This window comes from Thiomicrorhabdus heinhorstiae (assembly GCF_013391765.2).
Classification (GTDB): Bacteria; Pseudomonadota; Gammaproteobacteria; order Thiomicrospirales; family Thiomicrospiraceae; genus Thiomicrorhabdus; species Thiomicrorhabdus heinhorstiae.
In genome coordinates this window covers 171064-228734 of record NZ_JACBGI020000001.1, presented here as the reverse complement: position 1 = coordinate 228734, position 57671 = coordinate 171064, and the positions used below count along the sequence as shown (strand labels likewise).

The window sequence follows — 57671 nt, the reverse complement described above, 5'->3', positions numbered from 1 at the left end:
TGCCGCTTGATTTGGATTTGAAAATCAGCAAGGAGCCTGAATATGAGCAGCGTAAAATTCTGATTTCTCCGGAAAAGCAAATTGTCGATAAGGTGATTCCGGCCGAATATAAAACGGTTTCGGAAAAAGTGTTAGTGACGCCCGAAACGAAAAAGATTAACGTACTTCCTGCGGTTTATAAGGATGTCGAAGAATATATGATTGTCAGCCCGGCGCGCGAGGTGTGGGTTGACGGTCCGGGAAACAAGCAGGAAGTTGACCCGGAAACCGGTAAGATGCGTCATAAGGAAATTGTTCCGGCTGAATACAAAAAAGTAAAACGTCGCGTCATGCTCCAGCCCGAACGCAAGGAAGAAATTATTGTTCCGGCGGTATATAAAACTGTAGAGAAGAAGATAAAAGTTAAGGATGAGCAGACCGTTTACAAAAAAATTCCGGCCGAATATAAAACCGTCTCTGTGCCTACAGCCGATCCTGTGTCGGATAAACAGGAAACCAAATATAAAACTGTCGTGACAAAAGAGAAGGTCACGGATGTTCACGTGGAATGGCGGGAATTGGTTTGTAAGGAAGATCTGAAACCGGATCTGGTCGAAAAACTGCAAAAAGCTTTAGCGGAAAAAGGCTACTTGAAACCGAGCCCCCCGAACGATCTGGAAGTTATCGATGGAATCTGGGGGCCGAATACCTTGAAATCGCTGGAAAAATATCAGCAAGACCAAGGATTGCCGTCTGGAAAGGTAACAATGGAGTCACTAAAGCAGTTAGGGGTTATCAACTGATTTCTTGGTTAGTTTTAGACGAAAAAAAGCCCGGATTTTCCGGGCTTTTTTTTCGCAGTCTATTGAACTCTTTTTTAGCAATCAATGCATTCCGGTAAAATACAGCGATAGTTTAGTTGCGGTTTCCGAACTGATATCGCCCATCAGCTGTTCGATAATACTCTTGTCCGCTTCGTAATAACGTAGTTTATCCACTCCGATCACATCGCGGGCGACTGAAGCAATGTCGCCCAGGCCATCGATCATACCGTTTTGAACCGCTTCATCTCCAAGCCAGACCAAGCCGGTATAGGTGTTTTCATTCTCTTTAATGCGATCTCCGCGGCCCTTGCGCACGGCTTCGATAAACTGTTGGTGCGTTCTTTCAAGAACGTTTTCTTTAAAGAAAGTACGGCCGGCTTCATCTTTCGGGCTGAAGGGATCGATAAAAGTTTTATGTTCTCCAGCGTGCATGGAACGGTTTTCAACACCGATTTTTTCCATTAGTCCGGTGAAGCCGAAAGCATCCATGCGAACACCGATGGAGCCGACGATAGAACCTTTGTTGGCATAAATCTTATCGGCGGCTACGGCGATGTAATAGCAACCGGAAGCACACATATCTTCCACCACCACGTAAACCGGTTTCTTGTAAAGTTTTTTCAAACGGGTAATTTCATCGTTAATGATCGCCGATTGAACCGGGCTTCCGCCGGGAGAGTTGGCTTTGATAATGACCGCTTTGCTGTTTGGATTGCTAAAAGCGTCTTTCAACAGTGGATTGATCGCTTCTGCGCTGATTTTAGTCGCTGGCATAATTGGACCTTCCAGACGCACGACGGCAACATGCGGCTGATTTTGAGCCTGGTCGTGTGCAGAATCCTGCTCATCGATGTTTTTAACTGCCAGGGTAATCAGGAAAATAATGTACAGGGCAATGGCCAGTTTTAGAAAATTAGCGAAGCGTCGAGTCCAGCGTTCCTGTTTAACAAGTGATTCGACCGCGATCGCCAGTCTTTGAAAACCGTTTTGTTGGCTTGAGGTCTCTTCCGAAGTCGTGCGCTTTTCGGTTTGCTGCTCTGTCTGCATATAGAATCCTTTATAATGCCCGAATTAAAGTTGATTCAGCATTTTAACCTCAAGCCAGGCGAGACCCAAGCATTTATGAGTGAGACAAACTTGAGAGATTCCCAAGAGGGTGTAGACAAACCGGTTTTAACGATGGATTCCACCCATATCGAGGGGTTTGATATCGATGCGTTCTTAAAGCAGTTAACACAAAGACCGGGTGTCTATCGCATGCTCGATAGCGAAGGTGAAATTTTATATGTCGGTAAAGCGAAAAATCTCAAAAAACGGGTTTCGAGCTATTTCAAAAAACGTCATGACGAGATAAAAACCGCCTCGATGGTGGCGCAGATCGCTGCGATCGAAGTAACGGTGACCGAAACGGAAAGCGAAGCTTTTATCCTCGAAAACACTTTAATTAAACGTCATAAACCTAAATATAATATTCTGTTTAGAGACGATAAATCTTATCCGTATATCTACGTCTCGACGGCAAAACGCTATCCCTCTCTCAGCTATCATCGCGGTGCCAAACGTCGTCCGGGTGATTATTTTGGGCCTTTTCCGAATGCTTCGGCAGTACACCAAACCTTACAAGCGCTGCAGAAAATTTTTCCGGTTCGTCAATGCGCTGAAAGCGTCTTTAACCACCGGACCAGACCATGTTTACAGTATCAGATCAAACGTTGTTCCGGGCCATGTGTTGCCGGTTTGGTGAGCGATGAAGAATACCAGCGCGATGTCAGGCATACGTTAATGTTTCTGCAGGGAAAAAATTTTGAAGTCATAGATGAGCTTGGCAAGCAGATGCAGCAGGCAGCGGCGGATTGGGAATATGAGACTGCAGCTCGTTACAGGGATAAGATTTCTGCATTGCGTGCCATTCAGAGCCAGCATCTGATCAATCAACCCGGCAGCAAGGACCTGGATGTCATTGCGGTTGTCGAAGAAGGCAATCATTGGGGCTTGTGCCTGATGATGTATCGCGGTGGTAATCTGTGGGGAAGCGAACAGTTTTATCCTAAATGGAATGCGCAGTCGGCAATGTCCGATGTGTTAACGGCCTTCATCTCCCAGCATTACGGACATCATCCGATTCCGAACGAAATTCTCGTTTCGGAAAGTCTGCCGGATAAATCGGAATTAGAAGAAGGGCTCACGCAGATTCGCGGTAAAAGAATTGCGATTAAAACGGCAAGTGCCAAGACGGCCAAAGGCTTGATGCAGTTGGCAATCACTAATGCCGAAGCGGGGTTGAAACAGCACCGCAATCAAAAAGCGTCTCAATCACAGCGTCTGTTGGCGTTGCAGGAAGTGCTGGCACTGCCGTCGGCACCTAATCATATGGAATGTTTCGACATCAGTCATACCCAGGGAGATCTTACCGTCGCCAGTTGTGTGGTCTTTGAAGAAGGCGTGCCTGCGCAGTCGCAGTATCGAAAATTCAATATTGAAGGTATTCAACCGGGAGACGATTATGCAGCAATGCATCAGGTGCTGTCACGTCGCTACGGCCGCTTGAAATCGGCAAACGGTCCATATCCTGATTTGATTGTTGTTGATGGCGGTAAAGGTCAGTTGAACCAGGCGATTGAAGTACTGAAAACCCTGGAACTTGAATTTATTCCACTGGTTTCGGTTGCGAAAGGGGAAGGACGTAAGGCGGGATTGGAAATACTCTATACGCCATATAATGATGAAGGAATCGACCTCGAAGCGGATGATTCGGCATTACATCTGATCAACTACATTCGCGACGAAGCGCATCGCTTTGCAATCACATCGCATCGTAAGCGTCGTCAGAAGCAACAGACCCAATCTTCGCTTGAGTCCATTGAGGGAATCGGACCGAAAACCCGTAAGCGGCTGCTGGTGCACTTCGGCGGTTTGAAAGAGGTGCAAAATGCCTCAGTGGCCGAACTGCAGAAGGTACAGGGAATCAGTTTAAACAAGGCACAGCAGATCTACGATTTCTTCCACGGAACGGTTTAATGGTTTGATGACGGTATTTATAAGCCAAAGGCCGGAAAACTCTTGGTATGATATAGACGCCGCTAGCCCCAGCGGTTAGGATATTCCCAGTAGAAAAATGGCGCTACTCCGGTTCTCGGCAGAACCTATGCGGTTTTGCGATCTTTGAATTAAAAATAAAAAGAAGTTTGTATGAATTTACAGTCCCTACCTATGATGATGACCTGGTCAAGGGTTGTTCTGATTCCGGTCTTTTTGATTTGCTATTATGCACCGATTGAAGACGCCCGTTTCTGGGCCGGTTTGGCGTTTATGATCGCCGCTATCACCGACTGGTTCGACGGGTTTCTTGCCAGAAAGCTTGGCAGTGACAGTAAGTTGGGCGCTTTTTTGGATCCGGTTGCCGATAAGTTAATTGTTTCTGCTGCCTTGATTGTGGTCGCGGCTGAATATCACGACAATCTGTTGGTCATTTTTTCTGCAATTATTATTATGATGCGTGAAATTGGCATTTCCGCTTTGCGTGAGTGGATGGCGGAAAATAATGCACGTGAAGTTGTTGCCGTCTCTAAACTCGGAAAAATCAAAACGGCCTCCCAATTGGCAGCCTTAACGTGGTTAATCTACGGAGGGGAGCTTTGGGGGGTAAACTGGGGCGAGCTCGGTTTCCCTATGTTATATTTTGCCGCAATCCTGACGGTCATCACCTGGGTTCAATATACACGAGCGGCCTTACCGGAAATCATTCGTTCAACAGATTCATAGACTTAGCAAAACCCTTGATTATAGGGGGCTGGGTCGGTTACGGTTTTTACGCTTTTTTGAAAAAAACCGCTTGACCTTTGGCCTGAAGCCCCTATAATACGCCCCATCAGCGGGAATAGCTCAGCGGTAGAGCACAACCTTGCCAAGGTTGGGGTCGCGAGTTCGATCCTCGTTTCCCGCTCCAAAGGCGCGATGGCAGAGTGGCTATGCAGCGGATTGCAAATCCGTGGACCTCGGTTCGACTCCGGGTCGCGCCTCCACTTATTTATCTGACAAATAAGTTTTCATAGAATAGGGCACGTTAGGTGCTTTTTTTATGCCCAGATGGCGAAATTGGTAGACGCAGGGGACTTAAAATCCCCCGGTGGAAACACTGTGCCGGTTCGACTCCGGCTCTGGGCACCATTCCTTTATTTTTCTTTCCTGCTTTTTACAAAACTTTTCCGTAATTATTCTTTATTTAAAATTTTCATTCGTTTGTAAATTGGTATGCGAATCAGTTGTTGTGGCCGATTTTCGATCTATCTAACCAGCTCAAAATAGTTGATTATGAATTGATAACTTGCGTTTCCGGTTCGATAGTCACAATTACTTTGTTGGAAAGCAGATGGGTATATTTCAGACAAGAATAGAATGATTTTACACCCTCGAAGAAAGGGTGCTAATTTGGGGTTGGATTTATGTGAATCGTGAAATGATTGATTAGCTTTTTTAGTGCATCAAATGATAGAGCATGAATGGCGCTATGATCAAAAGAATAACTAAAACGCTAATGGTGAAAATCTTTTCGTAGTTTGGCCCGAGTATGGATTTAGTGCGATGGTCGGGTTTGGTATTGTGCATATTTTCCCGTTTCATAAGTTTAGTTCATTAACGTTATCTGAGTATAATTTCTTATCGAGTGAATAAGATACTAACAGATTGAGACAAAAAAATTTAAAACAAATAAACTTTTTAACTGTCATCAATAATGTATCGACCATTTTTATAAATCTTAAACCGAAAACATGAAATAAACCTGAATTTTTTCCTTTCGTTGGCGATAAATTGCTAACGCCTTGTTTACTCAAGAAAATTTAGGAATCTTTTTGTAAAGGGTAGCTATCTAACTCTTTTGGATTAAGACTTTTCTGTTCCAAAGAGATGTTTAACTCCTGCATTTTCTTCTCAAGCTCACGTTTTTCAGCGGCTAAATCAATCAATGCTGTACTGTTGCCTTCAAATTTATGCATCTGCTCCAGCCCGAGATGATAGAAACGCATCAGCTTAATGGCCGTGATATCGTTACGTTCTGAAGCCTCTTGCAAAGGGCGTAAACGATTTGTAACCATTATTAAATGTCGTTTTAGACGAAAAGCATACACCGCTTCATGCATCCATGCTTTATCGGCAAAAAACGTTTTAACGATCAGGCCGGTGATGACCAAGCCGATAAAGGCGCCGAGCAGGTTAACGACGACAGGGCTATTCGAATAAGGGCCTAAATAATGGTTGGACAGGCTGGCGGTAATAAAGCCGATCACAATGAACATTGCCATAATGATCATGGTCGCTTTACGGGTTTGCTGTTTAAAAACTTTAGGGTCAATTGATTCGATTTGAAACATGCAGACTACCTTTGGTAATCAAGGAAAGAGTGAGCCTTCTCCGATAGGAAAAGGCTTGGATGATACTTATTTAAGAGAGAAGTCGCCTTGTTCGATATCAAGGTCGTGGTAGCGCTTGCAGGCTTCCAATAGATTCAGAGAGCAAGCCTTACTGTAATAATCCTTGGCCTTTTTGGCATTCTTTTCAACATTAAACCCGGTTGTATGCATATTTCCGAGCGCAAAGCAGGCTTGAGGCTCGTTTTCCTTGGCGGCTTCTTCAAGCAGCTGAATGGCAAGTTTTGTGCTCTTTTCACTTAACTGGCCTTCAAGAATCCAGCGAGATTTTAAAACCTTGGCTTGAGGGTTATTCGCTTTAACGGCTTTGTTCAGCCACATTTCGCTGGCTTTATCGTCTTTGGCTGCACCTAAACCGGACTTGTATACTACTGCTAAACGCAGCATGGACAGTGGTTCGCCACGTTCGGCCGCTTTAGTAAACCAGTAAATACCGTTTTTAAGGTTCTGTTGTACGCCAATCCCGTCGGCATAGAAAACCCCGGTGTTGTACATGGTTAACAGATAAATTTCATCGGTCAGGTTCTTTTTCAAAGCGGTGCGTGCCAGTTCTCTGTGCCAGTAGAACGACAATTCATAATTGATCAATTGAGAATTCTGGGCATCCCCGTAAATTCGTGCCATTTGATATTGAGATTCAGGATCACCGGCAATGGCTTTTTCACAGACTTCTTTCGCTTCACCTTGAAAAGTCTGCAAGCAGGATTTTGGATCGACTGCCCATGCGGAGGAGGAGAGCAAAGCTCCGGTTAGCCCGATTAAAAGGAATTTTTTTATTGCCATAGATTTGATTCTTCTTACGTCTTAAGGAGCATTTTTTCAGCCCGCAGTATCTGGAAATTGATCGGTAAATATACTTGATTTACCGTGAATTCTCAATGTGATAAGTGATAAGGAATATTTATCTTCATCCTACGATTTACTTGGGTTTCGACCGCCTTCAAACATGTCTAAAATATCAATTAGTTTGCTTTTATTTGTGATTGCTCTATACTGAGCAAACTTTTGTCGGAGTGCCTTTAGACAAGGCTGAGATCGCATTTGCGGGATCCGTTGAACCTGATCTGGTTAGTACCAGCGAAGGGAACAAGTCAATTTTACTGTTAAACAAGCTGTCAATGGCAGAGTTTATCTAAAATTCGATTATTTCTTCTCTCATCTGTCTATTGAGTCTCTCCGCCTTTTATTAATTATCAAACAATAAACAGGCTGAGAAAATGAATTCAAATCACAAATCTACCGATCGCCGCGAGCGGCGTGCTGCTGCCGAAGCTTTTATCCAAAACGTTTGCGGTCAGTCTTTTCCTAGTTCCCAAAAAATTTATGTGCCGGGTGAGCTGCATGACATTCAAGTCGGTATGCGCGAAATCACTTTGAGCGATACGTATGTTTCAGGTCCGCAACATAACCCGGTTATGGAAAAAAACGAGCCGGTTTGCGTCTACGATACTTCGGGAGGCTACACCGATCCGAATATCGAGATCGATGTTTATAAAGGGTTACCTAAACTACGTTTGTCATGGATTTCTGCGCGTGGTGATAGCGAAGTCCTGGATTCGGTGACATCCAGGTTTAGTCAGGAACGCCTTGCCAATCAGGGATTGGATCACATTCGTTTTGAAAATTTGCCGGAAGTACGTCGCGCCAAAGCAGGTAAAAACGTCACCCAGATGCACTATGCCCGTCAGGGTATTATTACGCCGGAAATGGAATATATTGCCATCCGAGAGAATATGAAGCGTGCGGAAATCCGTGATGAAATGATTACTCAACAACACGCGGGCGAGTCATTTGGTGCCAAGATTCCTCAAGATATTACCCCTGAATTCGTGCGTGACGAAGTAGCACGCGGTCGTGCAGTCATTCCGTGCAATATTAATCACCCAGAGTCGGAACCGATGATCATCGGGCGTAATTTCCTGATCAAGGTCAATGCCAATATCGGTAATTCTTCAGTCGGTTCCTCGATCGCCGAAGAGGTCGAAAAGCTGGTTTGGGCAACCAAATGGGGCGCGGATACGGTAATGGATCTGTCGACAGGACGTAATATCCATGAAACCCGCGAATGGATTATGCGTAATTCGCCTGTGCCGATCGGGACGGTTCCGATCTATCAGGCTTTGGAAAAGGTCAACGGAATTGCCGAGGACCTGACCTGGGAAATCTTTCGCGATACATTGATTGAACAGGCTGAGCAGGGGGTTGATTACTTTACTATTCACGCCGGTGTGTTGCTGCGCTATATTCCGATGACCGCAAAACGTATCACGGGAATTGTTTCGCGTGGCGGGTCGATTATGGCCAAGTGGTGTTTGGCGCATCATCAGGAAAACTTCCTTTACACGCATTTTGAAGAAATCTGCGAAATCATGAAAGCCTATGATGTCAGTTTCTCTCTTGGAGACGGTCTGCGTCCGGGAGCTATTGCGGATGCGAATGATGAGGCGCAGTTTGCTGAGCTTGAAACCTTAGGTGAACTAACGCAGATCGCATGGAAACACGATGTGCAAGTCATTATCGAAGGCCCGGGACACATTCCTCTGCATATGATCAAGGAAAACGTCGACAAGCAGCTTCACGAGTGTGGTGAGGCGCCTTTCTATACGCTAGGGCCGCTGACTACCGATATCGCACCGGGTTATGATCACATCACTTCCGGCATCGGTGCTGCCAATATCGGTTGGTATGGTTGTGCCATGCTGTGCTATGTCACGCCGAAAGAACACTTGGGTCTGCCGAACAAGGAAGACGTAAAAGAAGGTCTGATGGCCTATAAGATTGCCGCTCATGCCGGCGACTTGGCAAAGGGTCATCCGGGTGCGCAAATCAGAGATAACGCTCTATCTAAAGCGCGTTTTGAATTTCGCTGGATTGATCAGTTCAATCTGGGATTGGATCCGGAACGAGCGCGCGAATATCACGATGAAACCATTCCGCAAGAGTCGGGCAAGGTGGCGCATTTCTGTTCAATGTGCGGGCCGAAGTTCTGTTCGATGAAAATCTCGCAGGAGGTACGCGATTATGCAGCGGAGCAAGAAGCTGCAATCAACGACGGTCAGATTGCCGAAATTACGTTGGATCAAATCAAAGCAGGCATGAAACAAAAGTCGGCTGAATTCATTCAAGCCGGTAGCGAGATTTACCAGCCTGAAATTCAACAGAAGGGAGCCTAACCTTGTCAGAGCCTTCTAAAGAGCAACCGAAAATCGCCATTCTTGGTGCCGGTCTGCTCGGCCGTCTGCTCGCTTTCAGTCTGCGTAATGATGCGTTTATCGAACTTTTCGATCAGGATTCCGGTCAGGCTGAAGACAGTTCGGCGATTTTAGCCGCAGCTATGCTGGCTCCCTTGGCGGAATCGGCGGATGCAAGCAAAGGTATTATGCAGCTGGGCGAACTGGCTTTGAATACGTGGCCACGGTTGCTGCAACAATTGCCCGAGAAAATATTCTTTCAGCGTAAAGGTTCGTTACTGCTCGCCTTCGAACAAGATCGAGGGAGTCTGTTGAATTTCGAAAGAAACCTCAAAGGCGATAATTATCGAAAAGTCGGCGCCCAGCAAATTCATGCATTGGAAAGTGAAATCAATCCGCGTTTTGCGCAAGGACTGTTTTTGCCGGATGAAGGGCAACTCGATAATCGTCAATTACTGACAGTGTTAGGCAAGGTTTTGCGTGCGCAGACGAATATTCGGTGGCATAGCAATTCATTTGCACAGATTGCCGAGCAACGTGTTCTGTTAAACGGTGAAGAGTATGGCTGCTTTGACTGGATTATCGATTGTCGCGGTTTAGGGGCCAAGGATACGCAAACTGATCTGCGCGGAGTGCGTGGTGAAGTCATTCGCTTACATGCACCTGACGTCACATTAAACCGTCCGGTGCGTTTGATGCATCCACGTTATCCGATCTATATTGCCCCGAAACCGGATCATCTGTTTGTGGTTGGCGCGACCCAGATTGAAACCGAAGATCGTCGTCAGCCGACGCTGCGTTCGGCAATGGAACTGTTGTCTGCCTGTTTTTCGGTACACAGCGGTTTTGCCGAAGCGGAGATTTTGCAGATTCAATCCGGTTTGCGTCCTGCGTATCTTGATAATGAACCGCAGATGCGGGTTAAGGGTCGAGTGATTAGTCTGAACGGCTTGTTCAGGCACGGTTATTTGTTGTCACCGGTGATGGTCGACTTGTGTCGCAGTTATCTCCTGGGGGAAACAATCGATGCACGTTATCAGCAAGCGATACCTCAGCTGATGAAGATCGAAAGTACTGGTGAAGCAATAAAGGAGCTGGCATGAATATCGAAATTAATGGTCGAGTATTTGAGCTGACAAACAATGCCGATCTTCCGACCGCACTTGATGCGTTTAAGGCACAGGCGCCTTATGCCGTAATGGTCAATCAGGAATTTGTCCCGCAATCGGCGCACGCAGCAACGCAGTTGCAAGAGGGCGATAAAGTGGAAGTTCTCGGCGCTATTCAAGGAGGTTAAAGCTTTGATTTTTACCAACCAATTGCGTTATCAATTTCTCGTGTAGTTTGACTGCACTTCGAAATTTTTGGCCTTGTTGGATTGATAATACTCTTTGCTTTAAAGTGAATCTCTATTTATAAGGAATTGATTATGAGTTGTCTGGACATCTATGGCACAAAATTAGATAGCCGAATGCTGATCGGTAGCGCGCTCTATTCGTCGCCAAGGGTAATGCTGGAAAGCATTGTCGCTTCCGGTGCTCAGGTAGTGACGCTGTCGCTAAGCCGTCAGAATCCGGGGCAGATGGGCGGTGAATCTTTCTGGAACATCATCCGTTCTTTGGATTTGCATCTTTTACCGAATACCGCCGGCTGTCATTCGATCAAAGAAGCGGTCTCCATGGCGCAAATGAGTCGTGAACTGTTTCAGACGGATTGGATCAAACTGGAACTGGTCGGTGACGACTTTAATCTGCAGCCGGATCCGATCGATCTGGTTAAGGCGACCGAAATCCTATTAAACGACGGTTTTAAGGTATTGCCGTACTGTACCGATGATCTGGTGATTGCCCGTCATTTGGTGGAATTGGGATGCAAGGTGATTATGCCTTGGGGTTCGCCGATCGGCACCGGAAAAGGATTGTTGAACCCCTATGCTTTGCAGGCGATTCGTGATCGTTTCCCGGAAGTGACCATGATTATTGATTCAGGGATTGGAGTGCCGTCGCATGCTATGCAGGCGATGGAGCTGGGTGTGGATGGAATTCTGTTGAATACTGCAGTGGCGCACGCACAGCATCCGCAGAAGATGGCACAGGCTTTTCGTGGTGCGATTGAAGCGGGGCGTTTGGCGTATGAAGCCGGTCCCATGGCGGAACAATATGCTGCCAGTGCCAGTACGCCGACTTTGGATTCGCCGTTCTGGCACCAGGCGTAATTTAAGCGGGCGGTTTATGAATTTGACGATCCGGGTTTATCTGCTTGTGCTTGTGCATTGTAGTGAGTCACTCGGTTTCTGCCTTGATCTTTTGCCGTGTAAAGTGCCTGATCTGCCTGACCCAGAATTTCTTCAAGTGTGTATTGCCCTGGATTTGTTTCTGTAACACCAAAGCTGGCCGTAAAATGTATGGTTTGCTGATTCTGCGTGATTTTTTCTCCGGCAACGGATTGACGTATTTTTTCAGCAAGATGTAATGCACCTTCAAGACCGGTTTGTGGTAGAAGAATGGCAAATTCTTCACCTCCAAGCCGGCCAATCACATCGTTCGCCCGGCAGGAGTTTTTTAAAATCTTGGCAAAAGTTTGCAAAACCAGATCGCCGGTCGCGTGTCCAAAGATGTCATTGATGCTTTTGAAATGGTCGATATCAATCATAATGATTGAGGTAACGGTCTGCTGACGAATTCCGTTTTTCAACTGCAGTTCGGCCAGCTCGAAAAAAGCACGTCTGGTTTTAACACCGGTAAGCATATCGGTGTAGGCAAGCATTTCGGCAGCTTCTTTCGCTGCAAACAGCTCATGAGTTCGTTCCTTAACCTTGTCATCCAGTTGTTTATTGAGGTTTTTTAAGGCTGCCTGATATTCATTGACGCTATCAATCATTTGGTTATAGCTGTCCTTCAACAATAGTATTTCATTACTATCCGACCAGGGGATATCCAAAGTGATCGGATGAGGCTGATTGATATCCTGTTGTTTAATCTTGCTTGTAAACTCATTCAGCGGTTTTCCAAGGTAACGCTTAATGAAGTAAAAAATGATAAACCACAGCGCTAGAGTTTTAATGACCGAGTTGATTAAGATGAGAAAAAAGCCGTATTTCACTCGTTCAAAAACCAGTCTTTCGTTTGAGTAGATCGTGACCTCTCCAAGAGGCTGTGGGGTTTTAAATGCCGGCCCCCGATAGGTAATGGGGAAGGTATAACCGAAGAGGGCATCGGCCCCTAGACCGGTTTCGATTGATTTGCCTGGATTGCCTTGCGTATCAAAATAAACGGGTTGGTTGTGTTCGTCTAAAATTGAACCGATTTTATAATCCATTTTATGGTCAAGGGATTTTACTTCAATACCGACCACAATCGGGCTGTTGTACACACCTCTTAAGATAGACAGGAGTAACTCCTGGTTATAGGTCCAGACAGAATCGCTGATCCCTTGACCGAAGGTAGTGGGTAAGAGTTGGATTTCCTGATAAAAACTTTCTTTGGTGTTTTCGTATTCTTTGTACAGCTGAACAACGGTCACGATGACGGCCACGAGAAAATAGAAGCCAAAAATGACCGCTAGAAGATGAAGTGCGATAGAGTGACGAAATGACATGAACGGTTAAATAACGGCCAATTGATGTTTAAGGAGTAGACTGCCAATCCTGCACTCCATACTCGGTGAGTATTTTTTGCAGTTGTCCTGTGCGGCGCATGTTTTCGATTTCCTCTGATAAAATCCGGGCATAGGTTGCGGATTTTTCATTTGCCGGAGAGAAGCCGGTAAAAACATCGATGACGACAGGGGTGGTGCCGGAAACGCTAACCTGATCGGATTTTCCCATCTGTTTCAGTTTATATTCTAAAACGCTCTTGTCTTCGATAACGGTTGTCAAACGACCAGCCAGCAGCATTTCAAGTAATCTTTCTAACGGCTTTTCGCCGGTAATTTCCAGAACATTGTCGGGATGTTGATTGATGTACGCCATTAGTTCCGGTTCTACATAGTCGTAACCTTTAATCACACCGATCATTTTTGCCTGTTTAAGAGATTCGGTTCCGCTATAGCGCCAGGGATTGCCTTTTACACTGAAAAAGGTGGTGTTACTAACGCCCTGTGCGGTATCCGGCATAATAAAGTCGGGAGCCTCTTCCCTGAAACAGGCCTGAGTTGCGTCCAGTTTTCCCTCTCTTACCAGGGCGAGGCCTCGGGAGTAGGACACTTCAACAAATTCAACCTTGTGACCATGTTTTTTCATGGCTTTCACCAGCATATCTCCTAAATATCCGACCTTGCCTTTATTCTGTGATGGAATGCAGTCGTAAGGACACCATTCATCCGTTGCGATCCTTAGGGTGTCGGCAAAGGACGAAAAGGGCATCAGTGAAACCAAACCGAAAACAAAAACATATTTTTTTATAAAATGAATTTTCATATTAATTTTCCGATCTAGGCATAGGTTTGTGGGCTGTTTCTCTAAAAATACTAACTATTTGGATCAATCTTCCGAACCTAAATAGGATAAACCTCTAGTATAGAACTTCAGATTCAACTTTGCTCTTTTATAAGTCAGGGTAGTAGTTTATTCGTTGATAAGGATCTTTTGTATTCTTGGTAACGAGAGTCAAAGGGAGATCGACAAAAGTGTTCAAGATATTGAGAGACTGAATGTATAAGATTTTCTTCTTCATTTCGCTCTCATTAAATTCACTAAGATCGTGCTTGGAATTAATGGCAAGACGTGTTCTGTCTCCAAGCAATCTTGATTGATTTATATAAATAAAAAACGCCCTGATCAGGGCGTTTTTACGAGTTTTAGCAATCTATTTATGTACTTCGATCAACACGCCGAGTAAAGGGTGATCTAGATAGTACAGTTTGCCTTGTTCAAGCTTGGAGGTCGCCTGCCAGTCAAAACGCCAGCTGCTTGGTAATTCGACTTCCGACATCTGTTGCTTGATGGCGAAAGAGTCACGGATATTACGCGGAATATAGCGTTGGAATTGCATGTCCATTTTGACATGCGGGTAACGCATTTTATAAAACTGCAGGTAGCCTTGGAATTGCGTTGAGCTGCTGGCGCTGTTTTCAATCAGGGTGAGGGGGCCGTTTTTGCTGCCCGAAAAAGCCTGGGTCCAGGTCTGGTGAAACAGGATTCGGTAGCCTTTGGATGCTTGCATACGGTTTACGACGCTGTTCAGACCGTTATTGGCGCTTGGAAAAGAACGAAAACTTTTAGCCGGTCTGTTTGCATGGGGCTGCTGCTGCAGATTAGGCCAGAATTCTTCAAGCCAGTTTTTTGTTGCGAAATTTTCGAATACAATCACTTCGACGGTCAGCGACTTTTCGGCGGCTTTTACGGAAGAAGCGAATATCAGTGCACTTAAACCGATAAGGAAGCATTGTGTAACGGTATTTGGTAAGTAACGTTGTAGCATACTTGCTCTCAAAATCTTGTAATTTATCTGCTGTGCTCAATTTTTTAAAAGGGTAATTAAGCACTGCTGTATTTTAGGATACCTTAGGCATCAAGTCGGATGTGAGCGACTATGCGTTCAATGTTTTCGACGCGCTCTTCAATATCTGGCATTGTATCGAAAAACTTCAATTCGGTCTGGCCTTTTAGCATGTATTGCTTAGGGTTGGACTGAATCAGCTGAATTAATTTTACCGGGTCGATTTCCGGTTGCTGGCTGAATTGGAAACGAATCATCGATTCGCCTGCATCGACTTTGGTTATGCCGATAGCCTGAACCTTTAGTTTGACTTCGGTGGTTTGCAGGAGATTTTTGACCTGTTGAGGTAAAAGCCCGAACCGGTCGATCATTTCAATTTCCAGTTCACGTAACTGATCACTGTCCTTGGCGGCCGCCAGGCGTTTATAGAGCACCAGACGGGTCTGAATATCCGGCAAATAATCTTCGGGAATCAGGCTTGGTGCACCCAGATCGATTTCACAGCCTTCGTGCAATGAAAAATTGAGTTCCGGTTGCTTGCCGGATTTCAAGGCTCGCACCGCGCGATCCAGCAGTTCGCTATAGAGTCCGAAACCGACTTCCTGAATTTGTCCAGACTGGTCATCACCCAACAGCTCTCCGGCGCCGCGAATTTCCAGATCATGGCTGGCGAGCATAAATCCGGCACCGAGGGTATCGTGCTTGGCGATCGCCGCCAGACGTTTCTCGGCGTCTTTGGTCAGTTGAGAGGGTGCACCTGTGAACATATAGGCGTAAGCTTTGTGATGTGAACGCCCGACACGGCCACGTAATTGGTGCAGTTGCGCCAGACCGAATTTGTCAGCGCGGTTGATCAGAATGGTATTGGCAGTCGGAATATCGATTCCGGTTTCGATAATGGTGGTGCACACTAAAATATTGAAACGTCGGTGATAGAAATCTTCCATTACGCTTTCAAGCTGTTTTTCGTTCATTTGACCATGGGCAAAACTCACCTTGGCTTCAGGAAGCAAACTTTCGATATGCTCGACCATTTTTTCGATTTTATCGATGTCGTTAAACAGCAGATAGACCTGACCACCGCGGCGAATTTCCCGCAGACAAGCTTCGCGGACCGTGTCGTCGTTCCATTCTTGAACGAAGGTCTGTACTGCTAGACGCTTCGCGGGAGGAGTCGCAATAATCGATAAATCACGCAGATCGTTCATTGCCATGTTTAAGGTTCGAGGAATCGGGGTTGCGGTCATGGTCAGGACATCGACTTCGGTGCGCATCTTTTTAAGCTGCTCTTTCTGGCGTACGCCGAAGCGGTGTTCTTCGTCGATAATGATTAGACCAAGGTTTTGATAGTCGACGTCTTTTTGAATCAGTTTGTGGGTACCGATGATAATATCGATCTTACCTTCTTTTAGAGCCTTGAGGATTTCGCTTTGTTGTTTGGCTGTTTGAAAGCGCGACAGCACTTCGATACGCATAGGCCAGTCGGAAAAACGGTTACGGAAGTTTTCCAAGTGCTGCTGTGCGAGCAAGGTCGTCGGTACCAGTATGGCAACCTGTTTGCCGTCGTAGGCAGCGATAAAGGCGGCGCGCATGGCAACTTCGGTTTTGCCGAAACCGACATCACCGCAAACCAGTCTGTCCATAGGTTTGCTGGCGCGCATGTCGTGCAGAACTGCTTCGATTGCCTGTTGCTGATCCGGGGTTTCTTCAAACGGAAAGCTGGCGGAAAATTGATGATAAGCTTCATCCGAAGTTTTAAAGCCGTATCCTGGGCGCGCCGCACGTTGCGCGTATATATCCAAGAGTTCGGCCGCGACGTCATGCACTTTTTCCGCTGCCTTGCGTTTGGCTTTTTCCCATTTATCGCTGCCAAGTTTGTGCAGTGGTGCGGTTTCGGCACTGGCGCCGCTGTAGCGACTGACCAAGTGCAGAGCACTGACCGGCACATAAAGTAACGCTTCGTCGGCATATTCGATTTGCAGAAACTCTTTGACTTCGCCACGTATCTCGAGTGTTTGCAGCCCCTTATAGCGTCCGACGCCGTTGTCGATATGTACAACCGGCTGGCCGATTTCCAATTCGATCAGGTTGGAAATGGCGCTGTCGAAATCCTGATGTTTGCGCTGTCTGCGACGGCGTTGTACAACAGTTGTGCCGAGAATCTGTGATTCTGAAATTACGCAGATTTCTTCAGTACAAATGGATTCTTCCAGCGGACTGACCAGGATTGCATAGCGTGTGTCGCTGGCAAGCGCTTCTGACCAGTTGTTAAGGGTTTCCGGTTTGCACTGGTGTTTATTGAGCAGTGCAAGCAGTGATTCTCTGCGCCCGGTTGATTCGGCGCTGAAAATAATTTTTCCCTGCTTATTGTAGCGATCAATAAAGGCGTTTAATTTAGCCAGAGGGTAGTCATTACCGTTTTCGACGCTAAGATCGGGAAGTACCTTACCGTCAAAATCAATCCCTTTCGGGGAAGCAGTTTGTTCGTGCAAACTGATACGATGATAGCTCTTAAGGCTTGTCATCAGTTCGGTATTTTTCAGAATAATATCTTGCGGCTGTAAAATCGGGAAATCCGGATTGTATTGGCCGATTTCATAGCGCTCCTGATAGTCCTGTAAAACCTTATCGGCAAGCACTTCCATATCACCGAAATGGAAGAAAACGCTGTTATCTGGTAGGTAGTCGAACAGGGTTTCTGTCAGTGAATGGAAGAGCGGAAGGTAGTATTCAAGACCGCCGACGGTTTCCTGATTGGATACACTCTTATATAACTGGCAGTTGGCTGCATCGTCGCCGAAATAGCTTTTAAAGTTTTGCTTGAAGCGGGTAATGCCTTCCGCAGTGAAGTCATATTCCTTTGCCGGTAAGAGCTGAATCGATTCGAGAGTGTCGATAGACCTCTGACTTTCGGGGTCAAAACTGCGAATACTTTCGACTTCGTCATCGAACAGGTCGATGCGAAAGGGTAATTTACTGCCCATCGGGTAGAGGTCGATAATCGAACCGCGGATAGCGTATTCACCGTGTTCCATGACTTGCGATACACGCTGATAGCCGGACGCTTCGAGTTTTTCGTTAAAAGTATCGAGGTCTAAACGATCTCCGCTGTGCAGCAGAAAGGTATATTGGTGCAGATAGCTTTGAGGCAGTACTTTTTGCAGCAGGGTGCTAACCGGTATCACCAGAATGGCTTGTTGACATTCCGGTAAACGATACAGGGTCTTCAGGCGCTCGGATACGATGTCCTGATGAGGAGAAAAGCGGTCGTAAGGGAGCGTTTCCCATTCCGGAAATTTTAATACCGGCAGACGCTCCTGTAAAAAGAAGTTTAGGCTTTCTTGCAATTGGTCGGCCGCCTGGCTATCGTCGGTAACAATAACGCTCGGTCCGTCGATTTGTTGCGCGAAATTGGCGATAAGCAGAGCGGACTCTGCGCGGTTGTTTAGATTCCAGTGCGAGCGGTGTGCTTTTAACTTGATAGATTGAGGGTTAAAAAGCGAGTAAGTCTTTGTCATATCCGTTGAATTTAATATTTTTTAATCGTTGCAAAGGTGCAAAGTTGATGCAGGCTATTTTAAACTACCTGTCGTCCGGCAGGGGACGAGTTTCCGGCTAAAGGGCGAAATGTGGATTATATGCCAGTTAAGATAAACACAAACATAATACAAATATAACAAAGGAATCTAAATGGGCGGTAGTTGGGCTTTTAACTGGGTGCAGATCATGGCGCACAATCGAAATGCGTTAGTCACTGTATGGACTTTGATCAGTTTAATTATCGCTTTGGGTAATTTTTTCTTAGACTGGCAACCGTTACAGAGCCAGATCGGACTCCTGTTATTAAGTGTCATCGCTATGAGTCTGGCAGTCGCATATTTACTGGAATCACCGAAAGCGGCTATGGTACAGCTGTTGGTGAGTCTGTACAGTTTGGCAATGAGTTTCGGCATTCTGGGATGGCTGGGAATTGAACTGGATAATACTGCCGTGCTGGGAATTGTGGTGGTGATTACGTTAATGACCAGCAATTTGGTACATATTATGAGTGGGCTATTGCGCGAAATGGCTCGCGGGTTGTTTCAGTACGATGCAATTGCCGAAGCATTGAAACTCAATGCAGTGCCGGTTCTTTTATCCAACCTGACGACCGCACTGGGGTTTATTGCCGCGGCCTATTTTGAGTCTGCTTTCTCTTCATTAGCCTGGTTGGTAGGCATCGGTGTGCTGGTCAGCTATCTGGTGGCCCTGAGCTGGCTACCGATGTTGCTGCTTAACTGGCTTTTGGAATTCCGTGTCGGTAACACCGCGGACCGCCATGGTTTGAATTCCTGGAGCGAATGGTTGCAGCATGGTGTTAAGAGGCAGCAAATTCTGCTGTGGATGTCTGTCGTTATCGGAATCGGTTTGATTGTCTTTGCATGGCAGTCTTTTGATCATGTGGGAGAGTTGTTTATTCTTGCGACCATATTCTGGTTTTTATTTGCAATCTACTGGAAAAGTTTGCGTCTGGCCGTACTGAATATTGCGATGAATTTGGTTGCATTACTCCTGACCTTGAGTCTTTTTTATCTGTTTAATTCTACTGCGCAGACCGATTCTCAGCTCTCGCTGCTGTTGATGATGATGCCGTTAGGGCTGATTGTTGATGACGGAATTCATTTTTTTTCACGTTATGCTCGCGCGCAAAACTCGTTTTTTTCCGATCCGATTTCAGCCGTGAAATTCGCTTTAGCCAGCGTTGGACGGGCAATCTGGGTTACTTCGTGGATTTTATTTGTCGGTCTGGCCGTTCTGGTTTTTAGTGGTAATACAATGGTTTGGCAATCAAGTTTAATTACCATCCTTGCTTTGGCGGTTTCAACTCTATTGATTTTAGCTGTCGTTCCTGCAATGCTAATGGCGTTTGGTAAGGCCGGAAGATAAAAAAGTTTTTTTGGTCATTATTAACTGTATTGATTAACTATTGATAAATTTTATTTTCATTTTGAGGACGGATCGTTCATCATTTTCCGTACTTAGAGGCGGCTCCGGTTAGGGAAGCGGGGTCGTAATTCGCATAAAGTCGGAATAACAGTCTGGTTCTTCCGCATCAGAAAATAAGAAGAGGAATAAACATGGCAACAGTAGTTGTAGTCGGTTCAAGTACCGGTGGTCTGCCAATGTCTTACGACATCCGCAAACACCTTGATAAAGGGCACACAATCAAGGTTGTAAATGCGATCGACGAATTTAATTTCGTACCTTCTAACCCATGGGTTGCAGTGGGTTGGCGTAAACCTGAAGATATCTCTTTCAAACTGGAGCCATATTTGACTCGTAAAGGGATTGAGTTCTACCACCAAACTTGTACCGCTCTTGATGCGGATAACAACAAAATCACTTTGGATGACGGTTCCGAAATGGAATACGATTACCTGATTTTGTCGACAGGTCCTTCATTGGCATTCCATGAAGTGGAAGGCTTCGGTCCTAAGAGCCACGGTGGAAATACCGTTTCGGTATGTACGACTCCACACGCAATCGAAGCGCACGAACAATGGGAAGAGTTCTGCCAGAACCCTGGGCCGATCATCGTCGGTGCAGTACAGGGTGCATCATGTTTCGGACCTGCTTACGAGTTTGCGATGATCATGGAAACCGATTTGCGCAAGCGTAAAATCCGTAATCAGGTTCCAATGACTTTCGTGACTGCCGAACCTTATATCGGTCACCTGGGTCTTGGTGGTGTTGGTGATTCAAAAGGTTTGATGGAAAACGAAATGCGTAACCGTCATATCGATTGGATCTGTAATGCTAAAGTAACCAAGATCGAAGAAGGCACCATGTTTGTTGACGAGTACAACAATCAGGGTGAAGTCATCAACAAGCATGAATTACCGTTTAAGTATTCAATGATGCTACCTGCGTTCAAAGGATCTAAATTCCTATGTGACCTAGTTGATCCGGAACCGGAAAAAATGGGAGGTCCTTTGGTTAACCCTCGTGGTTTCGTTAAGGTCGATAAATTCAGCCGCAACCCGACATACCACAACATCTATGCTCTGGGTGTTGGGATTGCGATTCCTCCGGTAGATTCTAAGTGTCCGGTTCCTTGCGGTACGCCTAAAACCGGTCTGATGATTGAATCTATGGTTACAGCGATCTGTCATAACATCGAAGATAACCTGGCTGGTAAAGAACCAACTGCGGAACCAACCTGGAACACGGTCTGTTTGGCAGATATGGGTGATTCCGGTGCGGCTTTTGTTGCATTGCCGCAGATTCCTCCTCGTAACCTGACTTGGGCGAAAAAAGGTAAGTGGGTTCACTTGGCCAAGATCGCTTTCGAGAAATACTTCATCCGTAATATGAAGGCCGGTAACTCTGAGCCGATTTATCAGAAGTACATCATGAAAATGCTGGGAATTAACCGTCTGAAATCAGATAAATAATTCTTCTTTGAGCATTAGAAAAAACGCCCCGAATTTCGGGGCGTTTTTTTTTGCGCTGGTTTATAATAGCCGTCGCTATGAACCTCGCACTTACCCTTCATTATCTCGATTTGCTCGGTACGGTAGTCTTCGCGATCACCGGTCTGTTGGCAGCCCGAAGAAAACAGCTGGACCTGTTTGGTGCGATCGTTATTGCCATGGTGACCGCCATCGGCGGCGGAACACTTCGGGACCTTATTATCGATGTTCCGGTCTTCTGGACTCAAGACGATCTGTATATTTATGTGGTGGTTGTCACCACTTTGCTATTTTTCTTTCTCGCCCGCTACAAACGCCTACCGGTAAAAATGTTACTGTTTCTGGATGCTTTGGGATTAGCGGTATTTACGATTATCGGCACCCAAAAGGCGATGGAACTCGGTTTTTCCGATCCTATCTCGATTATGACCGGTATTATGACCGGTGTCGTCGGAGGGATGATTCGCGATGTACTGGTCGGTGAAGTCCCGCTGGTTCTTCGACGCGAAATCTATGCCACGGCATCATTTATCGGTGCAAGTGCATTTCTGCTGCTAATCGAGTTTGGAATGGATTATGAAACGGTTGTAATCGTCTCCATTCTTTTGACTCTGGCTATTCGTGTGCTGGCGATCATGGCGCATATCGAGTTGCCGGTCTTTATCTCCTATAAGGCACCGCTAAACAGTGAATTACCTATTTCACCGTCCGATGAACCTGAACCACAGTCAAAAAAGGATTAGACGCCTTGTTGATGAAAGCTCCCTTTGAATTGATGCTCGGCCTGCGTTATACCAGAGCCAAACGCAGAAACGGATTTATCTCTTTTATTTCACTGTCATCGATGATCGGGATTGCACTCGGTGTTACCGCCTTGATTACCGTATTGTCAATTATGAACGGCTTTCAAAGTGAATTGCGCGATCGAATTCTCGGTATGACCGCTCATATGACCTTGACCGAACAGGACGGACATTTGCGCGACTGGCGCAGTTTGTACGACAAGGTTATTGATTTACCGCATGTGATCGGCGCGGCACCGAATATAACCGAACAGGCGATGATTACCAGTGGTAAAAAAGTCAGTGGTATCCTAGTGCGCGGAATTTTGCCCGATCAAGAAGGAGAGGTCGCGGACATCTCCGACAAAATGGTTGTCGGTAAGCTAAGCTCTCTATACGGCGGGGATTACCGTATTGTTCTTGGCGGCGAATTGGCCCTTTCTCTTGGCGTCTCACTTGGCGATAAAGTAACCGTTATCGCGCCGCAGGGAACCTTTTCTCCAGTTGGTATTGTGCCGAGAATTAAGCGCTTTACGGTAGTCGGAGTGTTTGATGCCGGCATGCATGAGTATGATAGCTCCTTGGCTCTGATCCATTTGGTTGATGCGCAAAAGCTCTTTAAGTACGAAGATAGCGTGGGCGGGCTGCAGTTGAAATTGGACGATCTGTTTCTGGTCGGTAAAGTCAAACACGAATTGTCTGGCGTCATCAGTAAAAATTTATACGTTCGAGAATGGCGTCAGCAACACGCCAATTTCTTTAAAGCGATAGAGATGGAAAAGCGCATGATGTTTATCGTTTTGGCGTTAATCATCATGGTTGCGGCTTTCAATATCGTCTCGACCATGGTGATGGTGGTGACCGACAAACAGGGCGACATAGCCGTTTTGCGCACCCTTGGTGCCAGCCCGAACAGTATTCAGTGGATTTTCATTATTCAAGGGCTGGTAATCGGTTTTATGGGTGCTTTGCTCGGTCTGGCCGGTGGATTAAGCCTGGCATTTAATATCGATGTGATTGTTCCGTTTATCGAGCATTTGTTGGGGATACAGTTTTTCCCTTCCGATATTTATTATATCAGTCAGGTCCCTTCCAAAGTTGAATGGTCGGATGTCTGGTCGGTGACGATTTTGGCATTTTTGCTGACTTTGGTTGCTACTTTGTATCCGGCCAGGAAGGCGGCAAAAGTCCAGCCTGCGGAGGCATTGCGCTATGAATGATTTGCTTAAAGTGGTGTTAAACGCCGAAAACTTGTCGAAAACCTATCGCGAAGGCAAGATCGAGACACAGGTGTTTTCAGGCTTGAATTTGCAATTGTTTGCCGGAGAAAAGCTGGCCATCGTCGGTACCTCCGGTTCTGGGAAAAGTACTCTACTTCATCTGCTGGCGGGTCTGGATGTTCCGACTTCCGGTAAAGTTGAACTTAACGGTGAAAGTTTCTCAAAATTAAATGAAGTCAAGCGCGGAAGACTGCGCAACCAGCAAATGGGTTTTGTGTACCAGTTTCATCATTTACTGCCTGAATTAAGCGCTATCGAAAACGTAATGTTGCCGCTAAAAATTCGTCGTAGCGATTTTACTCTGGCACGTGATAAAGCGGAAAAACTGCTGCAGCGTGTCGGGCTGAGTCATCGCATGCTGCATAAGCCGTCGGAACTGTCCGGCGGGGAGCGGCAAAGGGTCGCGATCGCACGGGCTTTGATTACCGAGCCTGCCTGTATTCTGGCTGATGAACCTACCGGCAATTTGGACGAGCATTCTGCAGAACAGGTTTTTCAACTGTTATTGGAGCTGAATCAGGAGATGGATACCGCCATTCTGATTGTGACGCATGATATGCATTTGGCTGGCCAGATGGATCGTTGCCTGCGTTTGCAGGAAAGCACTCTGATCGAGCAATAGCATCCCGGTAGATCTATTCCGAGGCTGCGATTTCGGCAGCCTGTTTTTATCGTCAATTTTTATAGTGTCTTTTGTTTTAGATGATCTCACTTCAACAGCTAAGCGTTCGCGCTGGAACCAAACTCCTTTTTTCCGATGCCAATTTATCGATTTATCCTGGGCAGAAGGTCGGTTTAATCGGTCAAAACGGTGTGGGCAAAACCACGCTGTTTAAGGCCCTAATGGGCGAAGTTCCGCTTGATAGTGGACAAGTTTTTTTTCCGGCCGACTGGTTGATCGGTTATGTTGAGCAAGAGGTTGAAAGCACTCAGTCAAAGGTGCTGGACTTTGTTTGTGACGGTGACAGCTTGTATGCTCAAGCGCAAAAAGAATTACAGTTGGCCGAAGAGGATGGGGAACAGCAGAGAATTGTTGCAGCTTATGACCAACTGGATCGAATTCGCGCCTATGAAGTGCCGACTAAAGCCAGACAACTTCTATACGGCCTGGGATTTTCGGATGAAGATCTGCAAAAATCTTTAAAACAGTTTTCCGGCGGTTGGCAGGTGCGTTTGAAATTAGCCAGAGCACTGATGCAAAGAGCGGATTTACTCTTGCTGGACGAACCGACAAACCATCTGGACATTGAAGCGGTTGCCTGGTTGGAGCAATGGTTGAAGTCCTATGAGGGAGCGCTGCTGGTTATTTCCCATGACCGTGATTTTCTGGATGAAGTCGTTCAGGGGATTGCTCATATCGATCAGCAAAAAATCTATTATTACAGCGGTAATTTTGCAGCTTTTGAACGGCAGAAAAACGAACGCTTGATGCAGCAGCAGGCGCTGCATGATAAGCAAAAGCAGCAGATGCAGCACTTAAAGAGCTTTATCGAACGTTTTAAAGCTAAAGCCAGTAAAGCAAAGCAAGCGCAAAGCCGGGTAAAAGCCTTGCAAAGAATGGAAACGGTGGCTGCTGTGCAAGCATTGAATCCGTTTCATTTTCAATTTGCCGAACCGAAATACCAGCCGGATCCGATGATGGAACTCCGCGGGTTGGATTTTGCTTACGGCGATAAAGCAATTCTTAAGCATACCGATCTGGTTTTGCGCGCCGGCGATCGAATCGGCTTGGTCGGTATTAACGGTTCAGGTAAAACGACACTGATCAAATTGCTGGTCGGTGAGTTACAGGCGCAAAAAGGCAAGATCGTAACAGCCAAGGGCGTCAAATTCGGCTACTTTTCCCAGCACCAGTTGGAAACACTGTCACTAGAACAGAGTCCGTTGCAGCATCTGTTGAAACTGCCGGATGCTCCGAGTGATCAGGAAGCGCGCGATTTTCTTGGTGGTTTCGGCTTTTCCAATCAGCAATGCCTGGAATCGATCGAATGCTTTTCCGGCGGTGAAAAAGCACGTTTGGCATTGGCGATTATTGTGTTTCAGCAACCGAACCTTATCATTCTCGACGAACCGACTAACCATCTGGACATGGAAACCCGGGATGCCTTGGAAATTGCATTGCAGGAGTTTTCCGGGGCTTTGATCGTCGTCAGTCACGACAAGCATCTGTTGGCGTCGATTGCCGATCAATTCTGGTGGGTGCATGAAGGTGAAGTCAGTCACTTTCACGGTGATTTGGATGACTATCTGCAAGCCCAGTTGAAGCGAATCCGGCAGCAAGCCAGTGAACAGAAATCTGAAGAAGGCAAAAATAACAGCCAGAACCGCAAGCAGTTACGCCAGGCGAATGCGCAGCAACGCAAGTTACTGGAAGGGCGATTGAAACCTTATAAGTCCAAGCAAAAGAAAGTTGAGGATGAATTGGCAAAAATTCAACAACAACTGGCTGAACACCACGCATTGATGGAAGATCAGAGTCTGTATGAGGATGGAAATCAAGCGCGTTTGCAGGAGTGTTTGAAGCAGGAGGCAATTTGTCAACAGCGACATGAAGAACTGGAAATGCAATGGCTGGAGCTGGAAGAGGAGATTCAGTCGATTCGTGAAGAGTTTGAAAACGAGTAATGAATTGCAAAAATAAAAAACGCCCGAATCCGGGCGTTTTTTATGCGTAAACCGTTGTGAGGCTTGGTGCTATTTAAATGCGCAGCCGTGTTTTAAACCGAATTTACGCAAGATTTTTACCATAGGGCAAAAGCCTGTCAGGCCGGCGAATAGCAGGTTTGCACCAACGAATCCGGTTAGGTACAGCCAAGCCTGGTCGTGGTAAACACTAAGTAGTGTGCTTGCCAAGACAACGGTTCCGGCAATCAGCATAATGATCTTTTCAATGGTCATGTTTAAACACCTCGTAAACATTATAAGAGTTCGATTTCAGTGTCCGGGGTACGAATTCACACGGTTTCAACACTCCCTGACATATAAACAAGCTTTTTTAATATATAAGCTTATTTTTAAATGGCGCTTATTTTAGCATTTTTAGCTTACAAAACAATCGGTTTGCTTTTTTTTGCACGCGAAATAAACGCTTTTTCTTTGAAAATACACAGTAAATCAGTATAATTTTCAGCCTAAAATTTAGACCAATTGCGATGTTCGGTTGGTTTATCCATTGGTTGAAATATTCAAAAATTTGAGATTCTAATATGCAAGTAACTGTAGAAAAGCCAGAACAAGGCCTTGAACACAAAATGACGGTCAGTTTTCCGTCAGATGAGCTAAACGCAAATATTGAAAAGCGTTTAAACGAAATCCGTCGCAATGTGAAAATGGATGGTTTCCGTCCAGGGAAAGTTCCGCTAAGCGTCGTTAAAAAACGCCACGGTGCGCAAGTTCATCAGGAAGTTATGGGTGAAGCCTTGCAGAAAGCTTTCTATGACGCGGTTGAGCAAGAGTCTTTGCAAGTAGCGGGCTATCCGATGTTCGACGAGTTGAACGATGAAAACGGTCAGGTTACCTTTACAGCTCGTTTTGAAACTTACCCTGAAATCACTTTGCCTGAATTTGGTTCAATCAAGGTTGAGAAAGTCAGTGCTGAAGTAACTGACGAAGACGTCTCTAAAATGATCGATCGTCTGCGTGAACAACGTATGGCTTGGAAACCTTCAAAGAGTGCCGCCAAGAAAGCCAAGGCTGGTGAACAGGTTATTATCGATTTCGTCGGTAAAGTCGACGGTGAAGCCTTTGAAGGCGGTTCTGCAGAAAACGTTCCTCTTGAATTGGGTTCAGGTCGTATGATCCCAGGTTTCGAAGACGGAATCATCGGTATGAAAAAAGGTGAAGAGAAAACGATCGAAGTGACTTTCCCGGAAGAGTACCATGCAGAGAACCTGAAAGGTAAAGCAGCGACTTTCGATATCACGGTACACTCTATTTCAACTAAGCAACTTCCAGAAGTTAACGAAGAATTCGTAACTTCATTCGGTATCGAAGACGGTAAAGTTGAATCTTTGACAGCTGAAATCAAAGACAGCATGGTGAAAGAACTGCAACGTGCCGTTGAAAACAACAACCGTACTTCGGTTCTAAAAGCAGTTGAACAGATTGTTGATGTTCAGCTTCCTAAGTCATTGGTTGACAAAGAAGTTAAGAGCTTGATGGATCAGATGGTACAAAACATGCAGCAACAAGGCATGAAGGCCGAAGACGTTAAAATCGAAGCGGCGCACTTCGAAGATCAGGCGCGTGAGCGTGTTAAGCTTGGTTTGATCATCGGCGATTTGATTAAAGCGAATAACCTTGAAGCCAGCGATGAAGAAGTTGAAGCCTATATCAGCGAGCAAGCATCTTCATACGAAGAGCCGCAGGAAGTAATTAGCTGGTATGCGCAAAACCCTGGTGCACGTTATGAAATTCGTGCCATGCTGGTTGAAAACAAAGTTGCTGAGAAGATTTTGGCTGAAGCCGATGTGACTGAAGTTAGCAAGACGTTTGATGAAGTGATTCGTCCAGCTGCTTAAGTCTAAAAATCTGACTTGAATCAAAAAAACTTAATCCTGATGGTAAAAGAGTATTTTTATCATCGGGGTTAAGTTTTTTTTTGTCTAAGAAACGGCTAATATAGAACTGAACATCAGCGAAAAAGTATTAAGACCGCGATAGGAAAAAAATAAAAGATGGAAAATATGATTCACAATGCATTAGTACCAATGGTCATTGAACAGACCAGTCGTGGGGAAAGATCCTACGATATTTATTCAAGATTGTTGAAAGAGCGGGTAATTTTTCTGGTCGGTCAGGTAGAAGATCATATGGCTAACTTAATTGTGGCCCAGATGCTGTTTTTGGAATCGGAAAATCCCGATAAAGACATTCACCTCTATATTAATTCTCCAGGCGGCAGTGTTACCGCCGGTATGGCTATTTACGACACCATGCGCTTTATCAAACCTGATGTCAGCACCATGTGTATCGGCCAGGCTGCGAGTATGGGATCTTTCTTGCTATCTGCCGGCGCGAAAGGCAAGCGTTTTGCCTTGCCGAATTCACGCGTCATGATTCACCAGCCTTTGGGTGGTTTTCAAGGGCAGGCAAGTGATATTCAGATTCACGCTCAGGAGATCATGCAGATCAAAGATAAATTAAATCGAGCTTTGGCCGATCATACTGGACAAGAGCTATCAGTAATTGAAAAAGATACTGACCGAGATAACTTTATGAGCGCAGATCAAGCATGTGAATACGGCTTGATTGATCGTGTCATCAGCAATCGATAGGTGGAAATAATGAGTCATGATAAAACATTACATTGCTCTTTTTGCGGAAAGGGACAAGATGAAGTTCGCAAATTAATTGCCGGTCCTTCGGTTTATATCTGTGATGAATGTGTCGAGCTGTGCAACGATATTTTGCGCGAAGAGTTCGGCGAAGAGGACATCGGAAAATTCGAACTTGAATCTTTGCCGACTCCGCGCGAGATCAGCGAGATTCTCGATGATTACGTCATCGGGCAGCATCAGGCGAAAAAAGTCCTTTCGGTTGCCGTCTATAACCACTACAAGCGTTTGCAGAACGCGCACATGAAAGACGATGTCGAATTGACCAAAAGTAATATTCTACTGATCGGTCCGACCGGTTCCGGGAAAACGCTTTTGGCTCAGACTCTGGCCCGTTTGTTGGATGTGCCTTTCGCAATTGCCGATGCAACTACTTTGACTGAAGCGGGTTATGTCGGTGAGGATGTCGAGAGCATTATTCTTAAGCTGTTGCAGCGTTGCGATAACGATCCTGAGAAGGCCGAACGCGGGATTATCTATATCGACGAGATCGATAAGATCACGCGTAAATCGGAAAATCCGTCAATCACACGTGACGTATCCGGTGAAGGTGTTCAACAAGCGTTATTGAAACTGGTCGAAGGAACCATGGCTTCCGTACCTCCTCAAGGCGGAAGAAAACACCCTAACCAGGATATGATTCAGGTCGACACATCAAAGATCCTGTTCATTGTCGGCGGCGCCTTTGAAGGGCTGGATAAAATCATCGATCAACGTATCGAAAAAGATGTCGGCATCGGTTTCTCTGCGCAAGTTCGCAGCGAAGAGAACAAGTTGAGCCTAACTGAAAAATTCCGCCAAATTGAGCCTGAAGACCTAATCAAGTTCGGTTTGATTCCTGAGTTCGTAGGACGTTTACCGATGGTAGCCGCTTTGGAAGAGCTAAACGAGGAAGCTTTGGTACAAATCCTGACCGAACCGAAAAACGCTCTGGTCAAGCAGTTCCAGAAAATGTTTGAACTGGAAGGTGCGGAACTGCAATTCCGTAAAGATGCGTTGATTGAAATTGCACACCTTGCTATCGAACGTAAAACTGGAGCTCGTGGTCTGCGTTCTATTATGGAACAGCTGCTTCTTGACACAATGTATGACCTTCCGAGCTTGAAAAATGTCGATAAAGTCGTTATTAACAAAGCAGTGATTCAAGGTAAAAAATCACCGATGTTGGTTTACCAAGAAGAAGCGACAGCCAAAGCCTCCAGCGAATAATTGCCTAAATTTTAGGTTGCCATTCGAAACCGGCTTTGCGGTCGGTTTCTTCACAGCTCTATCTTTTTTGAATAGCCGTAAAATCAATAAAACGGAATGACTTACCTTTTAGATTAACCCGACGATATGGTTTATGGTTTGCAGAGATCGGACCTTTTTATCTCTACAGAATGTGGAGAACTTCATAAACCGGCAGATAAAAATACTGATGAATATCTAAGAAAGCGGACACGCTAGAAGGATCGAGATGAATATAGATCAAATTGAAATGAAAATGAATGTGCTGGTGTTACCGTTACGTGATGTTGTTGTATTTCCGGGCAATGTAATGCCGTTGTTTGTCGGCAGAGAAAAATCGATCCGTGCACTAAACGAAGCGATGAATGGCGATAAACAGATTTTTTTGGTCGCTCAGAAGAGCGCAGAGTTGGATGTGCCAACTCTTGAAGACTTATATGAAGTCGGCACTATGGCCAATATTCTCCAGCTGTTGAAACTTCCTGATGGAACAGTCAAGGTATTGGTTGAAGGGGTTGAGCGTTTTCAGTTGTTGTCTTTGAATAATAATGACAATGTTTTGATGGGCGATGTGCAGGTTCTACAATCGGTCGAAGATAATCCGGCTGATAAGCTGGTACTGATGCGCACTTTAAAAGAGCGTTTCGCCGTCTTTACTGATCATAAGAAGAAGATTCCATCCGAAGTTCGCAGTTCTGTGCAAAAAGAAGAAAATCCTGATCGCATGGTGGATCTGATTTCCGCCAACTTGAATCTTGGTGTTAAAGAGAAGCAGACGTTGTTGGAGATGACTTCTGTGACCGAGCGCCTTGAGCGGGTACTGGCGATGGTTGAAACCGAGCTTGAACTGTTGGAGTCGGAAAAGCGTATTACTACTCGTGTTAAAAAGCAGATGGATAAAACTCAGCGCGAGTATTATTTAAATGAAAAAATCAAAGCGATTCATAGCGAATTGGCTGGCGGGGACGAAGCAGCCGTTAATGAAATGGATCAGCTGAACGAGCGCATCGAAAAAGCCGGGATGAGTGATGAAGCGAAGCAGAAGGCACAATCGGAACTGAAAAAACTGAAAATGATGCCATCGCAGTCTTCCGAAGCAACGGTAGTACGAAACTACCTTGACTGGTTGATCGATATCCCGTGGAAAAAACGCAGCCGTGTTTCAAATGACCTGCCTAAAGCACAAACAATTCTGGATTCCCAGCACTATGGACTGGAGAAGGTAAAAGAACGCATTATTGAGTACCTCGCGGTACAAAAACGTGTTAAGAAGATGAAAGGGCCGATTCTGTGTTTAGTTGGTCCGCCAGGTGTCGGTAAAACCTCTTTGGCTAAATCGATCGCCGAAGCAACCAATCGTAAATATGTGCGGATGGCTCTGGGCGGCGTGCGTGACGAAGCTGAAATCCGAGGACATCGCAAAACTTACATCGGGGCGCTGCCAGGCAAAATTATTCAAAAAATGCAAAGTGCCGGCACGAGAAATCCATTATTCCTGCTGGATGAAATCGACAAGATGTCGAGCGATATGCGTGGTGATCCGGCTGCTGCTTTGCTGGAAGTTCTGGATCCTGAGCAAAATCATAGTTTTAACGACCACTATCTGGAAGTGGACTATGATTTATCGGATGTCATGTTTGTCGCAACTTCGAACTCGATGGATATTCCTGAAGCATTGCTGGATCGTATGGAAGTGATTAATTTGTCCGGTTATACCGAGCCGGAGAAACTGAATATTGCCCAACGCCATTTGTTACCGAAATCGAAAAAAGAGCATGGTATTAAAGAGAAAGAGCTGGAAGTCACAGAAGGGGCGATTCGTGGCATTATTCAAACCTATACCAGAGAAGCGGGTGTCCGCCTGCTGGCACGGGAATTGGCAAAAATCTGCCGTAAGGCAGTCAAAAAGCTGGTATTTGATGATTCCTTAAAAACAATCCGTGTCGATGCCGGTGATTTGGAAGAGTACTTGGGTGTAGCCCGTTACCGAATCGGTTTGGCCGATGAAGAAAACCGCATCGGGCAGGTTGCTGGCCTGGCTTGGACTCGTGTCGGCGGAGATCTGTTGCGTATTGAGGCCACAGCTATGCCTGGTAAAGGAAAACTCTCCAGTACCGGACAGTTGGGCAGTGTTATGCAGGAATCGGTACAGACGGCAATGAGCGTGATTCGCAGTCGTTCTGAGGATCTAGGGTTGACCGAAGAGTTTTACGAGAATTTTGATCTCCATTTGCACTTCCCGGAAGGCGCAACGAAAAAAGACGGGCCTAGCGCCGGTATTGCGATTTGTACTGCAATTACCTCGGCTTTAACCAATATTCCGGTTAAGGCTGAAGTAGCGATGACCGGTGAGATTACTTTACGCGGCGAAGTTTTACCTATCGGAGGGCTGAAAGAGAAATTGCTGGCCGCACTGAGAGGTGGGATTAAAACCGTGTTGATTCCGCATGATAACGTACGCGATTTGGCCGATGTTCCGGATGAAGTTAAAAATAATCTGGATATTCACCCGGTCCAATGGGTGGACGAAGTGCTGGAATTAGCCTTGACGACACCGCCGAAACTTTTGAAGTCGGAAGACGAGAAGGGGGTTGAAGCGGAAATCGATCCTCCTGCTTTTGACAAAAATAATCGTCGTAATCAGCAGAAAAATCGCAGTGAACACCACTAATAGAGCCCTTTTCAAGGGTTTTAAAGGAATTTTGCTTGACACTGAGAATAGAGGATTGCTATAAATGCCTAAGCCTTAGTGGTGGATATGACATAAGAAACGTAACTCATGGAGAATCAAATGAATAAATCTGAACTAGTAAGCGCAATCGCAGAAGAAGCTGGACTAACTAAAGCAGATGCTGCTAAAGCATTGGATGCAACTGTTTCAGCCATTACAAAAGCAATGAGCGCTGGTGATACCGTTGCGATTATCGGTTTCGGAACTTTTAAAGTTGGTGAGCGTGCTGCCCGTACTGGTCGCAACCCTCAAACTGGTGCTGAAATGCAGATTCCTGCGGCTAAAGTTCCAAAATTTACCGCTGGTAAGGCTCTTAAAGACGCTGTGAACTAAGTTGTAAAAAAAGTGACAAAAAAGCGTTAAATTTATTTGACATGCTCTCCCAACTCTCTATAATACGCCACATCAATTAAGGACGCCAAGCGAGGCCCAGAGCGGCATACAGGCGGAATTGATTGGGTGATTAGCTCAGTTGGGAGAGCATCGCCCTTACAAGGCGAGGGTCACTGGTTCGAGCCCAGTATCACCCACCACGGAGCGGTAGTTCAGCTGGTTAGAATACCTGCCTGTCACGCAGGGGGTCGCGGGTTCGAATCCCGTCCGCTCCGCCATATTTAGAAGGTAGTTTGTTAACTACCTTTTTTATTGCAAATCGACAGGAGTTTGCAATAAACATCCGGAATGCATTTAAGTAAGACTGTTCGGAGTTATCCTGGGTGATTAGCTCAGTTGGGAGAGCATCGCCCTTACAAGGCGAGGGTCACTGGTTCGAGCCCAGTATCACCCACCATACAATTAGGAGCGGTAGTTCAGCTGGTTAGAATACCTGCCTGTCACGCAGGGGGTCGCGGGTTCGAATCCCGTCCGCTCCGCCATTATTTTAAAAGCCGCCTCGGATTTTCCGGGTGGCTTTTTTCATTTCTGATTCAGGTAAAAAATCCGTCATTTCTTTTGTTTATAAACGCCATTTGTTTATAAACGCCATTGCTTTTTATCTCAGAGGATTTTCATGATGTCATCTATTGGCGTGGCATCAAATCTCGGATAAAAAAATACCAGCAATAAGCTGGTATGTCTTTTCTGCAAGAGAATCAGCGTTATGAAAGCTTCAAAATCGAGCAAAATTTTAACAATGAGTTTGAAGCTTGCAGTCGCTAATTTTAGTTAGATGCCGTTACGTTGTAGCCGCCGTCTACATAAGTGATTTCACCGGTAATTCCGGACGCCAGATCAGAGCAAAGGAATGCAGCTGTGTTGCCGACTTCTTCAATCGTGACGTTACGGCGTAGAGGAGTAGAGGCAGCGGCTTTATCCAGCATGCTGCGGAAATCCTTAATACCTGCCGCGGCAAGGGTGCGGATCGGGCCTGCAGAAACGGCGTTAACACGAATACCTTCCTGTCCGAGGTCGGCAGCCAAATAACGAACGGTCGCTTCCAGAGAAGCCTTGGCGATCCCCATGACGTTGTAGTTAGGTACGGCACGCTCGGCACCCAAATAAGAAACCGTCAAGACGGAACCATTTTTGGCTTTCAGCATTTCGTGAGCAGCTTTAGTACAAGCCGTTAAGCTATAGGCGGAAATATCGTGGGCGATTTTGAAGCCTTCGCGAGTAGATGCATCGATCATGCGGCCTTCAAGTTCTTCGCGCGGAGCGAAAGCGACAGAATGAACCAGAATATCCAAACCATCCCATTGTTTGCCTAGTTCTGCAAATATCTGGTCTATTTGAGCGTCATCGGCGACATCTAATGGCAGTACGACGGATGAACCTAGCTCTTCAGCGATTTTTTCAACGCGACCTTTCAGTTTATCGTTCTGATAAGTCAAGGCGATTTCAGCGCCTTGCTCATGCATCTGTTTAGCGATACCGTAGGCGATTGATTTGTTATTGGCGACACCAATAATTAAAGCTTTTTTTCCTGCTAGGAATCCCATAGAGTTCTCCCGAAGTTGTCGTTTTTAGAATAAGGAAGCCATCTTCCGATTTTAAGGGGCATTATAACGTTAAATTATTCGTTATAATGCGCCTATTCCCGGGAAAATTCCGTCTTGGATTCGCTGCACGGGGATTTCGCTTTTCTTATCGGGTTTTCAACCAAACGGAGCACTTTGATTTGTTAAGATCATCAGGACGATTTTTAAAAGTGGCTAGAATGTCTTTAAGATCGTATCTAATTGCATTCTGTGTCCTTTTGAGCCTGATTCCCGTTACAGCCAGCGCCGGATTTTTCGGTATTTGGAATATTCCTTATGATTCCAGCGAGATGGAGTCGAAAACACTGTTCAGCTCTTTTTCGTCTCCGCCAAAGCATCTTGACCCGGTTATTTCCTACAATTCCAATGAGTGGTCGATTATCAGTCAGATTTACGAACCGCCACTGCAATACCACTATTTAAAAAGGCCTTATACGCTAGAACCTTTAACGCTCCAAAAAATGCCTGAGGTACGTTATTTAAACGCTGATTTGCAGGAAGTTGGTGCTGAGGATCCGCAGGTCGCCTACAGCGAATACAATTTTGAGTTAAAGCATGCTATTCGTTTCCAACCTCATCCTGCATTCGCACTCTTGAAGAACGGGCATTTCCGCTATCTGGATCTGACTGCAGAGCAGTTACACGGCATTGATTCTCCGAGTGATTTTACATATCAATCCACTCGGGAATTGATTGCCGATGATTATATTTATGCGATAAAGCGCATGGCTTTGCGGCAAAATCATTCTCCTATCCTGGATGCGATGAAACAGTACATCGTCGGTCTGGACGAATTTTCCGAAAAGATGACCGCAGCTTACAGCCAGTTACTGAAACAAAATAGTTCAAGCAAAGATACTACCTTTTTCGATTTAAGAGATAAGTCGATAAAAGGCATTCAAGCAATTGATAAATATAGATATAAAATCCTGGTTAAAGGTGTTTATCCGCAATTTCTTTATTGGCTGAGCATGAATTTCTTTGCTCCGATTCCATGGGAAGCTGTGCGTTTTTACAAACAACGACCATTACTGGAAAAGAACCTGACACTGGATACTTATCCGGTTGGGACCGGCGCGTTTTATCTAGCTGAAAATAATCCTAACCGACGTATGCGTTTACTGAGAAATTCTAATTTCTCGCATGAGACCTATCCCAATGATGGCTTGGCAGAAAATGCCGATCCGGCACTATTGTCCGATGCCGGTAAGCCACTGCCGTTTCTGGATGAGGTGGTTTACTCTTTGGAAAAGGAAAGCGTTCCTTTATGGAACAAATTTCTGCAAGGATATTATGATGCTTCAGGCGTCGGTTCAGACAGCTTCGATCAGGCAGTCAGTGTTTCCTCGAGCGGCAGCATGAGTTTGACTACGGCGATGAAAGAGAAGGGGATTCAGTTTCTTAACGAAGTAGAACCGACGATTTTCTATTTCGGATTTAATATGGCCGATCCAGTTGTCGGTGGCTACGACGAAAAGCATCGTAAATTACGACAAGCCGTCAGCATAGCCATTAATTTTGAAGAGTATATCTCCATTTTCCTGAATGGTCGCGGTCTAGCGGCACAAAGTCCTATTCCTCCGGGAATCTTTGGACATCAAAATGGAGAAGCCGGAGTTAACCCTTATGTGTATGAATGGCAACAGGGCAGACCGCAGCGGAAATCGATCGATGAAGCGAAACGCTTGCTCGCGGAAGCCGGCTATCCAGACGGGAAAGACAGTGATGGCTCGTCTTTGAAACTTTACTACGATACTGCGGCAACCGGCCCGGACAGCAAAGCCTTGTTAAACTGGTATCGTAAACAGTTTGCCAAACTCGGCATCGAGCTGGTGATTCGTGCCACCGATTACAACCGCTTCCAGGACAAGGTTCGCGGGGCAAAGGTTCAGATGTTCTCATGGGGATGGAATGCCGACTATCCCGATCCGGAAAATTTCCTGTTTTTGCTGTACGGTGGTAATGCCGCCATCAATACCAACGGCAGCGGTATCAATAGCAGCAACTATGACAACCCGGAATTCGATCGTCTGTTTTTACGCATGAAAACCTTGCAAAATGGTCCTGAACGTCTTGAGATTATAGAACAAATGCTGGAAATGCTGCGTAAAGACGCGCCCTGGGCTTGGGGCTTCAGCCCGAAATCCCTCGCTTTATATCACGCCTGGCTGCAAAACATGTGGGCGAATCCTTTGGCGAATAATACTTTGAAATATAAGAATGTAGATGTTCAACAACGTCTAAACGCCTTGCAACAGTGGAACCAGCCGGTTGTATGGCCGTTAATTTTAGCTGTTATTTTACTGATCTTATTGGTGGTTCCTGTTCGACACGCCTATAAACGGCGGCAAAATCAAACTCTGTCTGTAAATGATAAGGGAGTGAACTGATGTTAGCCTATATCATTAAACGCCTGTTGTTCGCTATCCCGATTTTGCTCGGTGTCAACTTCATTACTTTTGCTCTCTTCTTTGGGGTCAATACACCGGATAATATGGCGCGAGCACAGCTGGGTGCCAAACAGACGACACCGGAAATGATTGCGGCCTGGAAAGCCGATCGCGGTTACGACAAACCGTTGTTTTATAATCAGAATGCCCAAGGAATGAATCATGTGGTCGATACGCTGTTTGTTCAGGAGTCTGCCAAGCTGTTTCAATTTGATTTCGGACGTTCTGACAGTGGTCGGCAAATCAGCGCCGATATTCAAGAGCGTATGTGGCCTTCATTGGCGATTGCACTGCCGACCTTTGTCATCGGCTTGTTTACCAATATTGCCGTCGCCTTGCTGCTGGTTTTGTTCCGCGCCAGTTTACTTGATCGGGCAGCGATGGTTGCTGCTGTGATTCTGATGTCGATCTCCGGCCTGTTCTATATTATTGCCGCTCAAGTCCTGTTCGGCAAAATGCTGCACTGGGTGCCTATCTCCGGCTACGAGTCCGGTTGGAGCATGTGGAAGTTTATTATCCTGCCGGTCTTTATCGGCGTGCTTGCCGGTGTTGGCTCAGGTGTACGTTGGTATCGAAGTATTTTTCTGGAGGAAATTCATAAGGATTACGTTCGCAGTGCACGGGCTAAAGGGCTTTCCGAAATTCAGGTATTGTTCAAGCACTTATTGAAAAACGGCATGTTGCCGATTTTGACCGGGGTGGTAGTGGTTATTCCAACCCTGTTTATGGGAAGCCTGATTATGGAATCCTTTTTCGGAATCCCCGGGTTGGGCAGTTACACGATTGATGCCATTCAGTCCCAGGATTTTTCAATTGTAAAAGCGATGGTTTTCCTCGGCTCGGTGTTATACATTGTCGGCCTGATTCTGACTGATATCGCCTACAGCTGGTTCGATCCAAGGGTGCGTTTAAGATGAGCCTGGTATTTTTATGGACCGATCTGCTGATTTGGATACTGTTTGGCGCGGTTGTTTTCGGTTTGCACTCAATCAAAAAATCCAAACAGGCCCGAAAGCAGTGGCGGGAAATTTTCGAATCTCCGATCGCCATGGCGTCGGCTGTAATTCTATCTGTGTATGTCCTGATTGGCTTGACGGATTCGATCCATCTTAAATTTAATCAGGAAAATCGCTGGGCACCGGCCGGCTATGAAAATCAGGTACTCAGTCCTTTGGATCTCTCCTTATGGCATCTGGTTAAAAATCAGGAAAGAACCTACTCGGCACCTTTTGCATCCCATGAATACAGCCGCTCGATTCTGTACGATGAGAATGGACAGGTACAGCAGGTGTATCGTCCTCTAAAATTTGCCGCAGTCCATCTGGAAAATCCTGACAACCGCCAGGTATTATGGCAAGACCTGATTAAGAAGTCGGGGATTGCTCTATTGGCGGCTTTTCTATTGACGCTTGTCGTTTTTGTTTTCCATGGCTACTTTCGAGTCCGCGCCTATGTTAAACGGGATATCAGAGTCAAGCCGAAGCGACTGCCGTGGAATTGGGGTTATCTGACTTTGTTCTTGCTGCTTGCCGTTATGAGCATCTTGTATTATTTGAGCCATTTCTATCATGTGCTTGGAACCGATAAGGTCGGAGAGGATGTTTTTTATCAGGCGATGAAGAGTATTCGTACCGGCGTGGTTATCGGAACTTTGACGACTTTGGTGATGTTGCCTTTGGCCTTGTTTTTAGGAATCAGTGCCGGCTATTTCAAAGGCTGGATCGACGATGTCATCCAGTACCTTTACACGACTTTAAATTCAATTCCCGGCGTATTATTGATCGCAGCGGCGGTCTTGGTCATGCAATCGTGGATTGCCCAGCATCCGGCGGATTTCGGCAGTAGTGAACAGCGCGCCGATCTGCGTTTGCTGTTTTTGGTGTTTATTCTCGGGATGACCAGCTGGACCGGCCTGTGCCGTTTGTTGAGGGCCGAAACCCTGAAGATTTCTCAATTGGAATATATTCAATCTGCCAAAGCGTTCGGAATGGGCGGAATGCATCTGATTTACAAACATATTCTGCCAAACCTGTTGCATCTGGTTTTGATCGCGGTAGTGTTGGATTTCAGCGGTTTGGTTCTTGCTGAAGCGGTTCTATCCTATGTCGGTGTCGGGGTTGATCCGACCACCTATAGCTGGGGGAATATGATCAATCAGGCACGTTTGGAAATGGCTAGGGAACCGATGGTCTGGTGGTCTTTGCTATCGGCGTTCATTTTCATGTTTATACTGGTCTTGGCGGCTAACCTGTTCGCCGATCGGGTCCAATGGGTATTGAACCCGCGCAATTCATAAGAGTTACAGGAAATTTTTTATGTCTAAACATCATCCGGTACTTAGTCTTTCCCAGCTGTCGATTCGCATCGGGGAGGATGATCTGGTCAAGAAAATTACCTTTGATATGTACCCGGGTGAAATTTTTGCACTGGTTGGTGAATCGGGGAGTGGAAAGTCTTTAACTTCTTTGGCAGTGATGCGTCTGCTGGCAGAAGGTTTGACGATTGACCCGGACAGCGGCATCCGACTGGCTGATATCGACCTGATGGCACAAAGCGAGCGTCAAATGCAGACGATTCGCGGAAAGCGGGTTGCCATGATTTTTCAGGAACCGATGACCTCTCTGAATCCGGTGATCAAAGTCGGTGAACAGGTAGCCGAGGTTTTGAGATTGCATCTGGGTTTGAAGTCCAAGCAGGCCAAAGCAAAGGTCGTTGAACTGTTTAACGAAGTTGGCATCCCTGATGCGGCCGAACGTTATAACTGGTATCCGCATCAGCTTTCAGGCGGACAGAAGCAGCGGGTAATGATCGCCATGGCTCTGGCCTGTGAGCCGCAATTATTGATCGCTGATGAGCCGACAACCGCCTTGGATGTAACGATTCAGGCGCAGGTATTGAATCTGCTGAAACAGCTGCGTGACGAACGTGGTTTGGCAATCCTGTTCATCACGCACGATATGGGCGTGGTTTACGATATTGCCGATACGGTTGCGGTAATGCGTAAAGGAGAGCTGGTCGAACTGGCACATAAAGAGCTGTTTTTCGAACGTCCGCGGCACAGCTATACCAAACAGTTGCTGAAGGACTCTATCCCGCAAGTGCGTCAGCGAGTGCTGCAACAGAAACAGGCGCTGTTGGAACTGGATGATTTGCAAGTGCATTTCCCGGTGCGGAAAGGTATTTTTCAACGTAAGGTTGCCGATCTGAAAGCGGTTGACGGCGTTACCTTGGAAATTGCCAAAGGCGAGACTCTGGCGCTGGTGGGTGAATCGGGTAGCGGTAAAAGCACTATCGGTCAAGCAATTCTTCGTCTGGTTAACACTAAGAACGGTCAGATTCGTTGGCTGGATCAGAAAAAAGGCTGGGTTGATCTGGGCTCCTTAAAAGAGCGCGATATGCGTCCGTATCGTAAACAGATTCAGGTTATTTTTCAGGATCCGTTTTCCGCGCTGAATCCGCGGATGACGGTATTGGAAATTATTCGAGAAGGGATGGTAACGCTTCAGGTCGGATCGCAGGATCCTGTGGAACAAGAGGCTAGAGTCGATAAACTGCTGCTGCAAGTCGGGTTGTTCCCAGAGCACAAAGAACGCTATCCACACGAATTTTCCGGTGGGCAACGGCAGAGAATCGGCATCGCCCGTGCTCTGGCTGTCGAACCGGATTTGATTATTTGTGATGAACCGACCAGTGCTTTGGACGTATCGGTACGCGCTCAGGTATTGAAATTACTCGATGAATTGCAACAGAAATACGGTCTGTCGTATCTGTTTATAACGCACGATTTGTCGATCGTGCCGACTATCGCCCACAAAGTGGCGGTTATGCAGCAAGGCAAGATTGTCGAGAGTGGAACGGTCGAAGAGGTTATCGGACGACCGCAGCACCCTTATACCCGACAGCTGCTCGATTCTGCTCCAAGCTTAGTGAAACAGCGAATTCTTTAAATTATCGCATCCACAATTGTCGTCTTATTGGAATCGTCTGAAAGCTTCTCAGTGAAGCTTTTCAATCCATTCTCCGCAGTCATCCTCGAGCAAGGCTTTATAAATAGACTCCGCTACCGCCGCCGCGCTGGTTAACTCATACGGATTTTCACCCGGGTAGAGTCGCCCACGACTTTCAGTAGCAAACGCAGGCAGTTGTGCCAGATAGAAAGCGATATTCGAAGCTCCGTTTTCCGTGGCGACCGTCCGCATTAACTGTTCCAGTCCTGCCTTGGCTACACCGTAGGCCCCGTAATAGGCCGGCATTTCATGAATTGCTCGATCACTGATTGCACAGAGCTTGCCGTCCTCAGAGATTCTTAATAACGGCAGAGTCTGCTGAATCAGATGAAAGTTGGCGTTGAGGTTGGTGTGCAGTACTTCATACCACTGACCGAAATCGAAATGTTCGATCGGCGTGAAAGCCGGAAGAATCGCCGCATTCAGGACAACACCGTCCAGGCCGTGCGGATAAGCTTCCATTAAAATTGCCTGCATATTCTTGTAGTCGTCGATATTGGCGCCCAGAAGATCGATTGGATAAAGTGCAATACGTTCTTCGTTATCCTCGAGCTCATCGTATAGTGCATTGAGGGCTTTCAGTTCTTTATCCAGTAGAATGAGCTGGTGACCTGCCTGGTATAGCTGAATGCTTAATTCTCGTCCGAGACCTTTGGCGGCACCGGTAATTAAATAGGTTTTCGGTTGCATGCACTATTGCTCCGCAAGTTTGATCAGGAAACGACTTAGCTCATAAGGTGTACCAAAATGCAGGTCTGCCGGCCAGTCGGATTCGCCGGCGCTTTCCGGAAGATAGCCGTACCAGGCTGCAGCAGTATGCATTTTGGCATTGATACCAGCTTCAATATCGCGAGGGTGGTCGCCGATATACAGACACTCTTCAGGCGAAAAGCCGCAAGTTTCTGCCGCCAGCCACATTGGTTGCGGGTCGGGTTTTCTTACAGCGAGAGTGTCGCCACAGACAATAGTCTTAGGAGCGCTTGGAAATTCGATACTCTCCAATAGGCGTTCAGTTAACCAAGTTGGTTTATTGGTAATAATTCCCCAGGGAATCTCTGCCTTAGCCAAAGCCCGCATTCCTGCTTCAAGCCCCGGGAAAAGTCGGGTATGTCGATCGATATTTTCAAAATAGATTTTCAGAAAATGCTGGCGGCGAGTTTCCAGTTCTTCTTCGTCCAATTCCGGAAACGCCAGTTTTGTCATCGCCAGTCCACCTTGGGATACGGTTTTTCTGACATCCTGATAATTTAATCGTGGTTGCTTAAAATCGCTGCAGGTTTGGTTCAAGGCGTAGCTGAAATCATACGAGGTGTCGAGCAATGTGCCGTCAAGATCGAAGAGAATACATTTGAGTTGCATGGTTTTTTCTTTTTTTTCAAGTTATTACGATTTAAATATCCAGCGGCTTTTGATATGCAAGTAGATAGTTAATATCCAATTTATCACTGAGTCCGTAGCGCTCCAGTAAGGGATTGAATTCAATACCGGCAGCCTGCTTAAGTAGTAAACCACTCTGTCTCGCCATGGCATCCAACTCTGCCGGGGTGATGAATTTATCGTGAGTGTGGGTGCCTTTCGGAACAAGATTGAGCAGCTGTTCTGCGGCAATAATCGCCAGTAGATAGGACTTGAAGTTGCGATTCAGGGTCGAAAAGAAAACCCAACCGCCGGGCTTGACGCACTCTGCTGCAGCCTCAATGATTGCCGCCGGATCCGGTACATGTTCAAGCATTTCCATACAGGTGACAATATCGTGTTCACCGCTGTGCTTTACTGCATAGTCTTCGGCAGAAATGAGTTGGTAGTCGACCTTGATGCCGACGTCCAGGCCATGCAGTTTAGCAACAGTCAAAACATCTTGAGCCAGATCGATACCGGTTACTTGGGCTCCGGCCTGCACTAAAGATTCGGAAAGAATCCCTCCGCCGCAGCCGATATCTAAAACCGATTGGGCTTCTATCGGCTGGAAACGTCTGATAAATTCCAGACGCAGCGGGTTGATTTTATGCAAGGCGGCAAATTCACCTTCGGTATCCCACCATGTATTAGACAGGCGGTTAAAATTTTCAAGCTCGGCCGGATCGGCATTGATCTGTTGGCTCATAATTGGCTGGTACCCGATACTGTAATTGCAAAAAAGAGTCGTGATAACGCTTTCAATTAACGTTTTTCAACATGTTCAGGCGCATGATTATACCTTTTTTATCGTATCAGGCTGGCGCGTAATTCCCTCTGAATAACGCCGACCGTTGCGTGAAATGTGAAAGGGCTGTCTATTCGTATGAAATAGAAGACGGTTTTTAGACCGTTTTACGAAAAATAGCTTTAAATCAAAAATAAAGCGATTTGAGAGGATTTATTTGAATTGTCGATAGGGGGGAAGGGTTGAGTTTTGCTATGTATTTCGAGCGCCATTTGGAATATAATGGCCGCTTTAGTAATTTATTATTGTAATTGATTGGACTATTCATGACGGAATTCGCACGTGAAATCATTCCTATTTCATTAGAAGATGAAATGGAGCAATCCTACCTCAGTTATGCCATGAGCGTAATCGTCGGCCGAGCTTTACCGGATGTTCGTGACGGTTTAAAGCCGGTTCACCGCCGCGTACTCTACGCAATGAACGAGTTAGGGAATGATTTTAACAAGCCTTATAAGAAATCGGCACGTATTGTCGGGGATGTAATCGGTAAATACCACCCGCACGGTGATACGGCGGTATACGACACAATTGTACGTATGGCTCAACCGTTTTCACTTCGCTACATGTTGGTGGACGGTCAGGGTAACTTCGGTTCCGTCGATGGCGATTCTCCGGCAGCGATGCGTTATACCGAAATCCGCATGGCGAAAATTTCCCATCAGTTGCTTGCAGATCTGGAAAAAGAGACCGTTAACTTCTCCGAAAACTATGACGGCTCCGAAAGTGAACCGGATGTTCTGCCGACCCGAATTCCAAATTTGCTGGTTAACGGCTCTTCCGGTATCGCCGTCGGTATGGCAACCAATATTCCGCCGCACAATTTGACGGAAACCGTGAATGCTTGCCTGGCTTACATTGCCGATCCGCAGATTGGTATCAGCGGCCTGATGGAACACATTCCCGGTCCGGATTTCCCGACCTACGGAATTATCAATGGAACAAGCGGTATTCGCCAGGCCTACGAGACCGGCCGCGGCCGTGTGCAGATCCGCGCGAGAACTGAAGTTGAAACCGACAAAAGCGGTAAATCGCAAATTGTCGTTAACGAGATTCCATATCAGGTAAACAAAGCCAAACTGATTGAGCGTATTGCCGAATTGGTTAAAGAGAAGAAAATCGAAGGCATTACCGCTTTGCGCGACGAATCCGACAAGGACGGGATGCGTATCGTTATCGAATTGCGTCGTGGTGAAGTCCCGGAAGTGGTGATTAACAATCTTTACAAGCAGACTTCGATGCAGACGGTTTTCGGTGTCAATATGGTTGCACTGATCGACGGTCAGCCGAAGTTGCTTAATTTGAAAGAGGTAATCGAAGCCTTTGTTAAGCACCGTCGTGAAGTGGTCACTCGCCGTACTATTTTCGACTTGCGTAAGGCACGTGAAAAAGCCCATATCCTAGAAGGTCTGGCGCTTGCCCTGACAAATATCGACGAAATGATCGAATTAATCAAGGCGTCTCCAAGTCCGGCAGTAGCCAAAGAGCGCATGCTAGAGCGTGAATGGCCGATCGGTTCGGTAGTCGACCTTCTCGATCGAGTCGAGTTGGCCGACGTACGACCTGAAGATTTGCCGGAAGGCTTTGGTGCCGATGGTGCAATCTACAAATTGTCCCCTGTTCAAGCACAGGCGATTCTGGAAATGCGCCTGCATCGATTGACCGGTCTGGAACAAGATAAAATTATTGAAGAATACAAAGGGTTATTGGTTAAAATTGCCGAATTCCTGGAAATTCTGCGCAACCCGGATCGTTTGACCGAGGTAGTCAAAGAAGAGTTGCAGGAAGTGGTCGAACAATTTGGCGATGTGCGTCGCAGTGAGATCGATCATGCCTATCAGGATTTAGATGCTGAAGATTTGATTGCGGTTGAAGATCGCATCGTAACGCTTTCACGTGACGGCTATATCAAAACTCAGCCGCTTAGCGACTATCGTGCGCAAAAGCGTGGTGGACGCGGTAAATCCGCCACGGCGATGAAAGAAGAAGATGAAGTCGGGCAGCTGTTTGTTGCCAGTACGCACGATATGCTGCTGTGCTTCTCGAACCGCGGAAAGCTTTACTGGCAGAAAACCTGGCAGTTACCGATCGCTAGTCGCGGCAGTCGCGGTAAACCGATCGTTAATATTCTTCCATTGGAAGAGGGGGAATACATCACTTCGGTTCTACCGGTCGATCAGTTTGACGATGAACGAGCCGTATTCATGGCGACCCGTAACTCAATTGTTAAACGTGTTGCTTTGAGCGACTTCTCTCGCCCTCGTGCCAACGGTATTATCGCCGTTGACCTTTTGGATGACGATGAGTTGGTCGGTACCGCTTTAACTACCGGTGAGCAGGAAATTATGCTGTTCAGCGATATCGGTAAGGCGATTCGCTTTAAAGAAAGTGATGTCCGTGTAATGGGACGAACCGCTCGCGGCGTACGTGGTATGAAACTTGGCGAAGGTCAAAAAGTGATCAGCATGCAGGTGGCGCAACCGGAAACTTTGATTTTGACGGCAACGGAAAACGGTTTCGGAAAATGTACTCCGGTTGAAGACTATTCGACCATTAATCGTGGCGGACAAGGGGTTATCTCAATCAAAACCAGCGACCGCAACGGTAAAGTCGTCTCTGCTGTTGCCGTCGACGCGTCACAGGAAATTGTTTTGATCACCAATAAAGCGACTTTGGTGCGCACCCGTGTTGCGGAAATTTCCGTGGTCGGACGCAATACCCAGGGAGTTAAGTTGATTAATGTCGGTAAGGGCGAACAAGTCGTCGGCCTTGCCGTCGTCGATATTGAAGATGAAGAGGACTCGCTTGATGAACCTTCACAAGACTCGGTAACCAGCGAAGAATAATACCAAAATTGCGTTAACTGAAAACTGGATTGGAGTCGGTGTATTAAGTTCTTCAATCCTATCTAATTTTAAGGAATGGACATGGCAAGAGCAGCCTTTAATTTTAGTGCTGGGCCGGCAACGTTGCCGGAAGCGGTAATGCGCCGCACACAAGAAGATCTGTTGGATTGGCAGAATACCGGCATGTCGGTAATGGAAATGAGTCATCGCAGTGCGGACTATATGCAATTGGCTCACGAAATGGAAGCCGATCTGCGTGAAGTGATGGTGATTCCCGACAACTATAAAGTGTTGTTTATTCACGGCGGCGCTTCTTTGCAGTTTGCTGCGATTCCTCTGAATTTAGCGACTAGCGACGATACGGTGGACTATTTGAATACCGGTGTCTGGTCGACAAAAGCGATTAAAGAAGCATCCCGTTATACTAACGTCAATGTTATTGCCGGTGGAGAAACCGCCAATCCAACTGAAATTCCGCCGATGTCGGAATGGAAATTCAGTGATGACGCCAAGTATATTCATGTGTGCGCAAATGAAACCATTACCGGTTTGGAGTTGCAGCAGGAGCATATGGACTTCCTGTTTGCCCAAGGAAAGCCGGTGATTGTCGATATGTCTTCGAATATCATGTGTCGAGAAATCGATGTCAGCAAGTATGGCATGATTTACGCAGGAGCCCAGAAAAATATCGGCCCGGCCGGTTTGGCGATTGTGATCGTACGAGAAGATCTGGTCGGCCATGCACGAGACATTACTCCGACACTTTTAAACTGGCAAACCTATGCCGGTTTTGAGTCGATGTTCAACACTCCGGCTACCTTTGCCTGGTATCTCGCAGGTATGGTTTTCAAGTGGATCAAAGATGTTGGCGGTGTTAAAGCAATCGCTGAGGTTAACCAGCGTAAAGCGGAAAAACTATACAGCTATATCGATTCGTCTGAGTTTTATGAAAACCATATTGCCGTAGATCAGCGTTCGTGGATGAATGTGACTTTTTCTTTGACTAAAGAAGGATTGGATGCAGAATTCCTGGCCCAATCCAAAGCTGCCAAACTATTAAGCCTGAAAGGACACAAGGCGTTTGGCGGAATGCGCGCAAGTATTTATAATGCCATGCCGGAAGAGGGAGTGGATGCTCTGATCGAATTCATGCAATCTTTTGCAGATCAACACGCTTAATCATTCTGAAAACCAGTCAAAGCAGTAATAGGCAATAAATATGACCGTTGAAGAAGTTCAACTAACCGAAATTCGCAATCAAATCGACGCAATCGATGCGCAGATTCAATCCTTGATCGGCCAAAGAGCGGCTTGCGCCCAGAAGGTCGCTGACATCAAGACTCAAGGTGGCAAGGTCGAAGCGGTCTTTTACCGTCCAGAGCGTGAGGCACAAGTATTGCGTTCCGTGAAAGAACGCAACGACAGCCTTTTGCCGGATGAAGAGATGGCAAAGTTGTTCCGTGAAATTATGTCGGCTTGTCTGGCATTGGAACAGCCGATGAGTATTGCTTATTTGGGACCGGAAGGCAGTTATTCTCATGCCAGTGTCATTAAGCAGTTTGGGGTTTCGGCGCATCCGGTTGCCGTATCAACCATTGACCAGGTTTTCGAGGCGGTCGAATCCGGGGAAGCGAATTACGGTATGGTGCCGGTCGAAAACTCTTCGGAAGGGGTGGTTAAGTCGACACAGAATGCGTTATTGAAAACATCTTTGCAAGTCAGTGGTGAAGTCGATCTGCCAATTCACCACTGCCTGCTTTCAAGATCTCAGCACGTTGAAGGTATCAGAAAGGTCGTTGCACACCAGCAGGCGCTCGGACAGTGCGAACAGTGGCTAAAGAATAATCTTCCATGGGTGCAGCTGGAAGCCGTCGACTCGAATGCTCTGGCTTCCAAAATGGCTCAGCAGGACGAACAGCTTGCGGCTATTGCCTCTGAGCAGGCCGCCATGTTGTATGAGTTGCACATTCTGGATGCAAATATCGAAGATCAGAAAAGCAATACCACCAAATTCTGGGTGATCGGTCGTGATGAAGTTGCTCCGAGCGGGGAAGATAAAACGGCCATGGTCTTGTCGATCCGCAATAAGTCCGGAGCTTTACTGGATATTCTTGAAAGCTTTGCAACGCGCGGTATCAATATGACACGGATTATTTCACAACCTTCTACCCACAAAAAATGGGATTATCTGTTTTTTATCGATGTTCTCGGCCACAAGGATGAACCGGCTCTAAAAGATGCTTTGAGTGAAGTTGAATCCAAAGCGGCATTTTTTAAACTTCTCGGTTCATTCCCGATTTCTCCGCTGTAAGCGTAATTTAATTCGATCACTTATATGAATGATTCAACCATGCTTTTTGAAGATCTTGTAAATCCTGAGGTTTTGACGGTCCAGCCATATGTACCAGGAAAGCCGATTGATGAACTCAAGCGTGAAATGCGCATCAGTTATGTCACCAAATTGGCTTCCAATGAGAATCCCTTGGGAAGCAGTTTAAAAATTTCCACCGGATTAATCGCCATGTCGAACGAAATTAGCCGCTATCCGGACGGCAGTAGCTTCGCTTTGCGTGAAAAGCTGGCACAATTTATCCAGAAACCGATGGACTGGGTTACGATCGGCAACGGTTCTAACGAATTGCTTGAACTGGTAGCGCGTGTTTTTGCCGGACGCGGTGATGAAATCATCTACTCGCAATACGGATTTGCGGTTTATCCGATTTCAGCACAGGTGGTCGGTGCAACCGGTGTTGAGGTACCGGCCAAAGAGTTCGGACATGATCTGGAAGCCATTCTGAATGCGATCAATGAAAAAACCAAATTGATCTATTTGGCGAACCCGAACAACCCGACCGGTACTTATTTCGACAAAGAGACTTGGGAAGACTTTATTTCTCAAGTTCCGGAGAAAGTCATCGTCGTCTTGGACGAAGCCTACTTTGAATACGCTCAGGATCTGTGCCCGCCAGGCACTTATGCCAACGGATTGGATTATGTAGAAGACTACCCGAATTTATTGGTATCGAGAACTTTCTCCAAAGTGTATGGCTTGTCATCCTTGCGTGTCGGTTACATGGTTGGCTATCCACAGGTATTGGATTACATCAATCGTTTAAAACAACCGTTCAGCGTTAACAGCTACGCTCAGGCGGCTGCGATGATCAGCTTGACTGATCCGCAGTTTGTTAAAAAAAGTCTGTTGACTAATTCGCAGGGAATGCGTCAGATAACCGATTTCCTTAATTCCAAGTCGATTGATTTTATTCCAAGTGTCGCAAACTTTGTAACGGTCAATCTCGGCGATAAAGCTCTGGAATTGAATCAAAAACTGCTTCAGGAAGGTGTGATCGTCCGCCCGTTAGCCGGTTACCAAATGCAAGAATACCTGCGTGTTTCAATCGGCACCAATGTTGAAAACAGACATTTTCTCGGTGCTTTGAACAAATTACTATAGGATTGATTTTTTGAAACCTCTGCAACAAATTACCGTTATCGGCGTCGGTCTGATTGGCGGTTCCTTCGCCAAGGCTGTGAAAGAAAAAAAGTTGGCGCAAAAAGTTATCGGTTTCGGGCATAATCCTGAACGAATTCAAAAAGCCGTGCAACTAGGTGTGATTGACGAAGGCGTTTGCGACTTAAAAGCGGCGGTCGAAAACAGTGATTTAATCATGCTGGCGGTTCCACTAGGATCCTTTGCACAAATTTTTAAGGATATAAAGCCTTATGTCCGCCCAGATGCGATTATTACCGATGCCGGTTCGGCTAAACTGAGTGTTGTAAACTCGATTAAGGACGCATTCGGTGAAATTCCTCGCCGTTTTGTTGCCGGTCATCCGATTGCCGGCAAGGAGCAAAGTGGAGTAGAGGCGGCTGACAGCGATCTGTTTATCGACCATCGTGTTATTCTGACGCCAACCGAAGAGACCGATTCGGATGCGCTTGAATGTGTCGAGACTTTGTGGCGTAAACTAGGCGCACTGGTCGAAAAAATGTCTCCGCAATTCCATGACGAAGTTTTTGCCGCAACCTCACATCTGCCGCACCTGTTGGCCTTTGCCTTGGTAGAGATGTTGAATGAGCACCCGGAACTGGGGAACGTTTTTAAATACACTGCCGGCGGCTTTAGAGATTTTACCCGTATCGCTTCCAGCGATGCTGTTATGTGGCGTGATATTTCGGTACATAATCACACAGCAATTGCCAAATGGTTGCAGGAATACCGTGACTATCTTGATGAGATGATTAAACTGATCGAGAAACAGGATGCGGCGGCATTGCATGAACTATTTTTAGCCGCTAAAACTGCTCGCGATACACATATCGTTGCAAGAACGGATGCGCAGTAAATTTCGGCTCTCTCTGCCGTATTAAATTAACGAATTTTTGAAAATAGAAGATTAAGAGCATGTCCAATATTCAGTTTATCGTACAACCGGGTGGAACCGTAAAAGGTCGGATTCGCGTTCCGGGAGATAAGTCGATTTCCCATCGAAGCATTATGCTTGGCTCGATTGCGGAAGGTGTGACCACCGTAACCGGTTTTCTTGAAGGTGAAGATGCCTTGGCTACTCTACAAGCCTTTAGGGACATGGGAGTTGAAATAGAAGGGCCTGTCAACGGTGAAGTGACTATTCACGGAGTTGGTCTGAATGGTTTGAAACAACCTGCCAAACCTCTCGACATGGGAAATTCAGGAACTTCGACACGATTGCTGGCCGGAATTGTTGCCGGTCAGGATTTTGATGTCACTCTGATTGGTGATGCATCACTATCCAAACGCCCAATGAAGCGGGTAGTAGATCCCTTAACCGAAATGGGAGCTGTGATTGCGACGAATGAGGGCGGCACTCTGCCTATGACGATTAGAGGAACCGGACAGAAGCTTAAAGCCATTGATTACAGCCTTCCTATGGCCAGTGCCCAGGTTAAATCTTGCGTACTCTTGGCCGGATTGTATGCTGACGGGAAGACCTGTGCTTTGGAACCGGCGCCGACCCGTGATCACACCGAACGTATGCTAAACGGCTTTGGTTATCCGGTGTCCTCCGAGAAATTGGATGCTCAGCAAACCAAGGCGTGCCTTGAAGGTGGCGGCAGCCTAAAAGCTTGTCATATCGATGTGCCTTCGGATATTTCTTCGGCTGCTTTTTTTATGGTTGCCGCTGCGATCAGTGAAGGCTCTGACCTTGTTATTGAACATGTCGGAATGAACCCGACGCGTACAGGTGTCATCGATATTTTGAAATTGATGGGTGCCGATATTCAACTGGAAAATTTCCATGAAGTTGGCGGAGAACCGGTTGCAGACGTGCATATCAAGTATGCCCCTCTAAGCGGAATCAAGATTCCCGAAGAGTTGGTCGCATTAGCAATCGATGAGTTTCCGGTTCTGTTTGTTGCTGCATCGGCAGCACAGGGAACGACAGTGTTAACAGGTGCAGAAGAGTTAAGAGTGAAGGAGTCGGATCGCATTCAGGTGATGGCGGACGCTCTGCAAGCAGTTGGTATCGATGCTCAGCCGACGCCGGACGGTATGATTATTAATGGTGCCGAGCAGAGTGCACAGAAAGGTGAAATTCAAAGTCACCACGATCATCGTATTTCCATGGCGATGACAGTTGCCGGACTGCGTGCTAAAGCGCCAATCGTGATTGAAGACTGCGCCAACGTCAACACTTCATTCCCGATTTTTTTGGATCTGATCAATCAAGTTGGCATGAATGTCATAGCTAAGGAGGCCTAATGTCCAAGGTTGCGGTTGTCGCTATTGACGGTCCGAGCGGAGTCGGGAAGGGAACGCTTTCGCAATTTTTAACGTGTAAAAGTGGTTTTCATCTATTGGACAGCGGCGCGATTTATCGTGCATTGGCTTTCGGAGCTATTCACAACCAGATTGATTTAGAAAATCATGCTGCTTTGGTTGAATTGGCCTTACGGCTGCCAGTGAGTTTTATGGAAGGCAGTGTCATCTATGAGGGGAAAGACGTTACCTCTAAAATTCGCACTGAAGAAACTGCTGCTGTCGCCTCAAAAGTCGCCGCCATTCCTGAAGTTCGTACTGCACTTTTGGATCGTCAGAAAGCGTTCTCCCAAGCACCCGGCTTAATCGCCGATGGACGTGATATGGGAACGATTGTCTTTCCGGATGCATCCTTAAAACTGTTTTTAACCGCTTCTGCAGAAGTTCGCGCTTTACGTCGTGTTAAACAGTTGAAAAAACAGGGGATTGATGCTAATATTGAAAAGATTACCCAAGACATTAGAGAACGGGACGAGCGGGACGCTAATCGTAAGACGGCGCCTTTAGTCGCGGCAGAGGATGCAATTACCATCGATACTTCGAATATGAATATCGAGCAAGTTTGCCAAAGTGCGTTGACTCTAATGAGGGAAAGAGGTCTTTTGAGTTAATTATCTCCACCTCTTTTCAAATTGATAAGCTTTATTAAAACTGCTTATCTATTTGATTTAAAAATATTTTTAAATCCCTGGCCTTCTTTGAGGGCCGGGGATTTATAGTTTATGTCGATCACTGGGAAATTGACATTGTTTAACTGACCCGTTTGAAAGCAGATACTCCCATTTGATGTTCCGAGCGGTTTATTAATTAAAATATGGTAACTATATCCATGAGTGAATTATCTTTCGCTGAATTATTTGAAGAGTCTTTACAACAAGACAAATTTAACACTGGTTCTTTGATTATCGGTACGGTTGTTGGTATCGATAAGGAAGCAGTTCTAGTTGATGCAGGAATGAAGTCCGAATCAGCTATCCCTAAGTCGCAGTTCCTAAACGCCGAAGGTGAGCTAGAAGTAGCTGTCGGTGATGAAGTTGAAGTTTACTTGGAAACTTTGGAAGACGGTTTAGGTGAAACTCGCCTTTCTCGCGAAAAAGCGAAACGTGCGAAAACTTGGGATCGCCTTGAAGCGGCTATGGAAAACTCTGAAGTGGTTAACGGTTTCGTTACTGGTAAGGTTAAAGGTGGTCTTACTGTTGACGTTGAAGGCGTTCGCGGCTTCCTTCCTGGTTCACTTGTGGATATTCGTCCAATTCGCGACTTTGGCTTCTTGGAAGGTAAAGAAGTTGAGTTGAAATTGGTTAAATTGGATCGCAAGCGTAACAACGTTGTTGTTTCTCGCCGTGCAGTTATCGAACAAGAAAGCTCTGCCGAGCGCGAAGCGATTCTTGCTAACATGGAAGAAGGTACTGTTCTTAAAGGTATCGTTAAGAACCTTACTGACTACGGTGCGTTTATCGACCTTGGCGGTGTTGATGGTCTTCTTCATATCACTGATATGGCGTGGCGCCGTGTTAACCACCCATCTGAGATCGTTCAGGTTGGTGACGAGATCGAAGTTAAGGTTCTTAAGTTCGACAAAGAGCGTAACCGTGTTTCTCTAGGTCTGAAACAATTGGAAGAAGATCCATGGGCAGATATGGTTGCTCGTTACCCAATCGGTGCGGAAGTAGGCGGTAAAGTTGCCAACTTGACTGACTACGGCGCTTTCATCGAGATCGAGGATGGTATCGAAGGTCTGGTTCATACTTCAGAGCTTGATTGGACCAACCGTAACATCCACCCATCTAAAGTGGTTCACTTGGGTCAAGAAGTACGCGTTAAAATCCTTGATGTTGACCAAGAACGTCGTCGCATCTCTCTATCGATCAAACAGTGTACTGTTAATCCTTGGGAAGGTTTCTCAGCGACTCACGCTAAAGGTGACAAAATCTCTGGTAACATCAAGTCTATCACTGACTTCGGTATTTTCATCGGTCTAGACGGTGGTATCGACGGTTTGGTTCACTTGACTGATATCTCCTGGAATCAGCCTGGTGAAGAAGCCATCCGTGACTTCAAAAAAGGTGACGAGCTAGAAACCGTTATCCTTTCTATCGATCCTGATCGTGAGCGTATCTCTCTTGGTCTAAAACAGCTTGAGCAAGATCCTTTCGGTCAATTCGTTGCAGAAAACGGCAAAGGCAGCATCGTTGAAGGGACTGTTAAGTCTGTAGACGAAAAAGGTGCCGTTGTTGAATTAGCTCCTGAAGTTGAAGGTTACCTTCGCGCTTCCGAGTTAATGGAAGACACTCGTGATGCTTCAAGCATCCTACGTGAAGGTGACGAAGTTTCTGCAAAAATCACCAACATTGATCGTAAAAACCGTTCTTTGTCTTTGTCTGTTAAGGCTAAAGAAGCACACGAAGAAGCTGAAGCGATCAAAGGTTACACTGAGCAACAACCTGTTGCTGGTAGCACTCTAGGTGATCTATTCAAAGACAAGATCTAATCTGACGTTAGGCATATATCTAATGAATGGAAGCCCTGTATCCTCTGGTGCAGGCGCTTCTTATTTGGTCTTTTCGCATGATTTGCGAATGAACGAAAACTCGTTGTAATAGATGAATGAGAGTAAGCTTAAATGACCAAGTCAGAATTGATCGAACTCATTGCAAGAAAGCAGACTCAATTTTCCCAAAAAGATGTTGAGATCGCAGTAAATCAAATTGTCGATTCTATGATTGACACCTTATCTCGCGGAGAACGTATTGAAATCCGTGGATTTGGCAGTTTCAGTCTGCATCATAGAAAGGCGAGAACCGGTCGTAATCCAAAAACCGGAGAAACAGTGGAGCTTACCGATAAGCGTGTTCCGCACTTCAAGCCTGGAAAGTCTTTGAGAGAGCGGGTAGACGATTCGAAAGAGCATACTGATATCTTGCTTTGATTTTTAAAAAAAGGGGCTGCCATTCGGTAGCCCCTTTTGTTTTATTGCTCTATAATTTTTGTTTTAAGCTTATAGAGCCTCTTCTGTTATGTCTAAATTCGTTTCTTATCTGCTGACCCTGATTTTTTTAGCGCTGGGTGTCACTCTAGGAGTTTTAAATCCGACTCCGGTTGTACTTGATTTGTTTTTGTTTAAGCCAACCTTACCGCTAAGTGTCATTTTGGCGATTGTTTTTATTATCGGTTTACTGTTTGGCGGAATGTTGATCGCAATGCAACTTATGTCGCTGCGCTGGCAGTTGCGCAAGCAACAAAGAGTTAATGCGCGTCAGGCGGACAAAATTGTTCAACTTAACAAGCAGGTATCAGAGCAGAAAAAAGTATTAAGAAGCGAAGATACTCATTTGAATTTAATAGATAAATAGGAAGTTTATGTCATACAAAAATGATCCAAAAGTTTTAGTTGCTTTGGATTTTGCCGATGCTGATTCGGCATTGCAATTTGTTGACGGCTTACAACCTGATTTGTGCCGTCTTAAGGTCGGTAAGGAACTGTTTGCCGTTGCCGGTCCGGAATTTGTAAAGTGTTTGGTTGGGAAGGGATTTGATGTCTTTCTGGATCTTAAATACCACGATATTCCGAATACTGTGGCCAAGGCTGTCCAGGCTGCCGCCCGCTTGGGAGTCTGGATGGTGAATGTGCATGCATCCGGTGGTCGCAAAATGATGCAGGCGGCTAAAGAAGCTTTGCAGGAATTTGAAAATCCGCCATTACTGATTGCGGTAACGGTTTTGACCAGCATGGATTCCGAAGACTTGAAAGAGATCGGTTTGGACGTCGACCCACAGCAACAGGTACTGAGATTGGCCAAACTGACCAAAGCATCAGGACTGGATGGAGTGGTTTGTTCTGCTCAAGAAGCAGCACTTCTTAGAAAAGAAATCGGCGATGATTTTTGCCTGGTTACTCCCGGAATTCGCCCGCAGGGTAGTGCAACCGACGACCAGAAGCGCATTATGACGCCAAAGCAAGCGCTCGATTTCGGTTCCAGCTATCTAGTTATCGGCCGTCCGATTACCAAGGCACAAGATCCGATTGAAGTCTTGAAGTCGATCAATGCTTCTATCGCTTGATGTCAGACGGTTTTTTCTTTGTATTCAAAAGGATAATGACTTCTCAGCAATCCTTTCTTTAATCCGGCGTGATAACGATAAAAGCTTGTAAATAAATAAGTTTCCATTTATAATTCGCGCCTTTCAAACGTGATTTGAATTTCCTTGTCTCACTGCCCAAAGGCCGATTTCCTAAAATCGGCGTGCGGTTCGGGAGACTGTTTTATCATCCATAAGGAGAAAATGAATGCGTCATTATGAAGTCGTATTTCTAGTGCACCCTGATCAATCAGAACAGGTGCCTGCTATGCTAGAGCGCTACCGCGCCCTTATCGAACAGTCTGGCGGAGCGATTCACCGTCTAGAAGACTGGGGTCGTCGTCAACTTGCTTATTTGATCAACAAGGTCCACAAAGCACACTACATTCTAATGAACATCGAATGTAGCCAGGAAGTTTTGGACGAGCTTGAAAATGCTTTCTATTATAACGATGCGGTTCTTCGCAGCATGTTCGTTAAACAGAACGAAGCGATCACTGAGCCTTCAGTTATGATGGGTAAGAAAGAAGATAAAGCTGACAAGCGTCGCGAAAACAAGGAGTAAGACATGGCTAGAGGTTTTGGACGTAAAAAATTCTGTCGTTTTACTGCTGACGGCGTAAAACAGATTGACTACAAAGACCTAGATACTTTGAAAGCTTATATTACCGAAACCGGTAAAATCGTTCCAAGTCGTATCACTGGAACCAGCGCTAAGTATCAGCGTCAATTGGCTACTGCGATCAAACGTGCTCGTTACATCGCTTTGTTGCCATACACAGATCAACACAAATAATTGGTTGCAGCGGTAAAAAATAATAACAATTAAAAGGAACCAAAATGCTTAGCCTTGCAAATTTTGCTATGAAAGGACCTTTTCAGGCTGGCATAGCTGTAGTTTTGTTAGCAGCGTTAAGTGTTTGGTTCACTCCGATCGGTGTGTTGGTTGGAGCGATTATAGCCTTGGTCACTCTGAGAGTATCGGAAGTGGAAGGGCTGAAAACCTTAATTTGGGGTTTATTGGTTCAACTGGCTTTAGTAGTCAGTTTGACTGGAAGCTACTGGCCGGCGATTGTCTCCGCTCTGGAGTTTATGTTGCCGGTTTGGCTGGTGAGTGTGGTTTTGAAAAAAACCGGTTCTCTAGCTCTTGCTTTGCAAACCGCAATGGTTATGGTTGGTCTTGGCGTGATCGGTTTCCATTTAGTGGTTGCCAATCCGACACAGTGGTGGACCGAACTTTTCCAACAGTCGTTGTTGCCGATTCTGCAAGAAAGCGGAGTCAGCTATTCGCAGGATGCGATGGAAGGGTTGATACAAATGGTTACCATGCTGCTTGGCGTTTTCGCCTTGACATTATGGTTCTCAATTGTACTGCTCGCGCGCTGGTGGCAAAGTCGGTTGTATTTCCCGGGTCGTTTTAGCCAGGATTTCTATGCACTAAGTTTGCCGAAATCAACTGCTTATATTGCAGTGATTCTGGCAATCTTTGGTTTAATCGGAACCGGGCAGGGACTGGTTTATGACTTGTCCGGAGTAGTGATTGCCGGCTTGATGTTTCAAGGTTTGGCCATTGCACACCATACGGTTAAAAAACGTCAGGCGAGTGCCGCCTGGTTGTTTGCGCTTTATGTGTTATTATTTTT

General features: G+C 46.1%; 48 protein-coding genes, 7 tRNA genes and 1 riboswitch (2 of these 56 only partly in view). Of the genes, 43 read left to right on the top strand and 12 right to left on the bottom strand.

Going from position 1 to position 57671, the window contains the following annotated elements; genetic code table 11:
* A protein-coding gene (locus H8792_RS01200) for a peptidoglycan-binding domain-containing protein (protein ID WP_194947301.1) crosses the window boundary here: on the top strand, positions 1 to 782 show its 3' portion. The gene continues 349 nt to the left of window position 1, outside the view; only the last 782 of its 1131 coding nucleotides appear in the window; its start codon lies beyond the left edge, outside the window; it ends in the stop codon at positions 780 to 782.
* An 81-nt stretch (positions 783 to 863) separates the two neighbouring features.
* Here H8792_RS01200 and H8792_RS01195 read toward each other — a convergent pair whose 3' ends face one another.
* The gene (locus tag H8792_RS01195) at positions 864 to 1850 is read right to left on the bottom strand and encodes a S49 family peptidase (RefSeq protein WP_194947300.1); all 987 of its coding nucleotides are present in this window, start codon (positions 1848 to 1850) and stop codon (positions 864 to 866) included.
* A 132-nt stretch (positions 1851 to 1982) separates the two neighbouring features.
* Here H8792_RS01195 and uvrC point away from each other — a divergent pair, with 132 nt between their 5' ends.
* From uvrC to H8792_RS01170, 5 genes are all read left to right on the top strand, one after another.
* Positions 1983 to 3821, top strand: coding sequence for an excinuclease ABC subunit UvrC (gene uvrC / locus H8792_RS01190; RefSeq protein WP_194947422.1), 1839 nt, complete (start codon positions 1983 to 1985; stop codon positions 3819 to 3821).
* Between the two features lie 171 nt (positions 3822 to 3992).
* Positions 3993 to 4565 (top strand): CDP-diacylglycerol--glycerol-3-phosphate 3-phosphatidyltransferase, encoded by a 573-nt coding sequence (pgsA, locus tag H8792_RS01185; protein WP_228766864.1) that lies wholly within the window; start codon positions 3993 to 3995, stop codon positions 4563 to 4565.
* Between the two features lie 109 nt (positions 4566 to 4674).
* Positions 4675 to 4749 (top strand) — tRNA-Gly (locus H8792_RS01180).
* 2 nt (positions 4750 to 4751) lie between these two features.
* Positions 4752 to 4825, top strand: a tRNA-Cys gene (locus H8792_RS01175).
* Positions 4826 to 4883: 58 nt separating this feature from the next.
* Positions 4884 to 4970: transfer RNA gene (locus tag H8792_RS01170), tRNA-Leu, on the top strand.
* A gap of 671 nt (positions 4971 to 5641) precedes the next feature.
* Here H8792_RS01170 and H8792_RS01165 read toward each other — a convergent pair.
* Positions 5642 to 6172, bottom strand: a complete 531-nt coding sequence (locus tag H8792_RS01165) for a DUF3087 family protein (RefSeq protein WP_194947299.1) — start codon at positions 6170 to 6172, stop codon at positions 5642 to 5644.
* A 66-nt stretch (positions 6173 to 6238) separates the two neighbouring features.
* Entirely contained in the window at positions 6239 to 7012 is a 774-nt protein-coding gene (locus tag H8792_RS01160) for a tetratricopeptide repeat protein (RefSeq protein ID WP_194947298.1), read from the bottom strand.
* A 216-nt stretch (positions 7013 to 7228) separates the two neighbouring features.
* A riboswitch (TPP riboswitch) is annotated at positions 7229 to 7332 on the top strand.
* A 114-nt stretch (positions 7333 to 7446) separates the two neighbouring features.
* Here H8792_RS01160 and thiC point away from each other — a divergent pair.
* From thiC to H8792_RS01140, 4 genes are all read left to right on the top strand, one after another.
* Positions 7447 to 9402 carry a phosphomethylpyrimidine synthase ThiC gene (gene thiC, locus H8792_RS01155; RefSeq protein ID WP_194947297.1) on the top strand — a complete coding sequence of 652 codons (1956 nt, stop codon included), beginning with the start codon at positions 7447 to 7449 and terminating at the stop codon, positions 9400 to 9402.
* Between the two features lie 2 nt (positions 9403 to 9404).
* A complete protein-coding gene (locus H8792_RS01150) occupies positions 9405 to 10523 on the top strand; it encodes an FAD-dependent oxidoreductase (protein WP_194947296.1) in 1119 nt (372 codons plus the stop codon).
* Positions 10520 to 10717 (top strand): sulfur carrier protein ThiS, encoded by a 198-nt coding sequence (thiS, locus tag H8792_RS01145; protein ID WP_194947295.1) that lies wholly within the window; start codon positions 10520 to 10522, stop codon positions 10715 to 10717. Before H8792_RS01150 ends, thiS begins: the two co-directional genes overlap by 4 nt.
* 132 nt (positions 10718 to 10849) lie before the next feature.
* Positions 10850 to 11635 (top strand): thiazole synthase, encoded by a 786-nt coding sequence (locus tag H8792_RS01140; protein ID WP_194947294.1) that lies wholly within the window; start codon positions 10850 to 10852, stop codon positions 11633 to 11635.
* Between the two features lie 14 nt (positions 11636 to 11649).
* On the opposite strand, the gene H8792_RS01135 is transcribed toward H8792_RS01140, so the two are convergent.
* From H8792_RS01135 to mfd, 4 genes are all read right to left on the bottom strand, one after another.
* On the bottom strand, positions 11650 to 13017 hold the full coding sequence (locus H8792_RS01135; RefSeq protein ID WP_194947293.1) for a diguanylate cyclase: 1368 nt from the start codon (positions 13015 to 13017) through the stop codon (positions 11650 to 11652).
* 28 nt (positions 13018 to 13045) lie between these two features.
* Positions 13046 to 13837 carry a substrate-binding periplasmic protein gene (locus H8792_RS01130; RefSeq protein ID WP_194947292.1) on the bottom strand — a complete coding sequence of 264 codons (792 nt, stop codon included), beginning with the start codon at positions 13835 to 13837 and terminating at the stop codon, positions 13046 to 13048.
* Between the two features lie 388 nt (positions 13838 to 14225).
* Positions 14226 to 14840 (bottom strand): CsiV family protein, encoded by a 615-nt coding sequence (locus H8792_RS01125; RefSeq protein ID WP_194947291.1) that lies wholly within the window; start codon positions 14838 to 14840, stop codon positions 14226 to 14228.
* An 83-nt stretch (positions 14841 to 14923) separates the two neighbouring features.
* The gene (mfd, locus tag H8792_RS01120; protein WP_194947290.1) at positions 14924 to 18376 is read right to left on the bottom strand and encodes a transcription-repair coupling factor; all 3453 of its coding nucleotides are present in this window, start codon (positions 18374 to 18376) and stop codon (positions 14924 to 14926) included.
* Positions 18377 to 18548: 172 nt separating this feature from the next.
* On the opposite strand from mfd, the gene H8792_RS01115 reads away from it, so the two are divergent.
* The 6 genes from H8792_RS01115 (at position 18549) to H8792_RS01090 (ending at position 25997) form a co-directional block, all read left to right on the top strand.
* Entirely contained in the window at positions 18549 to 19784 is a 1236-nt protein-coding gene (locus tag H8792_RS01115) for an MMPL family transporter (protein ID WP_194947289.1), read from the top strand.
* A 191-nt stretch (positions 19785 to 19975) separates the two neighbouring features.
* The gene (locus H8792_RS01110; RefSeq protein WP_194947288.1) at positions 19976 to 21292 is read left to right on the top strand and encodes an NAD(P)/FAD-dependent oxidoreductase; all 1317 of its coding nucleotides are present in this window, start codon (positions 19976 to 19978) and stop codon (positions 21290 to 21292) included.
* A gap of 77 nt (positions 21293 to 21369) precedes the next feature.
* Positions 21370 to 22053: a trimeric intracellular cation channel family protein gene (locus tag H8792_RS01105; protein ID WP_194947287.1), complete on the top strand. Its 684-nt coding sequence runs from the start codon at positions 21370 to 21372 to the stop codon at positions 22051 to 22053.
* An 8-nt stretch (positions 22054 to 22061) separates the two neighbouring features.
* Entirely contained in the window at positions 22062 to 23312 is a 1251-nt protein-coding gene (locus H8792_RS01100) for a lipoprotein-releasing ABC transporter permease subunit (protein ID WP_228766880.1), read from the top strand.
* A complete protein-coding gene (gene lolD, locus H8792_RS01095; RefSeq protein WP_194947285.1) occupies positions 23305 to 23994 on the top strand; it encodes a lipoprotein-releasing ABC transporter ATP-binding protein LolD in 690 nt (229 codons plus the stop codon). Before H8792_RS01100 ends, lolD begins: the two co-directional genes overlap by 8 nt.
* Before the next feature lie 80 nt (positions 23995 to 24074).
* Positions 24075 to 25997: an ABC-F family ATP-binding cassette domain-containing protein gene (locus tag H8792_RS01090; RefSeq protein ID WP_194947284.1), complete on the top strand. Its 1923-nt coding sequence runs from the start codon at positions 24075 to 24077 to the stop codon at positions 25995 to 25997.
* A 69-nt stretch (positions 25998 to 26066) separates the two neighbouring features.
* On the opposite strand, the gene H8792_RS01085 is transcribed toward H8792_RS01090, so the two are convergent.
* A complete protein-coding gene (locus H8792_RS01085; protein WP_194947283.1) occupies positions 26067 to 26270 on the bottom strand; it encodes a YgaP family membrane protein in 204 nt (67 codons plus the stop codon).
* 308 nt (positions 26271 to 26578) lie between these two features.
* Here H8792_RS01085 and tig point away from each other — a divergent pair, with 308 nt between their 5' ends.
* The 9 genes from tig to H8792_RS01040 all read left to right on the top strand — a co-directional run bounded on the left by tig (position 26579) and on the right by H8792_RS01040 (position 33541).
* Positions 26579 to 27892, top strand: a complete 1314-nt coding sequence (tig, locus tag H8792_RS01080) for a trigger factor (protein ID WP_194947282.1) — start codon at positions 26579 to 26581, stop codon at positions 27890 to 27892.
* A gap of 156 nt (positions 27893 to 28048) precedes the next feature.
* Positions 28049 to 28648, top strand: coding sequence for an ATP-dependent Clp endopeptidase proteolytic subunit ClpP (clpP, locus tag H8792_RS01075; RefSeq protein ID WP_194947281.1), 600 nt, complete (start codon positions 28049 to 28051; stop codon positions 28646 to 28648).
* A gap of 9 nt (positions 28649 to 28657) precedes the next feature.
* Complete coding sequence (clpX, locus tag H8792_RS01070; protein WP_194947280.1) at positions 28658 to 29917, top strand: ATP-dependent Clp protease ATP-binding subunit ClpX; 1260 nt, start codon at positions 28658 to 28660, stop codon at positions 29915 to 29917.
* A gap of 247 nt (positions 29918 to 30164) precedes the next feature.
* Positions 30165 to 32606, top strand: coding sequence for an endopeptidase La (lon, locus tag H8792_RS01065; protein ID WP_194947279.1), 2442 nt, complete (start codon positions 30165 to 30167; stop codon positions 32604 to 32606).
* A gap of 120 nt (positions 32607 to 32726) precedes the next feature.
* Positions 32727 to 32999, top strand: a complete 273-nt coding sequence (locus tag H8792_RS01060; RefSeq protein WP_194947278.1) for an HU family DNA-binding protein — start codon at positions 32727 to 32729, stop codon at positions 32997 to 32999.
* Between the two features lie 124 nt (positions 33000 to 33123).
* Positions 33124 to 33199, top strand: a tRNA-Val gene (locus H8792_RS01055).
* Position 33200: 1 nt separating this feature from the next.
* A tRNA-Asp gene (locus H8792_RS01050) sits at positions 33201 to 33277 on the top strand.
* 103 nt (positions 33278 to 33380) lie between these two features.
* Positions 33381 to 33456: transfer RNA gene (locus H8792_RS01045), tRNA-Val, on the top strand.
* Positions 33457 to 33464: 8 nt separating this feature from the next.
* A tRNA-Asp gene (locus tag H8792_RS01040) sits at positions 33465 to 33541 on the top strand.
* 285 nt (positions 33542 to 33826) lie between these two features.
* Here the strand turns inward: H8792_RS01040 and H8792_RS01035 are convergent.
* Entirely contained in the window at positions 33827 to 34603 is a 777-nt protein-coding gene (locus H8792_RS01035; RefSeq protein WP_194947277.1) for an enoyl-ACP reductase FabI, read from the bottom strand.
* Positions 34604 to 34821: 218 nt separating this feature from the next.
* On the opposite strand from H8792_RS01035, the gene H8792_RS01030 reads away from it, so the two are divergent.
* Genes H8792_RS01030 through H8792_RS01015 form a run of 4 tightly spaced genes read left to right on the top strand, consistent with a single transcriptional unit; the run spans position 34822 to position 41039 of the window.
* Positions 34822 to 37032 carry an ABC transporter substrate-binding protein gene (locus tag H8792_RS01030; protein WP_194947276.1) on the top strand — a complete coding sequence of 737 codons (2211 nt, stop codon included), beginning with the start codon at positions 34822 to 34824 and terminating at the stop codon, positions 37030 to 37032.
* On the top strand, positions 37032 to 38009 hold the full coding sequence (locus H8792_RS01025; RefSeq protein ID WP_194947275.1) for an ABC transporter permease: 978 nt from the start codon (positions 37032 to 37034) through the stop codon (positions 38007 to 38009). Before H8792_RS01030 ends, H8792_RS01025 begins: the two co-directional genes overlap by 1 nt.
* Positions 38006 to 39388 carry an ABC transporter permease gene (locus H8792_RS01020; protein WP_194947274.1) on the top strand — a complete coding sequence of 461 codons (1383 nt, stop codon included), beginning with the start codon at positions 38006 to 38008 and terminating at the stop codon, positions 39386 to 39388. The genes H8792_RS01025 and H8792_RS01020 overlap by 4 nt, the downstream gene beginning before the upstream one ends.
* A gap of 19 nt (positions 39389 to 39407) precedes the next feature.
* Positions 39408 to 41039 (top strand): ABC transporter ATP-binding protein, encoded by a 1632-nt coding sequence (locus H8792_RS01015; protein ID WP_194947273.1) that lies wholly within the window; start codon positions 39408 to 39410, stop codon positions 41037 to 41039.
* 48 nt (positions 41040 to 41087) lie between these two features.
* Here H8792_RS01015 and H8792_RS01010 read toward each other — a convergent pair whose 3' ends face one another.
* From H8792_RS01010 to ubiG, 3 genes are read right to left on the bottom strand one after another with little or no spacing between them, the layout of a single operon-like run.
* Positions 41088 to 41789: an SDR family NAD(P)-dependent oxidoreductase gene (locus H8792_RS01010; protein ID WP_194947272.1), complete on the bottom strand. Its 702-nt coding sequence runs from the start codon at positions 41787 to 41789 to the stop codon at positions 41088 to 41090.
* A 3-nt stretch (positions 41790 to 41792) separates the two neighbouring features.
* Entirely contained in the window at positions 41793 to 42458 is a 666-nt protein-coding gene (locus H8792_RS01005; RefSeq protein ID WP_194947271.1) for an HAD family hydrolase, read from the bottom strand.
* Positions 42459 to 42489: 31 nt separating this feature from the next.
* Positions 42490 to 43203, bottom strand: a complete 714-nt coding sequence (ubiG, locus tag H8792_RS01000) for a bifunctional 2-polyprenyl-6-hydroxyphenol methylase/3-demethylubiquinol 3-O-methyltransferase UbiG (protein WP_194947270.1) — start codon at positions 43201 to 43203, stop codon at positions 42490 to 42492.
* Positions 43204 to 43568: 365 nt separating this feature from the next.
* Between ubiG and gyrA the strand changes: the two genes are divergently transcribed.
* From gyrA to H8792_RS00930, 14 genes are all read left to right on the top strand, one after another.
* Positions 43569 to 46148, top strand: a complete 2580-nt coding sequence (gene gyrA / locus H8792_RS00995) for a DNA gyrase subunit A (RefSeq protein WP_194947269.1) — start codon at positions 43569 to 43571, stop codon at positions 46146 to 46148.
* Positions 46149 to 46229: 81 nt separating this feature from the next.
* Complete coding sequence (gene serC / locus H8792_RS00990) at positions 46230 to 47327, top strand: 3-phosphoserine/phosphohydroxythreonine transaminase (protein ID WP_194947268.1); 1098 nt, start codon at positions 46230 to 46232, stop codon at positions 47325 to 47327.
* A gap of 40 nt (positions 47328 to 47367) precedes the next feature.
* Positions 47368 to 48459 (top strand): prephenate dehydratase, encoded by a 1092-nt coding sequence (gene pheA / locus H8792_RS00985; RefSeq protein WP_194947267.1) that lies wholly within the window; start codon positions 47368 to 47370, stop codon positions 48457 to 48459.
* A 24-nt stretch (positions 48460 to 48483) separates the two neighbouring features.
* Positions 48484 to 49602, top strand: a complete 1119-nt coding sequence (gene hisC / locus H8792_RS00980; protein ID WP_194947266.1) for a histidinol-phosphate transaminase — start codon at positions 48484 to 48486, stop codon at positions 49600 to 49602.
* A 10-nt stretch (positions 49603 to 49612) separates the two neighbouring features.
* Positions 49613 to 50494, top strand: a complete 882-nt coding sequence (locus tag H8792_RS00975) for a prephenate dehydrogenase (RefSeq protein ID WP_194947265.1) — start codon at positions 49613 to 49615, stop codon at positions 50492 to 50494.
* 59 nt (positions 50495 to 50553) lie between these two features.
* Positions 50554 to 51891, top strand: coding sequence for a 3-phosphoshikimate 1-carboxyvinyltransferase (gene aroA / locus H8792_RS00970; RefSeq protein ID WP_194947264.1), 1338 nt, complete (start codon positions 50554 to 50556; stop codon positions 51889 to 51891).
* Entirely contained in the window at positions 51891 to 52559 is a 669-nt protein-coding gene (gene cmk / locus H8792_RS00965) for a (d)CMP kinase (protein WP_194947263.1), read from the top strand. The genes aroA and cmk overlap by 1 nt, the downstream gene beginning before the upstream one ends.
* Positions 52560 to 52777: 218 nt before the next feature.
* Positions 52778 to 54439, top strand: coding sequence for a 30S ribosomal protein S1 (gene rpsA / locus H8792_RS00960; RefSeq protein WP_194947262.1), 1662 nt, complete (start codon positions 52778 to 52780; stop codon positions 54437 to 54439).
* 132 nt (positions 54440 to 54571) lie between these two features.
* Positions 54572 to 54877, top strand: coding sequence for an integration host factor subunit beta (locus H8792_RS00955; protein ID WP_194947261.1), 306 nt, complete (start codon positions 54572 to 54574; stop codon positions 54875 to 54877).
* 88 nt (positions 54878 to 54965) lie between these two features.
* A complete protein-coding gene (locus tag H8792_RS00950; protein ID WP_194947260.1) occupies positions 54966 to 55301 on the top strand; it encodes a LapA family protein in 336 nt (111 codons plus the stop codon).
* Positions 55302 to 55308: 7 nt separating this feature from the next.
* Positions 55309 to 56010: an orotidine-5'-phosphate decarboxylase gene (gene pyrF / locus H8792_RS00945; protein ID WP_194947259.1), complete on the top strand. Its 702-nt coding sequence runs from the start codon at positions 55309 to 55311 to the stop codon at positions 56008 to 56010.
* 226 nt (positions 56011 to 56236) lie between these two features.
* On the top strand, positions 56237 to 56593 hold the full coding sequence (rpsF, locus tag H8792_RS00940) for a 30S ribosomal protein S6 (RefSeq protein ID WP_194947258.1): 357 nt from the start codon (positions 56237 to 56239) through the stop codon (positions 56591 to 56593).
* Between the two features lie 3 nt (positions 56594 to 56596).
* A complete protein-coding gene (gene rpsR, locus H8792_RS00935) occupies positions 56597 to 56824 on the top strand; it encodes a 30S ribosomal protein S18 (protein ID WP_029407535.1) in 228 nt (75 codons plus the stop codon).
* 44 nt (positions 56825 to 56868) lie between these two features.
* Positions 56869 to 57671: the 5' portion of a DUF2232 domain-containing protein gene (locus H8792_RS00930; protein WP_194947257.1), read on the top strand. The gene runs 88 nt beyond the window's last position; 803 of the gene's 891 nt are visible here — the first part of the coding sequence; its start codon is at positions 56869 to 56871; its stop codon lies beyond the right edge, outside the window.

What these genes read in the sequence shown, in the direction of transcription:
- H8792_RS01195 (WP_194947300.1), bottom strand. Translation starts at nt 1,850, where the DNA reads ATGCAGACAGAGCAGCAAACCGAAAAGCGCACGACTTCGGAAGAGACC.
- uvrC (WP_194947422.1), top strand. Translation starts at nt 1,983, where the DNA reads ATGGATTCCACCCATATCGAGGGGTTTGATATCGATGCGTTCTTAAAG.
- pgsA (WP_228766864.1), top strand. Translation starts at nt 3,993, where the DNA reads ATGAATTTACAGTCCCTACCTATGATGATGACCTGGTCAAGGGTTGTT.
- H8792_RS01165 (WP_194947299.1), bottom strand. Translation starts at nt 6,172, where the DNA reads ATGTTTCAAATCGAATCAATTGACCCTAAAGTTTTTAAACAGCAAACC.
- H8792_RS01160 (WP_194947298.1), bottom strand. Translation starts at nt 7,012, where the DNA reads ATGGCAATAAAAAAATTCCTTTTAATCGGGCTAACCGGAGCTTTGCTC.
- thiC (WP_194947297.1), top strand. Translation starts at nt 7,447, where the DNA reads ATGAATTCAAATCACAAATCTACCGATCGCCGCGAGCGGCGTGCTGCT.
- thiS (WP_194947295.1), top strand. Translation starts at nt 10,520, where the DNA reads ATGAATATCGAAATTAATGGTCGAGTATTTGAGCTGACAAACAATGCC.
- H8792_RS01140 (WP_194947294.1), top strand. Translation starts at nt 10,850, where the DNA reads ATGAGTTGTCTGGACATCTATGGCACAAAATTAGATAGCCGAATGCTG.
- H8792_RS01135 (WP_194947293.1), bottom strand. Translation starts at nt 13,017, where the DNA reads ATGTCATTTCGTCACTCTATCGCACTTCATCTTCTAGCGGTCATTTTT.
- H8792_RS01130 (WP_194947292.1), bottom strand. Translation starts at nt 13,837, where the DNA reads ATGAAAATTCATTTTATAAAAAAATATGTTTTTGTTTTCGGTTTGGTT.
- H8792_RS01125 (WP_194947291.1), bottom strand. Translation starts at nt 14,840, where the DNA reads ATGCTACAACGTTACTTACCAAATACCGTTACACAATGCTTCCTTATC.
- mfd (WP_194947290.1), bottom strand. Translation starts at nt 18,376, where the DNA reads ATGACAAAGACTTACTCGCTTTTTAACCCTCAATCTATCAAGTTAAAA.
- H8792_RS01115 (WP_194947289.1), top strand. Translation starts at nt 18,549, where the DNA reads ATGGGCGGTAGTTGGGCTTTTAACTGGGTGCAGATCATGGCGCACAAT.
- H8792_RS01110 (WP_194947288.1), top strand. Translation starts at nt 19,976, where the DNA reads ATGGCAACAGTAGTTGTAGTCGGTTCAAGTACCGGTGGTCTGCCAATG.
- H8792_RS01105 (WP_194947287.1), top strand. Translation starts at nt 21,370, where the DNA reads ATGAACCTCGCACTTACCCTTCATTATCTCGATTTGCTCGGTACGGTA.
- lolD (WP_194947285.1), top strand. Translation starts at nt 23,305, where the DNA reads ATGAATGATTTGCTTAAAGTGGTGTTAAACGCCGAAAACTTGTCGAAA.
- H8792_RS01090 (WP_194947284.1), top strand. Translation starts at nt 24,075, where the DNA reads ATGATCTCACTTCAACAGCTAAGCGTTCGCGCTGGAACCAAACTCCTT.
- H8792_RS01085 (WP_194947283.1), bottom strand. Translation starts at nt 26,270, where the DNA reads ATGACCATTGAAAAGATCATTATGCTGATTGCCGGAACCGTTGTCTTG.
- tig (WP_194947282.1), top strand. Translation starts at nt 26,579, where the DNA reads ATGCAAGTAACTGTAGAAAAGCCAGAACAAGGCCTTGAACACAAAATG.
- clpP (WP_194947281.1), top strand. Translation starts at nt 28,049, where the DNA reads ATGGAAAATATGATTCACAATGCATTAGTACCAATGGTCATTGAACAG.
- clpX (WP_194947280.1), top strand. Translation starts at nt 28,658, where the DNA reads ATGAGTCATGATAAAACATTACATTGCTCTTTTTGCGGAAAGGGACAA.
- lon (WP_194947279.1), top strand. Translation starts at nt 30,165, where the DNA reads ATGAATATAGATCAAATTGAAATGAAAATGAATGTGCTGGTGTTACCG.
- H8792_RS01060 (WP_194947278.1), top strand. Translation starts at nt 32,727, where the DNA reads ATGAATAAATCTGAACTAGTAAGCGCAATCGCAGAAGAAGCTGGACTA.
- H8792_RS01035 (WP_194947277.1), bottom strand. Translation starts at nt 34,603, where the DNA reads ATGGGATTCCTAGCAGGAAAAAAAGCTTTAATTATTGGTGTCGCCAAT.
- H8792_RS01030 (WP_194947276.1), top strand. Translation starts at nt 34,822, where the DNA reads ATGTCTTTAAGATCGTATCTAATTGCATTCTGTGTCCTTTTGAGCCTG.
- H8792_RS01025 (WP_194947275.1), top strand. Translation starts at nt 37,032, where the DNA reads ATGTTAGCCTATATCATTAAACGCCTGTTGTTCGCTATCCCGATTTTG.
- H8792_RS01020 (WP_194947274.1), top strand. Translation starts at nt 38,006, where the DNA reads ATGAGCCTGGTATTTTTATGGACCGATCTGCTGATTTGGATACTGTTT.
- H8792_RS01015 (WP_194947273.1), top strand. Translation starts at nt 39,408, where the DNA reads ATGTCTAAACATCATCCGGTACTTAGTCTTTCCCAGCTGTCGATTCGC.
- H8792_RS01010 (WP_194947272.1), bottom strand. Translation starts at nt 41,789, where the DNA reads ATGCAACCGAAAACCTATTTAATTACCGGTGCCGCCAAAGGTCTCGGA.
- H8792_RS01005 (WP_194947271.1), bottom strand. Translation starts at nt 42,458, where the DNA reads ATGCAACTCAAATGTATTCTCTTCGATCTTGACGGCACATTGCTCGAC.
- ubiG (WP_194947270.1), bottom strand. Translation starts at nt 43,203, where the DNA reads ATGAGCCAACAGATCAATGCCGATCCGGCCGAGCTTGAAAATTTTAAC.
- gyrA (WP_194947269.1), top strand. Translation starts at nt 43,569, where the DNA reads ATGACGGAATTCGCACGTGAAATCATTCCTATTTCATTAGAAGATGAA.
- serC (WP_194947268.1), top strand. Translation starts at nt 46,230, where the DNA reads ATGGCAAGAGCAGCCTTTAATTTTAGTGCTGGGCCGGCAACGTTGCCG.
- pheA (WP_194947267.1), top strand. Translation starts at nt 47,368, where the DNA reads ATGACCGTTGAAGAAGTTCAACTAACCGAAATTCGCAATCAAATCGAC.
- hisC (WP_194947266.1), top strand. Translation starts at nt 48,484, where the DNA reads ATGAATGATTCAACCATGCTTTTTGAAGATCTTGTAAATCCTGAGGTT.
- aroA (WP_194947264.1), top strand. Translation starts at nt 50,554, where the DNA reads ATGTCCAATATTCAGTTTATCGTACAACCGGGTGGAACCGTAAAAGGT.
- cmk (WP_194947263.1), top strand. Translation starts at nt 51,891, where the DNA reads ATGTCCAAGGTTGCGGTTGTCGCTATTGACGGTCCGAGCGGAGTCGGG.
- rpsA (WP_194947262.1), top strand. Translation starts at nt 52,778, where the DNA reads ATGAGTGAATTATCTTTCGCTGAATTATTTGAAGAGTCTTTACAACAA.
- H8792_RS00955 (WP_194947261.1), top strand. Translation starts at nt 54,572, where the DNA reads ATGACCAAGTCAGAATTGATCGAACTCATTGCAAGAAAGCAGACTCAA.
- H8792_RS00950 (WP_194947260.1), top strand. Translation starts at nt 54,966, where the DNA reads ATGTCTAAATTCGTTTCTTATCTGCTGACCCTGATTTTTTTAGCGCTG.
- pyrF (WP_194947259.1), top strand. Translation starts at nt 55,309, where the DNA reads ATGTCATACAAAAATGATCCAAAAGTTTTAGTTGCTTTGGATTTTGCC.
- rpsF (WP_194947258.1), top strand. Translation starts at nt 56,237, where the DNA reads ATGCGTCATTATGAAGTCGTATTTCTAGTGCACCCTGATCAATCAGAA.
- rpsR (WP_029407535.1), top strand. Translation starts at nt 56,597, where the DNA reads ATGGCTAGAGGTTTTGGACGTAAAAAATTCTGTCGTTTTACTGCTGAC.